Raw genomic sequence first — 57,671 nt, forward strand, 5'->3', positions numbered from 1 at the left:
TGGTGCCCGACGCCGCCGAAGCTGCTTTGATGTTCCGCCTGGTCGGCGACCCCGAACCCGTCCGCACCGCCGTCACCGCGGCCGCGGGCACCCTCGCCGAGGCCCAGGAGATTTTGTGCATTCCCGCGATCCATCTCGGCTCGCTGGAAGGCTTTTCCACTACGGTGGTGGCCTACACCACCGACATCCCGGCGTTTGGCGGCGCCTGGGGCCAACCTTTTCTGCTGGGTCCCGGCACCATCCATGTAGCCCACACCAGCGAAGAGCGCGTGCCCAAGGCGCAGCTTCTGGAAGCAGTCACCATCTACAAAACTATGGTGAAGCGCCTCCTCACCGCCTGAAGGCCGGCCAACTCCACCGGCTGCCAGGCGACACGCGGGAGATACCCGTACCCTCAAGCCGGTTTGACAGAAGGAAGTATAGGACATGAACAAGAAGATCGAAGTCGGCGTGCTAGGCGCCACCGGTATGGTGGGGCAGAGCTTCGTGAAGTTTCTGGAAGGCCATCCCTGGTTCGAACTCACTTGGGCCGGAGCCAGTGACCGTAGCGCGGGCAAGAAGTACGCGGATGCGACTTCCTGGCGCCTCGACGGCTCCATGCCGGAACGTGTCGCCGCCCTCACCGTGTCCGACTGCAAACCCGGCAACGGCGCCCCCAAACTCATGTTCTCGGCCATGGACGCCTCCGTCGCCACCGAGATCGAACGCGCCTTCGCCGAAGCCGGCCACCTGGTCGTGTCCAACTCCAAGAACCACCGCATGGAATTGGATGTCCCGCTGCTGGTGCCTGAAATCAATCCCGATCACCTCCAGTTGCTCGCCGCCCAGAAGTCTCGCGGCTGGAAGGGCGCCATCGCCACCAACCCGAACTGCAGCACTGTCGCCCTCACCATGGGCCTCGCCCCGCTGATGCCCTTCGGCATCCAGACCATCATCGCCACTACCATGCAGGCCATCTCCGGAGCCGGTTACCCCGGTGTCCCCTCCCTGGACATCCTGGGCAACGTGATCCCCTTCATCGGCGGCGAAGAGGCCAAGATGGAGATCGAAACCCAGAAGATCATGGGCACCTTCGCCGGCGACCACATCCAACCCCTGCCCGCCAAGATGAGCGCCCACTGCAACCGCGTCCCCGTCGTCGACGGCCACACCGTCACCGTCAGCGTCGGCCTCCGCGACAAGGCGTCCCTCGCCGAAATCCTGGCGGCCTATCAGAACTACACTTCCGTCCCGCAACAGCGCAACCTGCCCAGCGCCCCCAAAAAGCCGGTCCTCTACCTGCCCGAGGAGAACCGGCCGCAGCCCCGCCGCGACGCCTTCCGTGAAAACGGCATGTGCGTCACCGTCGGCCGCCTGCGCGAGTGCCCCGTGCTCGACTACAAGTTCGTCTGCCTGGGCCACAACACGATTCGAGGCGCCGCCGGTGCAGCCGTGCTCAACGCCGAACTGATGTATAGCGAAGGCCTGTTAGACTAAGGCCCGCCGGAACCGGGGGCCGCTGGTCATGGGCCCCCTCAGGATGAACCCATGATCGTAATGAAGTTTGGCGGCACCTCCGTGGAGAGCGCCGCGGCGATTGAGCGGGTGGCCGGCATCATCCGCCCGCGTTTTGAACAGCGGCCCCTCGTCGTGGTCTCCGCCATGGGCAAGACCACCAATAAGCTGCTGGCGGCCGCCGACAAAGCCGCGGCCGGCAACCTGGCCGACGCCCTGCGCGACGCCGAGGACCTGCGCGGCTTCCACCGCACTGAAGCCGGAAAGATCATTCCCGCCGAGAGCACTTCCGCCATGGAACTTGTGCTCGAGAACAACTTCGAGGCGCTCGAATCCACTCTCGAAGCCATCGCCACAGCGGGCCAGATCACGCCCCTGCTTTGGGACGAAGTCTGCAGCTATGGCGAACGGCTCTCCTCCGCTTTAGTCGCCCTGGCGCTGCCCGCCTTCGGCCTGCCGGCGGCCCACCTCGACGCCCGCTCCGTCCTCATCACCGACAGCCGCCACACCCAGGCGCTGCCCCTCTACAGCCGCACCTACTCGCGCTTCAAGGAGAAAGCCGTGCCGCTGATGCAGGGCCGCGTCGTCGTCATGGGCGGCTTCATCGGGGCCACCGCCGACGGCGTCACCACCACCCTGGGCCGCGGCGGCAGCGACTTCTCCGCCGCCATCGCCGGAGCCGGCATCGGCGCCGACGAGATCCAGATCTGGACCGACGTCGACGGCATGCTCACCTGCGATCCGCGCGTCCTGCCCGGCGGCCATCTCGTCAAGAACATCTCCTTTGCGGAAGCGGCCGAACTCGCTTACTTCGGAGCCAAGGTCCTCCATCCCGCCACCGTCCAGCCCGCCATCGAGAAAAACATCCCGGTGCGGATCCTCAACTCCCGCCGCCCCGAGGTCTCCGGCACGCTCATCGTGGCCGACAACGTCGAGTGCCGCAACTCGGTCAAGTCCATCGCCTGCAAGTGCGACATCACCGTCGTCAACATCCGCAGCCTGCGCATGCTGATGGCCCACGGCTTCCTGCGCCGCATCTTCGAGGTCTTCGATCGCTACCGCACTCCCGTCGACATGGTTTCGACCTCCGAGGTCAGCGTCTCCCTCACCATCGATCACACCCAGTACCTGGGCGACATCGAGGCCGAACTCTCCAAGATCGCTGAAGTTACTGTCGTCCCCAATCAAGCCCTCATCTGCCTCGTCGGCGACGCCCTCCGCGAAACCCCCGGCATCGCCAAACGCATCTTCTCCGCCTTGGAGACCGTGAACATCCGCATGATCACCCAGGGAGCGTCCCTGCTGAACGTCAGCGTCGTTGTCGACGGCGCAGACCTCGTGCGCGGCGTCGAAGCCCTGCACCAGGAGTTTTTCCGCGATTTGGATCCGGAGGTTTTCCAGTGAAACTGGCTCTCATCGGCTACGGCAAAATGGGCAAAATGCTCGAACGTCTCGCCCCCGAGTACGGCTTCGAGGTCACGCTCATCCTCGACATTCACAACAACGTGAACGGCTCCGGCTTCACCGCGGAGAACTTCCGCGACGTCCACGCCGCCATCGAGTTCACCGCGCCGGACGCCGCCGTCGCCAACCTGGAGAAACTCGCCGTCCTGCGCGTCCCCACCGTCGCCGGCACCACCGGCTGGTTCGGCCAGCTCGATCACGTCCGTCAGCTCTTCGAGAACAACCACGCCGGCCTGGTCTACAGCCCCAACTACTCCATCGGCGTGAACATCTTCCAGCGCATCGTCACCGAGGCCGCCGTCTGGATGCAGCAGCAGCCCGCCTACGAAGCCTGGGCCTGGGAACTCCATCACAGCGCCAAGAAAGACGCGCCCTCCGGCACTCTGTTGAAGCTCGTCGAGGGCATGCGCGCCGCCGGCTATCACAATCACGTCGACGTCGCCAGCAACCGCGCCGGAGCCGTGCCCGGCACCCACGAGATCGGCTTCGACTCCGCCGCCGACACCATCACCCTGCGCCACACCGCCCGCAGCCGTGAAGGCTTCGCCCGCGGAGCGCTCCACGCCGCCAAGTGGATCGCCGCCAACAAGGGCGTCCACGAATTTAGCGAGATTCTGTTTTCGTCCGAACCCCAGTCGTAGAGAAGCGAATCGAAAGGATTAGACATGTCTCAATTCCAAGGTTGCGGCACCGCGTTGGTGACGCCCTTTCACTCTGACCAGAGCCTGGATGAGGCCTCTCTGCGCAAGCTGGTCCGGCGTCAGATCGAGGCGGGCATCCACTTCCTGGTGCCCTGCGGCACCACCGGCGAAAGCCCCACGCTCACTCACGCCGAGCACCTCCGCGTCGTCGAGATCACCCTCGAAGAGGCCCAGGGCAAGGTGCCCGTGCTCGCCGGCGCCGGCGGCTACAACACCGCTGAAGTCATCGCCCTCGCCAAAGAACTCGAAGCCCTCGGCGCCGACGGCCTCCTCTCCGTCACCCCCTACTACAACAAGCCCACCCAGGAAGGCCTCTACCAGCACTACAAGGCCATCGCCGCGTCCGTGAAGCTGCCCATCGTCGTCTACAGCGTCGCCGGCCGCACCGGCGTCAACGTCGAGCCCTCCACCCTGCGCCGCCTGGCGGAAATCGAAAACATCGTCGGCGTGAAGGAAGCCAGCGGCAACGTCGCCCAGATGGCGAACATCTGCGCCACCCTACCCGAATCCTTCGATGTCCTCAGCGGCGACGACGCCATTACCATCGCCCTCGCCGGGCTCGGCGGCAAGGGCATCATCTCCGTCGCTTCCAACGAGATCCCCGCCGTCATGGCAGGCATCGCCCAGCATTGCCTCAACGGCGATTTCCCCGCCGCCCGCGCCCTTCAGCGCCAGTGGCTCGCCCTGATGGAAGTCAATTTCGTCGAATCGAACCCCATCCCCGTGAAGGCCGCCATGGCCCGCATGGGCCTGCTGGAGCCCGTATGGCGGCTCCCGCTCGTCCCGCCCTCCGACGCAGCCATGTCGAAGATCGAAGCCGTACTCAGCAGCACCGGACTCATCACCAACTAGGAACCCACGCATGCAAAACGGAATCGAAACGTTGTTCGACAATCCTCCGGCGTCCTACTCGCCCGCCGACCACGGCCTCTTTGCCCGCTTCAAGGACGCCCTCAACGAAGGCGCCATCCGCGCGGCAGAGCCCGACCCCTCCACCCCCAGCGGCTGGCGCGTCAATAGCTGGGTCAAGAAGGGCATCCTCATCGGCTTCCGCATGGGCACCATCGTCGATATGTCCATCGACACCGGCCGCCAGCCCTGGTTCGACAAGGACACTTACCCGGTTCGTACCATCGCCGTGAACAGCGGCGTGCGCATCGTGCCCGGCGGCAGCTCCATCCGCGACGGCTGCTTCCTGGGCCGCGGCGTCACCTGCATGCCGCCCATGTACATCAATGTCGGCGCCTATGTCGGCGACAGCACCATGGTCGACTCGCATGCCCTCATCGGCTCCTGCGCCCAGATCGGCCGCAGTTGCCACATCTCGGCCGCTGCCCAGATCGGTGGCGTGCTGGAACCCGTCGGCGCACTCCCCGTGGTCATTGAAGACGAGGTGCTCGTCGGCGGCAACACCGGAGTCTACGAAGGCACCATCGTCAAGACCCGCGCCGTCCTCGGCACAGGCGTCATCCTCAACCGCTCCACGCCCATCTACGATCTCGTGAAAGGCGAAGTCTACGCCGCCACCGACGATCAGCCGCTCATCGTGCCGGCCAATGCGGTCGTCGTTTCCGGTTCCCGCGCCGTCACCCGCGGCAAAGGCCAGGAATGGGGCATCTCCCTCTACACGCCCGTCATCGTGAAATACCGCGACTCTAAGACCGACGAGAAGATCCGCCTCGAAGACTATCTTCGATAGCCGCCAGTGTCAGTTCCGCCGCGCGCTGCCACGTAAACGGAGCAGCGCGCAGCGGCCCATCCTTCGGAGCCTCCCCCCGCACCAGCTTCCGCATCGCCTCCAGCATCGCCTCGTCGCTCTCCGGATCGAATAGCAGCGCCGCCCCGCCCGTCAAACTCTTCAAGGGTTCAATAGCCCCGCAAGCCACCGGCAGCCCGGCCGCCATCGCTTCCAGCACCGGCATGCCGAAGCCCTCGAACCGTGACGGATAGATGAACCCCGTCGCCCGCCGGAACAGTTCATACAACTCCGCCCTCGGCACCCAGCCCTTCAACTCCACTGAAGCCTCCAGGCCCAGCTCGCGCACCAGTCCTTCCACCTCGCCCGTAACGAAGCCCTTCACGCCCGTCAGCACCAGCTTCCACCCGGGCTGCTCCTGCACCAGCCGCTGAAACACGCGCAGCAGCCGGTCGTGATTCTTGTGCGGATGCGTGGTGGAAGCGCACAGCAGATACCCGCCGTCCTCCCGCCGCGCCGCCAGCTCAAAGAACTCCGGCTCCACCCCGTGATGCACCACTGAGATGGTCCGAGGGTCCAGCGCGTAGAACTTCAGCAGGTCGTCCCTCGTGGCCTCGCTCACCGCGATCAGCCGCCGCGACTTGTGCGCTGACGCCCACAGCAGCAGCCGCCAGAATGGCAGGTCGAACCAGCGGAAGAACTCCGGATGCCGCTTATGCTGCAGGTCGTGAAACACCGTCACCTGCGGTAGTCCGCTCAGCAGCGGAGCCGTGAAACCCGGATTCAGCACCACGTCGATGCGCGCCCGCCGCAGCACGCCCGGCAGTCGCAGCTGCTCGTACAGGATCCGCCCCGGCCGGCTCGTCGCCGTCACCGGCAGCTCCACGCACACCCGCCCCATCGGCCCGGTCTCGCGATTGGTGAACACTACGATCTCGTGCTGCGAGATCCGCTCCATCGCCTCCAGCAGCCGGCGCAGATAGATCTCGGTCCCGCCGACTCCGCCGGGGATCAGATACAGCGCGTTCACCCCGATCCGCACGTCGCCGCTACTTCCTGCCCAGGGCGTTCACCGCGGCTGCCTTGCCCTGTTGCGCCGCGGGATTGCTGGCATCCCGCTTGAGCGCCTCTTCGAAGTCCGACAGCGCCTGCCGGTGCTGGCCCAGCGTGAAATACACGTTGCCGCGATACACCCAGGTCATCGCGTCCCGCCGGCTCAACTGCAGCGCGTGATTCAGTGCATCCAGCGCCAGTTCCGGCTGGTTGCGCTTTCCGTAGATCATGCCCATCGTCGACCACGCCGTCGACGTATTCTCCAGCTTCGTCGCCTCCTGCAGCCGCGCAATCGCGCCCGGCACATCCTCCGCGCAATCTAAAGCCAGTGCCCAGTCCACCAGCAGCCGGTAATCCGGCTTCTGCAGCAGCGAGGCCGCCTTGTAGTGCTCCAGCGACTTCGAGCACTCCCCCTTCTCGTAGTACGAGAACGCCAGTTGGAACTGCGCCCGGTAGTTCTGCGGATTCGCCTTCACTGACTCCACCCACATCGCCTGCGTGCTCGTATACAGGTCGCTGCGAAACATGGTCAGCATGGTCAATACCGCCGCCAGAGCCGCCAGCCCGGCCACCTTCGCCGCATTCAGCGTCCAGCGCGAAAGGAATTCACACACGATCAGCAACAGGCCGATCGACGCGAAGTACACGCGGCGCTCCACCAACGGATCCGCAATCGGCAGAATCGACGAGGTCGGCGTCAGCAGCACAAAGAACGTCAGCACGCCCAACGAAGCCAGCGGATACCTCTTCCGCCAGACAAAAGCCGCGCCCACAGCCGCCACGATCCCCAGCAAACCCAGCCACGAGAGCACACTGCCCGGAGCCTTCACGATCGGGAACCCGTGATCCAGATTCTGCCCGTACGGCGCCACGAACAGCCGCACATACACCCAAACCACCTGGAACTGCGTGAACAGGTAATCCAGCGGCGAGAAACTCAGCGACGAACCCGCCGTGCCCTCGTGGCTGGCCAGCCTGTACACGAACAGGCCACCCGCCAGCCCGCCCGCCAGCAGAGGAACATACAGCCGCCAGTTTTTCACGACGCCTTCCAAGGGCGAACCCTCGTGGAAGTACAGGTCGGTCAGCAGCAGCACGCCGGCCATCGCCACCGCCGTCTCTTTGCTCAGTGCGCCCAGGCCGATCAGCAGCAGCACCACAATCGCATGCGCCCACGAAACCGCCGCCTCTTTGCGCCGCAGGAACACCAGCAGCGCCGCGAAGCTGAAGAACACACTCAACACCTCGCTGCGGCTGGCGATATACGCCACGGCCTCGGTCTGCAGCGGATGCAGCAGGAACACCGCCGCACCGAAGCCGGCGCTCACCACCACCGCACGCCCTTCACGGCCCGCGCGCTCCAGCAGGTTCTTCAGGATGAAGTACACCAGCAGCGCATTCACCACGTGCAGCACGAAGTTCTCCACGTGGTACGGCGTCGTGTTCATCGCCCACAGGTCCCGGTCGGCCAGCAGGCTCATGTTCGTCAGCGCGCGCACCCCGCGCCGCAGGAACTCGGCGTAGTTGATCCCTTGCCCCTGGCTCATCATCGGCAGGCTTAGGTCGTCAAATAGGAAAGGACCGTTCAGGGCGGGGAAGTAGGCGATCAGGGCCAGGATGGCGGCCGACAAGGGCGCCCACCAGGGCAGGCCCGCTGCCGGGACGCTCGCGGGTGCCGCCGCTGCCGCGCGCGGCTGGTTCTCAGTGTTTCGCTTGCTGTTCTTCATTCTGTCGTTGCAGTTTGTACTCGAGAATCGCCACCCGCTGGGTGAGCGTGATGTTCATGTCCTTCAATTCTGAGATCGCGCGCGAGAAGCGGTAGAACACGCCCAAAAACACAATAAGAATCAGGAACAACAGCGTGATCGCCGGTTCCTTCAAATCCAGATACCCGGAAAGCCGCACCAGCACCGGACCACTGCGCGACAGCGCGATCAGCGCCACCGCCGCGGCCAGCCAGCTCACGGAATGCTCCACCCGGATGTGGTCGCGCCGCAGCGAACGCAGCACGATCAACAGCAGCAGGATGCCCAGGACGGTCAGGATGTCCAGCAGCAGTTCCATACCGGCTTACCCCTGGCCCTTCCTGGCCCGTCCGTCAAACCGCAGGATGTTGATGAACACGCCAAGCAACACGTGGATCACATAGTAGACCGACTTCATCGCCGTGATCGAGCTCCGCCCCGCCATCCGCTTCCGCATCCGGCACGGCACCTCCTCAAAGCGGAACTTCCGCCGCTGCAGCACCACCAGCGTCTCGATCTCGGGATACTCCAACGGGAAACTCGAGCTGAATACCGACAGCGCCTTCGCATTTACCGCCACGAAACCCGAGGTCGGATCCGTCACCGGCCGCCCCAGGATCGGCCGCAGCAGCATCCGGAAAAAGTGGATCCCGATCTTGCGGATCGGGTGCGTCTGCAGCCCGCCGGACTCCTTCGCCCGGACCCCGATCACCATCTCACAGCCCGTTGCCCGCAGCTTCTCCAGCAACCGCCCGATGTCCTTCGGATCGTGCTGCCCGTCTCCGTCGATCCGGATCACCGTGTCGTAGCCTTCCTCGAACGCCAGCTTGTACCCCGCCTGCACACAGCCGCCCAAGCCCAGATGACAAGGCAGTTGCAGCACTCGCGCGCCGGCAATCAGCGCCTGGTCCACCGTCGCGTCCTCTGAGCAGTCGTCCGTCACCAGGATCTGCAGCTCCGGATACGTCTGCCGCACCTCGGTGACGACGCGTGCAATCGCGCCTTCTTCGTTGAACGCCGGGATGATCAGCAACGTGCGCGAGTCGATCACAGCGCGGCGACCTCCCGCACCTTGATGGAGTGCCGCTTCAGCACCTGCTTGAACTCGGCCACGCTGATCCGCCTCGTCGACGCGATTCGCGCCCGCTGCCGCAGCAGCGTGGGCAGGTGCCTCACCAGATCCAGGTGGGCTTTCAGCACCAGCCATGGCAGTTGCAGTCCGCTGCCGCCCGCCGTGCGGAACTCCGCCGCCTTGCCTTGGCCGGTGAACAGTCCCGCCGCATGCCAGAAGTACCGGACGATCGCATAGAACGGCGCCGCCAGCAGGCTGCTCAGCGGCAGGCAGCGTACGGCCAGCCGCAGCCGGTTCCGCTCCACAAACCACGCCTTGCGTGCCGACGCCGCGCCGCTGCTCTGCGAATACGCATGATCCACTAGGGCTGTCGGGACATACAGGCAGTGCCAGCCTGCCCAACGGCCGCGCAATCCCAAATCTGTGTCTTCGCAGTACAGAAAGAAATCCTCTTCGAACAGCCCGGCTTCGTCGAGCATCTCACGCCGGTACACCGCCGCGCAGCCGCTGGGCAGCAGCGCCTCACCCGCCTCCGCAAACCCGTCGTCCGCCGTGCCGTGGCCCCGCTGCTTCGAACTCCCGTCGCCCGCCATCAGCATACCCGCCGAATCCAGTCGCCCGGTGCCCGCCAGCCGGATCCGGCCTGCCGCCATGCCTGCCTTGGGACTCACGTCCAGCGCCTTCACCATCTCTTCCAGCCAGCACGGCTCGGCCACCGCGTCGTCATTCAGCACGGCCATATACTCCGCCGGAGCCAGCCAGAAGCCCTGGTTCACTGCCGCGCCAAAGCCAACATTCGCCTTGTTTTCGATCAAACGGAACCGGTAGCGGGCCGCTCCGGTCGTATGAATCCGCCCGCATCCGCTGTTATCGACCACCACCACCGTAACCTCCGGTAGCGTCTGGCCTTCCAGCGAAGCCAGACAGTCCAGCAGCCGGCGGTCTCCTGCCAGAGTGGGAACTACAACCGTGACGCGGCCAGGCTTCAAATATTAATTCTACGCGAAAGGGCGGCGGCGATTCCTCGGGATACAATACCTCAAATGGCTATCAAGACTACCGTCGTAGGCAGCTACCCCATTCCGCACTGGCTGCCCGGCGACACCTCGCGCACCACGCTCCGTGACGCGATCCTCGTCGTGCTGAAGACCCAGGAACTGGCCGGCATCGACGTCGTCGCCGACGGAGAGTTGAACCGCTTCGACCCCGGCCACCCCGAGACGAACGGCATGATCGATTACTTCGTCTCCAAGATGGACGGGATCCGCACGCGCTTCTCCCTCGAAGACATCGAGGCCTTCCGCGCCGACCAGGGGCTCACTTACCGCACTGACCCCGCCGGAATCGTCACCGGACCCATCACCGGCGGCACCCTCAACCTGCCCCGCGACTTCGAGTTCACCCGCAAACTCACCAGCCAGCCGCTGAAGTTCACCTGCACCGGCCCGCACATGCTCACCAAAGTGCTGACCGACCGGCACTACAAGTCGCGCCCCGAGCTCTGCATGGCCATCGCCGATGTCCTGCGCAAGCAGTTGACCAACATCGACGCCGATATCGTGCAGTTGGACGAAGCCAACATCAGCGGCCACCCCGAGGACGCAGAATGGGCCTTGCCCGCCCTTAATCATGTCCTCGAGGGCATCGCCGGAGTCCGCGCCCTCCACATCTGCTTTGGCAACTACGGCGGTCAATCTGTACAAAAAGGGTTCTGGCAGAATCTGTTACCCTTCCTGAACGGGTTGCAGGTCGATCACCTGGTGCTCGAGTTTGCCCGGCGCGGCTACGCCGAGCTCGAACACTTCAAGGGACTGGATCCGCGCATCGGCATGGGCCTCGGTGTCGTCGACATCAAGGACAACGGCGTGGAATCCCCCGACCTCATCGCCGAACGAATCGAGTTGGCCGCTGGCGTTCTCGGTCCCGAACGCCTCCATTACATCCACCCCGACTGTGGATTCTGGATGCTCCAGCGCAATGTCGCCGACCGCAAGATGGCCGCGCTGGTGGCAGGTAGAAACCTATACGAGGGGAGAAGTTAAGTAGTGAACAAGCTGTACCTGTGTCTGCCGCTCACCGCGGCGCTGTTGCTGGGGCAGGCTCCGCCCGAGGGCGCGCACCTCACCAACCTGAAGAAACTGACCAACGGGGGCCAGAATGCCGAAGCCTACTGGGCCCCCGACGGCAAGCGCATCATCTTCCAGACCACCCGCGAGCCCTACGCCTGCGATCAGATCTTCGTCATGAATGCCGACGGTTCCGATCAGCACCTGGTCTCCACCGGCAAGGGCCGCACTACCTGCGCCTATTTCCTCAAGGACAACCGCCACATCGTCTACGCCTCCACCCACGAGGCCGCCGAGGCCTGCCCCACGCCGCCCGACCGCAGCAAAGGCTACGTCTGGGGCGTCTTTGCCGGCTACGATATCTATGTCGCTGACGACACAGGCAAAAATCCGAAGAAACTCACCTCCACCCCCGGCTACGACGCCGAAGCGACCGTGAACTTCGCCCAGAACAAGATCGTCTACACCTCGCTCGCCTCGGGCGACCTCGAGCTTTGGCAGATGAAACCGGACGGCTCCGGCAAGAAGCAGATCACCAAGCGCGAAGGCTATGACGGCGGAGCTGTCTTCTCCCACGACGGCAAGCAGATCGTCTGGCGCGCCACCGATCCCAGCAACGCCAAGGCAATGGCCCGCTACAAGGAACTCCTCAAGGAGAACCTCACCGAACCGATGAAGATGGAGCTCTTCCTCTCCGACGCCCACGGCAAAAAGGTGCAACAGCTCACGAAGTTCGGCTGCGCCTCCTTCGCGCCCACCTTCACCCCCGACGGCAAGCAGATCATCTTCTCCTCCAACAAGCACAACTGCGACGGCCGCCGGTTCGAGCTCTACCGCATCAATACCGACGGCTCCGGCCTGGAGCAGATCACCAATTTTGGTGGTTTTACCTCCTTCCCCGAATTCGCCCCCGACGGCAAAACCCTCGTGTTTGCCACGGACTATCAGACCACCCAGCGCTACGAGTTCAACATCTGGACCGCGGCCTGGAAAGACTAGGGCCGGCGCGCTTTGATAAACTCTCAGCCAGCCACACTCATGAAACGAAGAACCATTCTGTCGCTCGCCGGGGTGGCGCCGGCCGCGTGGGCCGCTGCCCCGCAGCCCACGCCAAAGCCAAAGAACTGGCGCACCTCCCCGCTCGGTTATACCGATACGCCGGTGCTGCCAGGTCAACCCTGGAAAGTCCACGACATAGCCCGTCCGCGGCCCTCCGTGGTGACGCCCGGCCCCCGGCCCGGCGACCCGCCGTCCGATGCCATCGTGCTGTTCAGCGGCAAGGACCTGTCCCAGTGGTATCAGAACGGCACCGGCCCCAACAAAGGCAAACAGGTGCCCGCTAAGTGGAAGGTGGAGAACGGTTTCGTCGAATGCGTCGGCGGCACCGGCGACCTCATTTCCAAGGAGAAGTTCGGCGACGCCCAGTACCACATCGAGTGGAGCGCCCCCACCGAGATCGACGGCGACTCCCAATGGCGCGGCAACTCCGGCATCCTCATCATGAGCCGCTACGAGATGCAGGTGCTGGACTCCTGGGACAATCCCACCTATGCCGATGGACAGGCGGGCGCCATCTATGGCCAGTGGCCGCCGCTGGTGAACCCCATCCGCAGACCCGGTGAGTGGAACACCTACGACCTCTTCTGGGAAGCACCCAAATTCGAGGGCAGCCGCATGGTCAAACCGGCCTACGTCACCCTCATGTTCAACGGTGTCCTGGTGCATCACCACAAGGAAGTCATCGGGCAGATGGCCCACCGGACCATCCGGCCCTACGAACCCCATGCGGCGGAAGAGCCGTTGTCCATCCAGGACCACGACACCAAGCCCCGCTTCCGCAACATCTGGGTCCGCAAGCTGAAGCCGTACGATTCGAAATAGCCCGAACGGAGGCGCCATGAGCCTGGACGCAAGCACCGCCACGGCCACCCTGGCCGGTGGGTGTTTCTGGTGTCTGGAGGCGGTCTATCTCCAGATGCGCGGCGTGATTTCCGTCACCTCCGGCTACATGGGCGGCACGGAAAACGAGCCCACCTACGAAGAGGTCTGCACCGGCGAGACGGGCCACGCCGAGGTGGTGCAACTCGTCTATGATCCGAACATATCGTCATATCGCGATATCCTCGAGGTCTTCTTCGCCATACACGACCCCACCACCCTCAACCGGCAGGGCAACGACGCCGGCACGCAGTACCGGTCGGCCATCTTCTATCACACGCCGGAACAGGAAGCCGAGGCCCGCGCCTTCCTCGCCGAACTGACGGCCGGCGGGGTCTTCGATGACCCCATCGTCACCGAGATCACCCCCGCCGTAAAGTTCTGGCCGGCCGAGGCTTACCATACCAACTACTTCGCCACCCACCCCTGGCAGCCCTACTGTACATTTGTGGTCTCGCCCAAGGTGGCGAAATTCCGCAGGAAGTTCTCAGCTCTCCTCAAGCCCGCCTGACATCTGGCCTTTCAAGCGCGCAAGTTGCGGCCGGTGCACCGCATAGTCCGGCGACGGCTGAATCCCGATCGCGTAGTCCTGCCACCACTCGCCGGCGGCCCAGTAGAACGCATCCATCCCCGCCTCGGCAACCGCATCCAGGAACCCGTCCATCACCGGCAGCCAGCGCGGATCCGCATGGGGCACCCCAAACTCACCAACGATACCACCCACCCCGTTGTCCCGGCACCAGTCCAGAAACGGCGTCACCCGGCGCCGGCCCACCGTGGCGAGATCACCGTCCTTCGCCGCCTCTTCGTCATAGCTGAGCTCGTAGCGCCCGCCGCGGTTCCCGTCGAAGTAGCAGTGCGCCTCGTACAGGATGTTGCCGGCCGGATCGTCGATCCAGGCCCGCCGCCCGTTCCGTTGCTTCCACCACTCGCTGCCTGACCACCCGTCGCCCGGCACCAGGATCAACTTCGTGTCGCCCGCCGCCCGGATGGCGACCACCACGCACTGTGAGATCCGCTTCCAGTCGGAGCCGCCCATGTCGTGCGGCTCGTTCATCAGGTCGTAGGCCCACACCGCCCGGTGCCCGCCCAACTCGTGCGCGAAGCGGACCCAAAGATCCGCCAGGTCATAGCGGCTCACCGGCGTGCGGCCCCGCCCGTCGCTCTGGTCGATAATCCAGTCGGTCCCCTCGATCCGGTACCGTCCAAAGTTGTGCGGTTCAAATGCGAGCTGAAGGCCGGCGGCGGCCGCGCGGTCGGCCGCCAGCACCAACTGTTCCAGATAGGGCTCGTCCAATGGGCCGCCCGGCGTGGGTTGCAGACGCTCCCACCGGAACGGCACGCGCAGTCGTGTCAGCCCCTGCTCCGCCCAGTACTGCAGGCTGCGCTCGCTGGGGAAGACATAGTCCTGCCCGAGTACGCCGGGCAGGTGGTCTTCGCCCCACTCGGCGCCCGAGAGATTGACCCCGATCCTCACACCCGGTAGTTGTCGGCTTTCCAGTTCTTGATCGATTTCTTGATGTCGTCCTGGCTCATGTTCTTGTCGGCCGCGAGCTGCGCCAGGGCGACGAACTCCGCATCCGGAGCGAACCGCAGGGCAACGATCTGCAGCGCTTCCAGCCTGGGATCCAGCAGCTTGCCGGTGAGTACGAAGTGGCGCAGATTCTCTTCCGCCCGGATCGCCCGGTCCTGCGCCTTCAGCGCGAAGATGCGGGCAAACAGGGCAATGAACACCATGCAGACGTTCATCACCAGGATCAGCGCGGCGCTGTACAGGCGCTGGTGATCGCCCATCGATTTCCAAAGGTTCACGCCCGACCCGATGAGAGTGAGCAGTAGCATCCCGAAGAGCACGAAGTGGTACATCGGGACGGTTCTGGCGTGTTTGGCGTAACTCTGTTCCTGCAAGACGAAGCCTCCTACCTGGATACCCGGCGCGCGGGACAAGCCCGCGTTCAGCAATCCAGCATCGCACGATGCGTGCTCCGCCGGAAGGAATCAGGGCTTGGCGGCCTTCTTCTTCTGCATGCGCTGCTTCACGTCGGGCCAGAACTCCTTCAGCACATTGGATATGGCGTCGGTCCCGATCTGCAGCGCCAGCTTCGAGAGATTGGCCGAGTAGGTGCGGCTCTCCGGATAGTAGAGGTTCGACGCAGCCACGGATACGCCATTGCCCAGGACTTCAGAGAAGTTGAAGCGGCTGCCGCCCGAATCCGTCTTCGTCACCATCACCCGGCTCAGGGCATAGAAGAAACGCTGTTTGCCGGTCTTCCCGTTCTGCCCCAGCATGTAGTAGCGCGGATCCTCCTTCAGCAAGCTGGGGAAGACCGCCTCCGTCATGAAGTTGCCGATAATGGTGTCGCCCAGCGACCGGACATAGCGGTTGCCAAAGCCCTTCGCGCCCTGCCCGAACGAGGGATTGGAGTTCTGCAGATGGGCCAGTCCCGCGTAGAAGCCGGCCAGCAGGAACACCGGCTTGTCGAACGAGTCCTTGGCGCCGATCACGAACTTCTGCCTCGTGGTGATGGGCGAGAAGGGGGCGTTGCCGTCCGCGACACGGTAGTTGGGTAGAACCCCAAAGACCCGTTTGTCGATTTCAACCGCCGGGGCCGCGGGCGCTTCGCCCGGAGCAGCCGCGGGGGCGCCGCTTTCCTGTCCGTATGCGGCGATGGAGAACGCCGCTGCGAGGGTACACAGTACTGCTGATTTGCCGATAAAGACCATTCTCATTCCTTGCATTCCCGGCAAACATCGCCGCTGTCAGCCCCCACTCCAGTGATAAGCAGGCTTGTTAGACTGGGCGCAAATTCCGGCTCAAAGGGTTACATCCCGTCCAGCCGGTATCGCCGAACTTTCGCCCATCTATCGCTGGCCACTTCCATTGGATAGCCAGTCTTTTGTGATTTGCATTAACTCTCGGGCGTGCCACCATGAGAACTACCAGACGAGGAGGTGCTAGGACATGCCGGCCTTCAAGTTCACCCTGAACGGCAAGGCGCAACGCATCGAGACGGAAGCGGACCGGCCGCTGCTCGAGGTGCTGCGCGAGGACCTGGGACTCATCGGCGTCCGCTACGGCTGCGGCGAAGGCCAGTGCCGCGCCTGCACCGTGTTGCTGGATGGCAAGCCCGTCCCGTCCTGCGTCACGCCCGTCCGGCTGGCGGAAGGCAAATCCGTCCTGACCGTGGAAGGGCTCGCCGTGAACGGCAAGCTCCACCCCGTCCAGCAGGCCTTCCTCGAAGAGGGTGCGCTGCAGTGCGGCTACTGCACCTCCGGCATGATGCTCACCGCCGTGGCCCTGCTGAAGACGACACCCCATCCCACGGAACAGCAGGTCGCCGAGGGCATGAACAACAACCTCTGCCGCTGCTGCTGCTACCCCAGCATCGTTACCGCCGTCCGCCTGGCGGCCAAGCTCAGCGCCCTGAACACACAAGGAGCAGGCCATGCCGGATAGCACCGAATGGATCGCCTCAGCCGAGCCGGAACGCTACGAGCTGCGGGAACCGGTCCACTACGAATTCCACTGTGACCGGCGCGTATTCCTGCAATGCGCCGGCATCGGCTTGCTGATCACCGCCCTCTCCCGCGCGCAGAGTGGACCCGCGACCACCGCGGGCCGCATCCACCTGGGGGAAGACGGCTTCGTGACCGTGCTCTCCGGCAAGGTGGAAGAAGGACAGGGGCCCCGGACCGAGTTCGCCGCCGCCACGGCGGAAGAACTGCGCCTGCCCGTCGACAAAGTCCGAGTGGTGCTCGCCGATACGCAACTGGTGCCGAACGACTGGCTCACCGCCGGCAGCCGCTCCACGCCCGTCACAGTGCCGCTGGTACGCCGAGCCGCCGCCGAAGCCCGAGCCCTGCTGCTCGCCACGGCCGCCGAGCGCTGGAAGGTCGACGGCTCCAAGCTCCAGATCGATGCCGGTGTCGTGAAGAGCCCGGACGGCAAGCAGACCATGGGATACGCCGAATTGGCGAAGGCCGGCGGCCACGCGACCAGGCGAGCTGCGGAACTGATCCCGCCCATCGATCGCTGGCCAGCCGACGAGTCCAAGCTCCCGGTGGCCAAATCCGGCGGTGATGCCAGCGGCAAGACCGCCGGCCTGACGCCGCAGGCGAACTGGAAGACCCTGGGCCAGCCGCTGGTGCGCGTCAACGCACGCGACATCATCACCGGAGTCCACGCCTACCCCTCCGGCATCCAGCGGCCCGGCATGCTCTACGGCTGTGTGCTGCGTCCGCCGTCCTATGGCGCAACCCTGGATTCCGTCGACCTGAACACCGCGAAGCAGTTGCCCGGCGTCGTGGCCGTGCGCGATGGCGAATTCGCAGCCTGCGCCGCGCCCACGTCCTATGCGGCCCGCAAAGCTCTTGCCGCCCTGGCGGCCAATGCGAAGTGGGTGGCCAAGCCGCAGATCTCCAGCGACGAGCTGTACACGCATCTGAAGAAACCGGCCGGAGACCGCCAGCCGCAGGTGCAGGAGCGCGGGTCCGTGAAGGCCGGGCTGCAGCAGGCAAATAAGAAGCTGAGCGCGTCCTATCAAGTTCCCTACATCGCCCATTCGCCGATGGAGCCGCGCACTGCTGTCGCCGAATGGACCAATGGCAGCCTGACCGTCTGGACCGGCACCTCGAATCCCTTCGACGTGCGGGACGAACTCGCCCAGGCGTTCCACATCGACCCGTCGAAGGTGCGTGTCATCGTGCCGGACTTTGGCGGCGGCTTCGGCGGCAAGCACACCGGCGAGGCAGCGCTCGAAGCGGCGCGCCTGGCGAAGGAAGCGGGCAAGCCGGTTTCCCTGCGCTGGACCCGGGCCGAGGAGTTCATGTGGGGCTACTTCCGCCCGGCCGGCGTGATTGACATCGAAGCCGGCCTCGACGAGAAGGGCCAGTTGACCGGCTGGGATTTCACGAACTACAACTCGGGCCCCTCGGCCATCGGGTCTCCCTACAAGCTGGCGAACACCAGGACCCGCTTCGTCTATGCGGATTCGCCGCTGCGTTCCGGTTCCTATCGCGGGCTGGCGGCCACGGCCAACAACTTCGCCCGCGAGAGCTTCATGGACGAACTGGCTGCCGCGGCCGGCCAGGATCCTCTTGAGTTCCGCCTGGCCCATCTCGAGAACGGCCGCCTGCGGGATGTGCTGGTGGCCGCGGCCGAGCGCTTCGGCTGGCAGAAGCGCCGCAAGGAGACGAAGCCGAACACCGGTGTCGGCCTGGCCTGCGGTACGGAGAAGGGCTCTTTCGTAGCCGCGTGCGTCGAGGTGGAACTCGATCGCGCCAGCGGCATCCCCCGGCTGGTCGAGATCTGCGAGGCCTTCGAATGCGGCCCCGTGCTGAATCCTAAGAACCTGCGGCTGCAGGTGGAGGGCTGCATCCTGATGGGCCTCGGGGCGGCGTTGCGGGAAGAGATCCTGTTTGAGAATGGCCGCTTGAAGAACGGCAGCTTCGCGCGCTACCGCGTGCCGCGCTTCAAGGACACGCCCAGGATCGAGACGGTGCTGGTGGAGCGCAAGGACCTGGAGCCGGCCGGTGCGGGTGAAACGCCCATCATGGCGGTGGCTCCGGCCATGGCCAACGCGATTTTCGCCATGACGGGCGAGCCTGTGCGGGCCCTGCCGTTGCGGGCGAAAGCGGGTAAGCCCGACAGCGGTTCAGCGGCCATCCGCTGAGCCCCCTACTTCCTCTATAATTTGGATCTGGCCGGGTGAGAGAACCCCGGCCGGATCGGTTTACTCCCTCCACGTGGCAGGGGCAGTGTGATGCACAGGGGAAGGGGTACGCATGGCGATTCGAGTCGCTCTCCATCACAAGACTGTCTACCACTACGACCGGCTGGTTCAGCTGTCGCCACAGATCATCCGGCTGCGTCCGGCTCCGCATTGCCGGACCGCCGTGGAGAGCTACTCGCTCAAGATCAGCCCGCGCGAGCACTTCATCAACTGGCAGCAGGACCCGCAGAGCAACTACCTGGCGCGCGTGGTCTTTCCGGAGCCGGTGCGGCACTTCTCCATCGAGGTCGATGTCGTGGCCGACATGACCGTCATCAATCCCTTCGACTTCTTCCTGGAGCCGGCCGCCGAGCAGTTTCCGTTCGCCTACGAGCCATCGCTGGCCAAGGAGCTGACGCCCTTCCTGGAGACCCTGCCGGACGAGCCGCACCTGGACGCCTATGTGGCGGCAATCGACCGCTCGAAGTGCCACATCATCGATTTCCTGGTCGCCTTGAACCAGCGGCTGCAGCACGAGATTAGTTACACGATCCGCATGGAGCCGGGCGTGCAGACGCCCGAGGAGACGCTCGACCTGCGCAGCGGTTCGTGCCGCGACTCGGCCTGGCTGCTGGTGCAGGTGCTGCGGCGCCTCGGGCTGGCCGCTCGCTTCGTGTCGGGCTACCTCATCCAGCTCAAGCCGGACGTGAAGCCGCTCGAAGGGCCGGAGGGTCCGCAGCAGGACTTCACAGACTTGCATGCGTGGACTGAGGTCTACCTGCCGGGCGCGGGCTGGATCGGCCTGGATCCCACTTCGGGCCTGTTCGCGGGCGAAGGACATCTGCCCGTGGCGGCGTCCCCCGATCCATTCTCCGCGGCTCCGGTGACCGGGGGCGTGGACGAGTGCGAGGTGGAGTTCACGCACGAGATGTCGGTGCGGCGCATCCACGAAGACCCGCGCGTCACGCTGCCCTATACGGAAGAGCAGTGGTCGAGGATCGAAGCGCTGGGTCATGCCATCGACGCCGAGTTGAAGGCCGGCGATGTGCGGCTGACGATGGGCGGCGAGCCGACGTTCGTGTCGATCGACGACATGGATGGCGCCGAGTGGAACACTGAGGCGCTGGGCAAGAACAAGCGGCAGATGAGCGGCGAGCTGATCAAGCGTTTCCGCGACCGTTTCGCACCGGGCGGCTTCCTGCACTTCGGGCAGGGCAAGTGGTATCCGGGCGAGAGCCTGCCGCGCTGGGCGCTGACCTGCTACTGGCGCAACGACGGTGTGCCGATGTGGCTGGACCCGAGCCTGATTGCGGCCGAGGACGAGAGTCACGGCTACGACGAGGCTGACGCCTTCGACTTCATCGAACGGTTGGCCCGGCGGTTGGGGCTGGATCCCGACTACGTCAATGCGGCATTCGAAGACCCGCTGCACTACCTGCAGCGCGAACGGCAGTTGCCGGTGAACGTGGATCCGCTGGACAGCCGGCTGGAGAGTGCCGAAGAGCGCGACCGCATCCGGCGCGTGTTCGAACGGGGGCTGAATCACCCAGTAGGCTTCGTCCTGCCGGTGCAGCGCGCGGCGGGCAAGAGTGGTCCGGAGTGGCAGACGGGGTTGTGGCTGCTGCGCGGGCAGAGGCTGCTGCTGACGCCGGGCGACTCACCCGTGGGGCTGCGGCTGCCACTGCCGAGCCTGCCGTGGGCGGCTCCGTCGGATATGCCGTTTCTGGTGCCGCAGGATCCGATGGCGCCGAGGAACCCGCTGCCCGTGCCGGAGCGGCAATACCAGGGCACGCAGGTCCCGCAACAACAGAAGGGCGACTGGCGCAGCAACTTCTCACGGTCCAAAGAGGCAGAGAAGCTGGTAAAGCCGGGCGAGTCGGCCGGATGGGTCGTCCGGACGGCGATCTGCGTGGAGCCGCGCGACGGGCAGTTGCACGTGTTCATGCCGCCGGTGACGACGCTGGAAGACTACGTTGAACTGCTGGCGGCGATCGAGGACACGGCCGCGCAGCGCGGGACGCCGGTGATTGTCGAGGGCACTGAGCCGCCCAAGGATCCGCGCATCAGCCAGATCCGGGTGACGCCGGATCCGGGCGTCATCGAAGTGAACACGCCTCCGGCCCGCAACTGGGATGAGCTGGTGCAGAACACGATCGGGATCTACGAAGATGCCCGGCAGTCGCGGCTGGGCACGGAGAAGTTCATGCTGGACGGCCGGCATACCGGCACGGGCGGCGGAAACCATGTTGTGCTGGGCGGACCGACGCCGGCGGACAGCCCGATGCTGCGGCGGCCTGACCTGCTGCGCAGTTTGATCGGGTACTGGCTGAACCATCCTTCGCTGTCTTATCTGTTCTCCTCGATGTTCATTGGACCCACGAGCCAGGCGCCGCGCATTGACGAGACGCGGCAGGACAGCCTGTACGAGCTCGACATCGCCTATTCGCAGATCCCGCTGCCGGGCGAGGGCGATTGCCCTCCGTGGCTGGTGGACCGCATCTTTCGGCACCTGCTGGTGGACGTGACGGGCAATACGCACCGGGCCGAGTTCTGCATCGACAAGCTGTATGCTCCGGAGACGGCGACGGGCCGGCTGGGCCTGCTGGAGATGCGCGGCTTCGAGATGCCGCCGCATTCGCGCATGAGCCTGATGCAGCAGTTGCTGATCCGGGCCTTGGTGGCCCGCTTCTGGAACCAGCCTTATATGGGGCGGCCGGCGCGCTGGGGCACTCAGTTGCATGACAAGTTCATGCTGCCGCACTTCCTGGCGCTGGACTTCGAGGATGTGCTGGCCGAACTGCGGATGAGAGGGTATCCGGTGGAGAATGCGTGGTTCGCTCCACACTTTGAGTTCCGGTTCCCGGCCATCGGCACAGTGGTCCATTCGGGTGTCGAGGTGGAGCTGCGCCAGGCTGGCGAGCCCTGGTATGTGCTGGGCGAGGAGCCGGGCGGCGGCGGGACGGCGCGCTATGTCGATTCGTCGCTGGAGCGGGTGCAGGTGAAGGTGCGCGGGCTGTTTGGCGACCGGCATGTGATCACCTGCAACGGACGGCGGGTGCCGCTGGCGCCGACGGACACGGAAGGCGAATTTGTGGCCGGCGTCAGGTACAGGGCATGGCAGCCGCCCTCGTGCCTGCACCCCACGATTCCGGTGCATACGCCGCTGATCTTCGACCTGCTGGACCTGTGGTCGAGCCGGTCGATTGGCGGGTGTACTTATCATGTGGCGCATCCCGGCGGGCGCAACTATGTGACGTTCCCGGTGAACGCGGCGGAGGCGGAATCGCGGCGGGCGGCACGGTTCTTTCGGTTTGGGCACACGCCCGGACCGATGCAGGCACCCATGCTGGAGACGAACGCGCAGTTCCCGTATACGTTGGATTTGAGGCGGAGCCCTTACGCGCGGTGATCGCCGGCCACCGAAATGTGACAGAATTTCACTAATACACCGCAAGACGTTTGGCGGAGGTCAGGTTGCAGGGTCCGAAAGAGAAGGGGAGTTGTGTCGCCCAAGGCTGGGACTACTCGCCGAACGAAGGATATTACGACGAACTAGCGACGCCGCAGGGCGCGATGCGCCTGCATTGGCGTGCCCTGATGGACGCGCTGAAAGCCTCCGGACCTGAGGACCTGGCCAGCCGTTGGAAAGAAGCGCAGCGGCTCATCCGGGACAACGGTGTCACCTACAACGTCTATGGAGATCCGCACGGCACAGACCGGCCGTGGCCGCTGGATCCGGTGCCGATGGTCATCGACCCGCAGGAGTGGGCGGGCATCGAGACGGCGGTGGCGCAGCGGGCGAGCCTGCTGAACTCCATCCTGGAAGATCTCTACGGGCCGCAGCGGCTGCTGAACGAAGGGCTGCTGCCGCCGGAGCTGGTATACGCCAATCCCGGATGCCTGAGGAGCTGCCACGGCATCAAGGTGCCGGGCGACATCCGCCTGCACCTCTATGCGGCCGACCTGGCGCGATCGCCGGACGGGCAGTGGTGGGTGCTGTCGGACCGCACGCAGTCGCCTTCGGGCGCGGGCTATGCGCTGGAGAACCGGCTGGTTTCGACGCGCACGCTGCCGGACCTGTTCCGGAAGACCTATGTGCGGCGGCTGGCGAACTTCTTCCTGTCGTATCGCGAGACGCTGATGAGCCTGGCTCCGGGGCATCGCGAGAACCCGCGCATTGTGCTGCTGACGCCGGGCCCTTACAACGAGACCTATTTCGAGCACGCGTTCCTGGCGCGGTATCTGGGGTACACGCTGGTGGAAGGCGGAGACCTGACGGTGCGCGACCGGCGGGTGTACCTGAAGACGCTGGGCGGCCTGCTGCCGGTGGACATGATCCTGCGGCGGCAGGATGACGGCTTCTGCGATCCGCTGGAGCTGCGCGGCGATTCGATGCTGGGCGTGCCAGGGCTGGTGGAAGCGGTGCGGGCCGGTACCGTGGCGATCGCCAATGCGCTGGGTAGCGGAGCGATTGAGACGGCGGCGCTGTCGCCGTTCCTGCCCGGGTTGAGCCGCCAGATTCTTGGGGAAGAGCTCAAGATGCCCTCGGTGGCGAACTGGTGGTGCGGGCAGGAGAAGCCGCTGGCCTACGTGACGGAGAACCTGGCGCGGCTGGTGGTGAAGCAGGCGTTTCCGGGGTCGCCGCAGGAGCCGATCTTCGGCGGCAAGATCAGCGCGGCGGAGCGCGAGAAGCTGGCGGCGCGGATCCGGGCGACGCCTTATCAGTTCGTGGCGCAGGAGCAGGTGGCGCTGTCGACGGTGCCGGTTTGGACCGAGGAAGGGCTGCACTCGCGGCACCTGGTGATGCGCGTGTATGCGGTGCCTTCGGGCGGCGGCTACAAGGTGATGCCGGGCGGGCTGACTCGGGTGTCGTCGTCGCTGGACACGATGGTGGTATCGGTGCAGCGCGGCGGCGGCAGCAAGGATACGTGGGTGCTGGGCCGCGGGCAGGAGAAGGAGTTCAGCCTGCTGAAGCCTTCCAGCCAGACGTTGGAAGTGAGCCGGGCCACATTCGACCTGCCCAGCCGCGTGGCGGACAACCTGTTCTGGCTGGGCCGCTATATGGAGCGGGTGGACTCGACGGTGCGCCTGGCGCGGAGTGCGTTGCCGCTGCTGTCGCAGGAGACGGATGCGGCTTCGGCAACGGGCCTGCAGGCGGCGGTGGGGATCCTGACGGCGCTGCACTTTGTGCGCGATCCGGCGGAGGCCGGCGGAGCCCCGGTGGTGAATGCCGACCTGGTGTCGATGATCTTCGACTCGGACCGACGCTACAGCATTGGGCGGATTGTGCACGAGGCGCGGCGGCTGGCGTGGCTGCTGCGGGACCGTATTTCGGCGGATGCGTGGCGGATCCTGAACCGGCTGGACAACGACTTCTGCACGCGGCGGCCGGCAGAGCCGTTTCATCTGCTGGGCGCGACGGACCTGCTGGATCAATCGATCATCACGCTGGCGGCGTTCAGCGGCCTGGTGATGGACGGCATGACGCGCGGCCAGGGCTGGCGTTTTCTCGACATCGGCCGGCGCATTGAGCGCGCCTCGCAGTTGCTGGATGTGCTGCGGCACGGGCTGGGCAACAAGGTGAATGACGAGAGCGGGCGGCTGGCGAAGCTGCTGGAGATTGCGGACAGCTCGATCACTTACCGGTCGCGGTATCTGACGACCATGCAGTCCGACCTGGTGATCGACCTGCTGCTTTGCGACGAGGCGAATCCGCGGTCGGTGGCGTTCCAGTTCGCGCGGCTGTCGGAGCACATCGCGCACCTGCCGGACAGCGGGTCATTGTCGCGGAAGAGTCCGGAGTCGCGGCTGATCCTGAGCCTGTTGTCGAGCGTGCAACTGGCGGAGACCGGCAAGTTGATGGAGGCCGACGGGCGGGGCGAGTGGACCGGGTTGCAGACCCTGATGGACCGTCTGGCGGCGGAGATCCGGGCGCTTTCCAGCGTGTTGTCGAGCAGCTATTTCAGTCACGCCATCCCGTCGCAGCAGTTGCGGCATTTCTGAGGTAGAGGCCGCCATGACCTATCGAGCTACACACACCACGACCTACACCTACAGCGAGCCGGTCTCGATCTGCCATAACGAAGTGCATCTGCGGCCGAGGAGCGGGTACCGGCAGACGGTGATCGACAGCAGCATCACGGTGCTGCCGGATCCGGGGCATCTGTACTCGCGGAGCGACTACTTCGGGAACGAGACGACGTTCTTCTCGATCCACGAGCCGCATTCGCGGCTGATCATCTCTTCGGAGAGCCTGGTGGAAGTGCGGCCGGCGACGGTGCTGGATCCGGCGGCGACTCCGGTGTGGGAGGATGTGCGGGCGGAGGTGCGGGCGCATCGGGGCGGGGCGGCGCTGGAGGCGTTCCAGTATGTCTTCCCGTCGCAGTATGTGAAGGCGGGTCCGGAGTTCGCGAGCTTCGCGGAGCCTTCGTTTCCGGCCGGGCGTCCGATCCTGAAGGGGCTGATGGACCTGTCGCACCGGATCTTCACGCAGTTCCGGTATGATCCGCGGGCGACGACGGTGGCGACTCCGGTGGACGAGGTGCTGCGGGCGCGGCATGGGGTCTGCCAGGATTTCGCGCATGTGATGATTGGGGCGCTGCGGTCGATCGGGCTGCCTGCGCGGTATGTGAGCGGGTACCTGCGGAGCAATCCGAACCTGGTGGGGGCGGAAGAGTCGCACGCGTGGGTGTCGGCGTATTGTCCCGGGCATGGGTGGCTGGACATTGATCCGACGAATGATCTTCTGCCTTCGGAGGCGCACATTACCTTGGCCTGGGGCCGGGATTACGGGGATGTGACGCCGGTGCGGGGCGTGGCGCTGGGCGGCGGGGAGCAGTTGATTTCGGTGCGGGTGAGGGTGGCTCCGGAGAAGGCGGCGGTGGCTACGGATTAGGGGGGGCGTTAGATTTCGCCTACGGCGCGCTCGATCAGGCTTCGCGCTACGGATTGCGTTCCGGTGTGCTCCATGTAGTTGAGCGACATGTCCAGGAAGGCTCCCAGGTATTCGAGCTTGTCCTCGGTGAGGTCGATGAAGCCGCGCATGCCGCCCAGGATGCCTTCGCGGGTAATGCCGTGGGCTGATGCGAAGTTGCCGACATAGTCTCCGACCGCTCCCACGTTGCGGGTGACCAGGTCGAGGCCATCGCCGGGCAGCAGGTGCCGGGCGCGTTGGAAGAAGGGATTCTCTTCGACATCGGAGGCGCTCAAGCCGCTGACCACGTCCAGGAACTTTGAGAAGAACGCATCGCCCAGGGGGATGATGCCGTCGAAGGTCACGATGGACGCGATGCGAATCAGGTTGTCCTTGGAGTAGCTGGCCAGGGCTCCGGCAAAGTCGCTGACGGAATCGCCCGGCAGCCCGTTGGTGTAGCAGAAGGCGGCGGATTCGGCCACGATCTTCATGGCGAGGTCGATGGCCTGCGCCTTCTCGGGTTTGGGCGTGAGGCGGTCCAGGAAGCTGAGGGCGCTGAAACTCTCGCCCAGCTTGTGCGCGGCGGCGGCCCAGCCCAGGGCCGTGCCGGAGGAGTTCACCAGCCCATAGATGGAGATCGCGCGCTGGTAGCCCTGCGAGGGGTCGTTGTAGAGGGTCAGGGCACGGTCGCGCACGCGGCTGACGGTGTCGTCGTCCGACTCGCCGGTGATCTGGCGGATGGAGTTGTCGAAGCCGACGAGGTTGTCCCACTCGCCCGGCACGATGGAGTCAAAGAGTTTGAGAGCGCGGACGGTGAGTCCGCCGGTGGGCAGGTTGTCTACGAGTTGATCGATGCTCATCTGCGGCTACTTTCTGATGGCGGCGAGCGCATCCAATTTGAACTTCTCGAGCCAGGCGTCGCGATCGGCCGGGGTGAACGTCGGGCCCAGCGAGCGGACCTGGACCTGGTAGCGGTCGGCGACGAGAACCGCCGTGCCCTGGGAGCCGACTGCCGCCGCGGGGTAGCCGCCGATCTTGCGGGTGCTGGCGGCGAACTTGGTGCGGGCTGACGGGTTGGCTCCGGTGTCGGAGATGGTGAGCGCCGCCACTTTGGCGCCTGCGCGGCTGAGTTCGGCCTGGGCGAAGCCGTCCTTCTCCTGGGTGAAGGTGAGTTTGAAATCTCCGTTGGCCTGCGGGAATGCCTTGTTCAGGGAGGAGCCGGAGATGACCTCGGCTGGCGGTGTGGCGGGCGTCGAGGCAGCCGGGACCGGGGCGCTGGATTTCGAGGTGGTGGCTGGCGGCTCGCTACTCCGGCAGGAGCGGTAGGCGAAGACGCCCACGGCGACTATGACGATCAGGAGGATGAGTTTCTTCATGGCTTTGTTTCGGTGGACTGAGCCGGGATTATCGAAGACAGGTTGGCGTCGCGCCGGTTCCGGGCATCCGCCTACCTGCGACGCGAGTTCTGGCCGTGACACCCCATTATTGGCGGTGTCACGGTCTATTTGTTCGATGAAAGGGTGGCCGCGCTACCGGCGGATCTGCCGCGGTATTAGATGGCCGGGATGACCAGTTCGTCGCCCGGGTGGATGACGCTGTGCTCATCCTTCAACTTGTCCGGGTTGGCTTCGATCAGTTTGTGAAAGTTGGCCCCATTGCCGAGGTGGTCCGCCGCGATCTTCCAGAGGGAGTCGCCCGCGACGACGGTGTAGATCACCGGTTCGGGCGGCGGTTGCGGCAGGCTGGCGTCGACGCTGATATCGGCGGTCAGGTCAGCGAACTGCTCGTCCACGGCCTTGATCGCATTCCAGACTTCGTTCTTGATGTCCTGGGTGGGCGCGGCCGCGCCGATGAAGAGTTTCTCGTCCTGGATGTGCACGTGGTCCAGGCGCACCCAGCGCCTAGCGATCACCTGCAGTACGCTCTCGTACTTTGCTTTGAGTAGATCCAAATCCGCCATTGTTTCGTTCCTCCGTGCCCTATTGCGTTCCACACGCCGTGGCGGGCAGCCACTGGGGTATTACAGTAGCAGGTTGCGTGGCGGGCGGGGTATGGGTTTGGACGGAGGATGGCTTCGTTTTGTCCGGAAGAGAGCGGCGCGCCCGGCCAGTGGGCGGGCGGCCGGCGAGGAGCCGTCCTGCCGGCAGCTACTCCCAACCTACCTTGTCGACGTAACACCATTTCCAATCTTCGCCGGGTTCCAGCGATTGGATGATCGGGTGATGTTTGGAGTGGAAGTGCTTCGTGGCGTGCTTGTTGGCGGAGTCGTCGCAGCAGCCGACATGTCCGCACGTGAGGCACAGCCTGAGGTGCACCCAGTCGTCGCCCAGCTTGAGGCACTCTTCGCAGCCGTCGGTGAGGGGCTTCACCGGCTTGATCTGGTCGAGGTGGGTACAAGCGGCTCGGTACATATTTCCTCCATGGGCGGTTTTACCGCGAAAGCGCCGGTCTGGAGTCGCGGCGGGGGCTTCCATCCGGCGGCCTTATTGCTTCGATGCCACCATCGTGCTCCGGATTCCGGATCCTGGGCAATTTCGAGGCCGCCTGGCGCTGGTAGGGTGCCGGCGGGGCCGATGCGTGACGAATCAAAGACGAAAGTGCTTACAGGCGACGGGCGCGTGCCCCTCGGTTCCAATGGGGGGCAGGTGTTCGCGACAAATGACGATATTTGGTCGCACTGACAGCCCGTTGCCGTGTGCTGATGGGCCGGCCGGCTCAGGAGGGGCGCATTTTGCGGCTGGACGCTGGCGTCCCAAGTGGGCCGCGACTTGCAAGGTACTGACCATGCCTCAAAAGGAACAGATCCAGACGCCCACAAAAACGGGTTCGAAACGGTCGCCGACCGCGCTCGGGTTCAGCGAGCACGCCGTTTCTGAGATTTCCGAGACATTGCGCCATCTTCTGGCCGATGTGTTCAGCCTGTATATGAAGACCAAGAGCTTTCACTGGCACATGACCGGGCGCCATTTCCGCGACTATCATCTGCTGCTGGACGAGCAGGCGGCGCAGATCTACGCCATCACGGACGACATTGCCGAGCGGGCTCGGAAGCTGGGCGGGACTTCGCTGCGCTCGATTGGGGACGTCGCGCGCCATCAGCGGCTCCGGGACAATGATCGCGGGGATCTCACGGCTCGCGAGATGCTGACCGAACTTCGGGAGGACAACTCGCTGCTGGCGAATCTGCTGCGTGATGCCCACGAGGTCTGCGAGAAGCATGACGATGTGGCCACGACGAGCATGATCGAGGTCTGGATCGACCAGGCCGAGCGGCGGGCGTGGTTTCTGCGGGAGATCGTCGAGCAGAGCTGAGGGGGCGGCTGGTTGGCTTGATACGGGCACCAGTTGGTGCTTGGCGGTGGGGCTGGTTCCCTGGTGGTCGGGGGGCTGGGCTGTCGCCAGGTGGCTTCGTTTCGTTGATCTGCCGCGGCGGTTGGTGGCCGGGTTTCCGCTCCAATTGAAAAAGAGATAAGAGCCGACCAGGGGGTCGGCTGCGGACGAGGGCGTCCGCCGTCCTGGCGTGGGACTTGGGCTCGGGTGGGCGGGTGGCTTCGTTTCGTTGATCTGCCGCGGCGGTTGGTGGCCGGGTTTCCGCTCCAATTGAAGAAGAGAAAAGAGCCGACCAGGGGGTCGGCTGCGGACGAGGGCGTCCGCCGTCCTGGCGTGGGACTTGGGCTCGGGTGGGCGGGTGGCTTCGTTTCGGCGAACTGGCGCGGCGGTTGGTGGCCGGGTTTCCGCTTCAATTGAAGAAGAGAAAAGAGCCGACCAGGGGGTCGGCTGCGGACGAGGGCGTCCGCCGTCCTGGCGTGGGACTTGGGCTCGGGTGGGCGGGTGGCTTCGTTTCGTCGAGGTACTGCAGCCGGCTGGTGCACAGCGTGGCTGTGGGGGAGTTGGTCGCTCCAGCTTCGGGATTGGGGTTTGGGTTTGATTGGTTTGTGAGGTTTTTGGGGTGTTGCCCGCTCCTTGAAGACGCGTCGGTGTCCGTGGCCCGCTTCTTGCCAGTCGCGGTTCGCTGCGCGGTGGGGACCCCTCCCTACGGTTGGGGTTCGTTGCGGCTTGGTTCGCTTGGGGGGCGGTGGGGCCTTGGGCGACTGCTTGACAGTCGTGGTTGGTTGGGGGTTTTTGGTTCGCTACCCGCTCGTTGACACTCGCGGCTCTGTTTGCGAGCCCGTTGCTCAGCTCCGGGACTGAGGGGCACACTTGGGGCGCGGTGGCCGGAGCCGGGGGATCCCTTCGTTGTCGCCTATTGGTGTGATTGTCAAAGAACACGCCCGGCGCGGTGTAGGCCGTGAGCCAGGCTGTTTTCGAGGCACAGAGCAGGGCTGGTGCGGGCACCGGTTGGGGGTGCGGGCGGCGGCGGAGCCTGATGGCGGCTTCGTTTCGCCAAGCCTCGGCGGCTTCGTTTCGTCCATCCTTGGCGGCTTTGCCTGGACCCGGTTCTCAGCGCTTGGAAACGTTGTAGAACTGGGGCGGCAACCCGCTTTCGGGGATCAGGTTGGCTTCGTTTCGTGGAACACGAATGGGCTGGAGGTCGGCTAGCGGATCCTGGTTGTCCGGGTGGTTCGTTGCGATTTCGTTGGTGAGGTGTTCGAGCGCCCGGCGCGGGGCGCCATAGCCATCGTAGAAGAAGAGTTCCTCGGTATTTTTGGTCAGGCGGGTGACTTCGGCCAGGGGGACGTGTTCACGGATGCCCTGGACGACGTGGGGGTGCTGCTGGCCCAGGGCGGCGCGCTCGGTTTGGAGTTTGCTGAGCTCCCTGATGGCGCGGTAGAGGCCGCGTTCGAGGTCGCGGCGGTAGCGGGCGTAGCGTTCGAGTTGGCCGTCGTGGGTGTTGGTTTCGGCCAATGGGTCCGTTTCGGCGAGGATCAGGCACTCGAAGGATTCGATGCGGCGGAGGTTCCAGGTGTGGGTGAGGATGCGATGGAAGATCTCTTCTTCCAGGCTGTTTGCGGGGCGGGTGTCGAGGCGGAGGGAGGCTTCGAGGGCTGTGAACGCGGCGCGATCTTCGGGCGTGATGTTGAGGTGCTGGGCGGTGAAGCCGTGGCTGCGGGCATTCTGGGAGGCGCGGGCCTTGCCGACGGGGGACACGGGTCCGGTGGATCGTTTCGCATTCGCCTGATTGGCGGTGATCTGAGCTGCGGTCGCCATGATGTCAATCTCCTTGGTAAATGAAAATGGCCGGCGTGGTGGCCGGCGCGATTCCAGGGTAAGGGGTAGGTCAAGAGGAAAAGGGTAGTTTCGGGGAGGCGGGTGTTGAGAATAAAGGAGAAAAAGATTCTGAATTCCTGTGATGAAAGCAGCTTCATGGGGAAATTGGGGAGAAGTGGGCAGCCGCCGGCGATCCCGCCACCGGGTTCGTCCTCCGCGCAGCGGCTTAATTGACAGGTGTAAACAAATTGCCAAGCGAGCCGGAAATACCCGCTGCAAGGTAATAGAGACGATCGCGCAATTCTCAAATAGCGCTCTTCTCTTACGGTAGAGACAGGCGGGCGCGTCGTGCCCGCAAATCACCACAATCTGTTGTTACGAGGAGCACATGACAGTCAATTCTTCCCCCCTCTCCGCGCCAGCCGCCGCCTGCGCCCGCGCGGAAGCCCTGGCCGGCCGCCTGGAACAGGGCGCCCAGGCTCTGGCCGCCTTCGCAAGCACGCTGACAGACACACAGTGGCGCATGCCTGTCCCGAAAGATGGCCGTACGGTGGGCGTGATCGTCCACCATGTCGCCAGCGTTTACCCGCTGGAGATCCAACTGGCGCAGAAACTTGCCGCCGGCCAGTCCATCGAAGGAGTGACGATGGACGATGTGCATGCGATGAACGCCAGGCACGCGGACGAGAACCGCGGCATCACCAAAGAGGCGGCGCTGGAGCTGCTGGCCCGCAACAGCGCAGCGGCCGCGGCGGCCATCCGCGCGCTCAGCGACGAAGACCTCGCCATCGCCGCTCCAGTGTCCCTGTATGGCGGCGTACCCCTGACCTGCCAGTTCCTGCTCGAAGATCATGCCGTCCGCCACAGCTACCACCACCTGGGCGGGCTCACCCGCGCACTCAGCGCATAGCCCCAAACAATCAAGGGATTTGCGCCGGGGGCTCAGCACCGCCGGCACGGCGCAAGGAGGCGCATTGATGCAAGCACTCAGACTGTTGGCCGTCCTGGCTCACCCCGACGACGAATCGCTGGGCTTTGGCGGCACCCTGGCCAAGTATGCGGCGGAGGGCGTCGAAACACACCTGGTCACCGCCACCCGTGGAGAGCGCGGCCGCTTCTTCGGACAAGGCAAAGACGGGGATCCGGCGGAAGTTGGCGCGGTGCGGGAAGCGGAGCTGCGGGCCGCGGCTGCCGTGCTCGGCCTCGGCGAGGTCGCCCTCCTCGGGTATGGGGACGCCGTGCTCGACCAGACGGAGCCTTCCAGCGCCATCAGAGCCATCGTGGCGCACATCCGCCGCATACGGCCTCACGTGGTTGTGACGTTCGGCCCGGAAGGCGCGTACGGCCATCCCGACCACATCGCCATTTCCCAATTCACAACAGCCGCCGTCGTGTGTGCCGGCGATGCGGCCTATGCAGACGGCGAGGGAGCCAACGGCGGCCCGCTGCCGGCCCACCGCGTTGCCAAGCTCCACTACCTGGCTTGGCGCAGCGATAAGTGGGACGCTTACCAGGGAGCGTTCCGCAAGCTGACGTCGATGGTGGACGGAGTCGCTCGCCAAGCTACGCCCTGGCCCGATTGGGCGGTAACCACCGTCATCGACACCTCCGCGCATTGGCCAGCCGTCTGGAGGGCGGTGTGCTGCCACCAGTCCCAGATGTCCATTTATGCGCAACTGGAGCATCTGGGAGACGAGCAGCAGAAGGCGCTGTGGGGCACGCAGGAGTTCTACCGCGCCTATAGCGCCGTGAATGGGGGCCGCCAGCTGGAGAGGGATCTGTTCGAGGGCTTACGCTAATGGGAACGATGACTTCGAAGCGAATCGACCAACTCAGGGGCCGTTCGGCTCCGCTCGAAATGACCGAAGATGAGTTCCGCTCGCTGGGTCACGATCTGGTTGACCGCATCGCCGGCTTTCTCGGCTCGGTGCGTGAGCGCGCGGTGACGCCGGCCGAGGCGCCCGATGCAGTGCGCGCGGCCCTGGGCGCAGCCAAGGCGCTGCCGGAGCACGGCGCGCCGGCCGGCGAACTGCTGGAAAACGCCGCTGAGCTGCTGTTCGACCACTCGCTGCTGAACGGACATCCGCGGTTCTATGGATACATCACTTCGTCCTGCGCGCCGATTGGCATCCTGGCGGAACTGCTGGCCGCCGCGGTGAACGCCAATGCCGGTGCGTGGAAACTTTCTCCGATGGCGACCGAAATAGAGGCGCAGACCATCCGCTGGCTGGCCCAGTTCATAGGCTACCCGGCCGATTGCGGCGGCCTGCTGGTGAGCGGCGGGAACATGGCGAATCTCACCTGTTTTCTGGCCGCGCGCGCGGCGAAGACAGACTGGGATGTTCGCACGAAAGGCGTCGCCGGCGGGCCGCCTCTGCTCGTCTATGCCTCGCGTGAAACCCATACCTGGCTGCAGAAGGCGGTGGACATTACCGGCCTCGGCACGGACGCGATCCGCTGGATCGACGCGGACCGGCAGCAGCGTATGGATCTCGCCGCGTTGGAATTGCAGTACACGCAGGACGTGGCGGCGGGCGCACGGCCCTTCCTCGTCGTCGGCTCGGCCGGAACGGTGAGCACCGGAGCGGTAGACCCCCTGCCGGCCCTGGCGGCCTTCTGCCGGGAGCGCCAGCTCTGGTTCCATGTGGACGGAGCCTATGGCGCCTTCGCCGCGGGGACGCCGGACGCACCGCCGGAACTGGCGGGCCTTGTGCTGGCGGATTCCGTCGCCGTGGATCCGCACAAGTGGCTGTACGCGCCGCTGGAGGCGGGCTGCGCGTTGGTGCGCCATCCGGCCGCGCTGAGCGATGCGTTCTCCTACCACCCTTCTTACTACAGCTTCGGAGGCGAGGCTACCAACTACTTCGATATCGGACCGCAGAACTCGCGCGGCTTTCGGGCGCTGAAGGTTTGGCTCGCCCTGCAACAAGCGGGCGCGGCGCAATACCGCGAGATGATCGGCGATGACATCGCCTTGGCGCGGCGGCTCTTCGAACTGGCGAACGAGCACCCGGAACTGGAAGCGCTGAGCCACAACCTGAGCATCACCACCCTGCGCTACGTGCCGCGCGAGCTGCGCGAGAGCACCGGCTCTGAACCAACCGAAGTGGAACTGAACCGGCTAAACCAGGAGTTGCTGGCGCGCATCGAGAGCAGTGGCTACGCCTTCTGTTCCAATGCGGTAGTGGACGGGCGCTACGCGCTGCGATTCTGCATCGTCAACTTCCGGACTGCTACCGAAGATATTGAGGCGTTGCCGCAATGGATCGCCGACCTCGGCCGTCAAACGCAGGGCGAGAAGTAGGGACGTCCGGCGGTGTCGAGCTTGCATGTTGATCGATGGATTCAGGGTGAGTGATCCCTGTGTGCTGTCGATTTCCGAAGTGTTCATGGCCTCTGAGCTGCTTGCCCGTCATGCATGGGGGCAGCGCCTCAGAGTCCGGTGGAGGGGGGGCTGGTAGGCCGCCTTGGTGCAGAGATCCCGCGGCCACCGGTGGAGGCAGGAGCTGCCGGCCAAGGGCCGATGAGTGGTAGGGCGCTGCCTGCCAGTGGGCCGCGCTTGGGCGGCGGCTTGGCTTGCGCGGTCTTCCGGCTGCGCCCCTGGTGGGTGAGCAGATCGCAGCCTTCCTCATGCCGGTACTATTTACTGAACGCGAGGGAAATTCGTGCGCTTGGACATGGGTCCCCGGTGGACCTTGGGTTGACCGGCCCATTGTTAGTGACGGAGCAAGCGTTCCCAGCCTGTGGCAGAATCGCAGTCCACCGGCCTGCTCCGTCCTGTATTTGGCAGTGTCCCCGACCTTGGGTCGCCTTTATCGTATTAGGCATTTGCCCATGATGGCGGGACGCAGCGTAACCAGCGGAAAGAGTGAGGGTTGATGGCTTATTGGGTTTTTCGATCCGAGGACCAGTTCGCTATTTTTTCCCAGTGGTCCTCCAGTTCGCCAAAGGCAGTACGTAGGCGGTCCGATAACATCCGGCGGGCTGCGATGTAGCGTTCAGTCTCGGAGCCCAGGAACACGTTCTCAAGGTACGACACGCAGATCGCGTTCTCCATCCCTGGCTCCGCACGGCCGAACAGTTCGTCTACGAAATCGAGGTGCGCTTGCGTCTGCTCGAAGTCACCGCTCTCGATTGCAGCGCAGGTGCCTCTAGCGAAAACCGCCATCTCACAGTGCAGTAGGCCGCGTTCGCAATCGTCAATCTCCGCGGCGATTGCCGGAAAACGCAGTTCCAGCAGCAGTTCAAACTGACTGCGAACATCGTTGCCTACCAATGGGACAAGTTCCCCCATGTCATTCATATCGTAGATCGGCCCAATGCCCAGTGTCGCTCCGCTCCCTGCCTGACTTTGGGGATCTCTTGTGGGGCAAAGGTCCAAGAAACGATCGTAAAACGAGTAGCTCGGAGTGGAAATTAGGGCACCCTGGCGGGCTCGGAGTTGATTGATCAAATAGGGTCGCCTGACCACCCCTCGTCAGAATTTGGTGGAGGGTATTTTCTCGCCCTTCGATAAGTTGGAGGTTCCAAAAGGGAATCTCCAGCCACGGCGATTTGGCGTGCGACGTGCAAACCCAGATTGTCCGATCTTGTCCAGGAGAAAACTCAAATGAACCAAAACACGGTACGCGTGCCAGCGTCGGAGTTTGTGGCGCCAAAATCCAGAAGGTTCTTTATGGCGGCCTGCGCCGTCGTGGGAGGGGCCTCGGCTGTGACACTTCTGCCGGGTCAAACCGCGGTTACGGCCAGCCAGGCCGACCTAGACGTCCTGAACTACGCGTTGACGCTTGAATACCTGGAAGCGAGCTTTTACACGCAATTCCTGGGGGCGCCGGCTACGGGGGTGATGGCGGGCCTGACCGGCGTGGTGCTGGGTAACACCAGAGTGTTTGCGGGGTCGGATGCGAGCAATTCGAGCCTGTTGGCGAACCTCAACTCCACCTCCAATGCCGCGATTTTCGGCTATCTGCTGGCGATCCGCGATCACGAACTGGCGCACGTGGCGGCGCTGCGCTCCACCATTACGAAGCTGGGCGGCACACCGGTTGAGGCGTGCAGCTACCGGTTCGACGCGGTCACATCCTTTGAGACGTTTCTGCAGATCGCGCAGGCGCTGGAGAACACGGGCGTGTCCGCCTACGACGGGGCCATCAACCGCATCACGGACAAGAACCTGCTGCAAACGGCGGCGACGATTGCCACTGTGGAAGCCCGGCACGCGGCCTATCTCAACCTGTTGAATGCGGGCGCATTCTCTTACGACGGAGTGACCGACCCAATGGGCATGCCCTCTACTCCGGGCGTCAGCTCTTCGCCCTTCCCGAGCGCTTTCGACACGCCGTTGTCGCAGAGCCAGATCCTGGCGGTGGCGGGGCCGTTCCTGGGTACCTGCTCCACGCCCCTGCCTGCGCAAGCCGCCATTGCGACGTTCTCCCCCGTGATTCCGTCCGTGATCACGAGTTCTTCCTTTATGTTGATGGCGACTCCTTCGTCGCCCGTCGTCCAACCCGCCAAGTACCAATACAGCGTTGCGCCGGGCGGCAAGGTTCCGGCGATTCTGCAGGCGGAGGGCAGTTCCCAGGCGAACATTCAATTCGTCAATGGGCCTGGTTTCTACAACCTGATGTTGAGCATCACCGATGGAAATGGCGTGGTGACGTCGATGCCCGTGACGTTGAACTACCAGCCATAGCCGGAGCGTGGTGTTTCCGTTTGAGCGGATCTGGCCGGCCGATCGTAAGCCGGCCAGATCGCATGGGCTGTGGAGGCTCCGCGGCACTGGGTGGACGGCTTCTTCTTCCAGGTAATGCTGCAGAACGACGCAGTCCTGGGCGGTGAGGAGGGCGGCAGGGACATCGACGATGCCGGCGCCGAGCGGAAGGGTGTCGTCTTTCAGGCCGGTGTCCGTTTCTACCGCTTCGAGGGTGTTCTTGCCCAGAAGCCGGGCGGTCCCGATGTGCCCTACTCGCCCCGGCAGGGCGTCGCGCGTCAGTTGGCGGCTGGGCGCTCGATGTGTTCCACGGTGTATACCGACAATGTGTCTTGTTGCCGTTTTAGTTCGAGACCAAGTTTTCGTAGGACATCGAAGATGGTGGGGAGGCCGGCGAACGGATTCACGGCTGTGGCCGTGGTGTTGGGGGGCGGAGGGGGGAGGCGCATGGGGACCCAGCCTTCGGTATTCACGGTGAACAGCCCGCTGAGTGCTGAGCGGTTCACGACCGGCAAGCCGGTCCAGTTGGCGATGTAATGCGCAAGATCGTCCATATCGATGGCCTTCGCATTCAGGGGATGACCCAAGCCACCGACGAAGTTATGGCAAGCATCGGGACCAGTTTGGAAGGCGCAGCCTTTCCCGGCGATCGGTGACTTCTGGAGCCTCGGGCCTCCGCTGGCTATGGTGAGTGCATAGACCGGCATCGTTCTGTTCTCCACCCGCAGCACGAGTTGGAAACGGCCGGCGAGGAGCTCGCGGACCATTTGCTGAACCCGGCTTCGCGCTTCGCCTTCGGGAAGACCGGGCGGGACGGCGTTGGCGGGCGCTTTCGCTTCGATGTCGTACTTCTCCCGAAGGGCCCATTCGGGCAGGTTCGAAAGACGCGGCGATGGGTTGGACGGCACGTCGTAGGCGTAACTCAGCAGGGCATTCACAGAGACCGCGCTTCCCGTGAGGTTTCCGCCAGGCAGCACTCGCATGCGCGCGCCGGGTGGGTTGGCGGAGAGAGCCGGTTTGATGGTGATCGTGGCGAATGCCGGCGACTGAGCGATGGCCGGCAGAGCCACGAGCGAGTAGATGACCGCTTGGGCGAGTGGTGACATGGTCCAGCCCCTATGGCCGGATTGGACGGCCTCAGCGCGGAGTTTGTTCCCTGCGTCAGTTCTCTGCAGGAGGAGATTCAGCTGGGTGTGGCAGCGCCCCCATCACAGCCCTGCGAGATCTTCAGGTCGCGAGTTCAATGGTCGAGGTCCGCATAGATCGCGACGAGGCCAGAGGCGCGGGGCATTACGCCTGGTCCTTCCGGGGCAGGTTCTTCCTGGGTTTCCTGGTTCCGGGCTTAGCTTGCGGAGATTGGGCTGGGATCGCCAAACCGGGTTCCTCCTGGTGCGGGTTGTTTGCCGCGACCTTCCGTTTTGGTGCTCTCGTTTTCGGCTCGAGATTCAGGTCCTGGAGCTTCCGCCCCAGGACATCGTCGGCGGCAATTGCGGCGAGATCGTTCTCCAGACGAAGCGCCTGTAGCACGCGCGCATAGATGCCCAGGGCGACAGCGGGATCGCCGCGCTCCACTCGATACAACGTCTTGCGGGTGATGCCCGCTCGCTCAGCCACGGTTTCCAGTGAATGCGCGCGCCGCAGTCGAGCCATCCGGATGTTTTCCCCCAGGCTGGTGACCAACCGAGCCAGCCGCGGAAGGAGCGATGGAGTGGTTCGAGGCATACTGGGTTATATATTACACGTTTGTGACATGAAGTGTATATGATATGACCTGTTGAGGTGTGGATTCAGGGCAATGCCGTGCAGCGTACTCATGTCCACGCGATTGTGGTTCCGAGGTGACTCGTGGCACGTGCGGCCAGGGCCGGGCCGACTCAGGAGGGCGTGAGCTTTGCAGTCCGTCCCCGCCGCAGTTGAGATTAGCTGGAGGGCTTGTTTGGCCGGATGGCCCGCTGGGCGGTTAGCACGCGCCGCGGTGTCCTCCTTGCGTTTTGATCGAGGGAGTCAGAAGGGCCGATTTCTGTCAATTGGAGCGGTGATTTGGACGTTTGGCGTTGCGCGGGGGTAAACTGCCGAGGGCCGGGCGCGTTAACCGCGGACTACTGTCCACTCTGCTCCACGCCCCCGCCCGCTTAGCCGCACGAGCCCCTCCTTCTTCATCGCCCCCAGCACGATTTTGATCAGCGGGACGCTTGCCGCGGGCACCTGTGCGGCCAGTGCGGCCAGTGTGAACGGCTCCATTTGCGCCAGCACCGCCCGCCGTACCAGGTCCGCCTTGGGCACGCGCCCGCGTGCCTGTTCCACGTGTTCTTCGAACTCCTGATACGCCGCGCGCAGCCGCCCCAGGAAGAAGTTCCACCACGGCACGAGTTGGTTGCGCCCCTCGTGCCAGTCCACTGAGCAGGCCTTCAGCACATGGTAATACTCTTCCCGGGACTCCTCGATCAGGCGCTCCAGGCTCACAAATCGCGCCACCTGGAAGCCATTGGACTGCAGCAGCAGCGACGTCATCAGCCGCGAAACACGCCCGTTGCCGTCGCGGAACGGGTGGATGCAGAGCAGGTCGAAGACGAATGTCGCTATCACCAGCAGGACCGGCACCTGCCCGTCGTCGAGCGCCGCCTGATAGGCCCGGCACAAGGTCTGCACCGCCTGGGCGGTCTCGCGAGCGGGCACGGGCACGAAGCGGACAGACCGGTCGCCGCTGGGGAGGATTTCAATGATTTCGTTATCGCGCCGCTTCCACACCCCGGCGTCGCTGGTCGAACCGCCCTGCGCCAGCGCGTGCAGTTTCAGCACGACGCCGGGCGCGATGGCAACCCGCGGATCGCGCGCATACACCCAGTCCAGTGCTGCTCGATATCCGGCTAACTCCTCTTCCGGCCGGTCTTTCGGAGTAGCGCCGCCTAACACCAGCGGCCGCAGCCGCCCTGCCTCCACGGTCACGCCCTCAATGCGGTTGGACGACTCCACGCTCTGGACGATCGCCTGCTCGCGCAGTACGGCGAGGACCTCCGGTTTCTGTTGAACCCAGAGATCCTGCTTGCCCCGCGCCTCCATACACGCTCCCAGGAGCCAGACTGTGCCGATGGGCACGGACATTCCGGCCAAGCGTTCGGGGTCTGGCCGCCTGTGGCGGAAGTCGCGCAGCCGCGTTCGCACCGTCGCCGGTCAGGAAATGGAAGCTCAAAAGCGATTCTGAAGCCGCCCCGGAGAGAGTCGCACTGTTTCAGGTGGGCGGCCGGCGCCGGAGCGAACCCGAAGGGCGGCAAGGGGTTGCGGCCCATGGCAGTGTCGAGCCGACCTCCGAGTGACCTGCACTAGTTCGGCCGGCTCTTCGCGCCCTGGGCTCGCAAGCCCTTGCCGCGCGGCTAGCGGGACTTCCGTCACAGACGGCCGAGGATAACATGGACTATCCGATTAATATCCAATTCCAGCGTGACTATCCAATTCCAGATCCATCGAGAAGAGCTGACAGTTGATGCCTGGTGCTGGGACTGGGGGTTGGGGACGGGCTGGCTGTAGACCGGCCATGGCAGTAGGAGGAACCGGGACGTCCTGCCGATCGTCGCGGCCGAAGCTGGATGGTTTGGCGGCCAAATGGAGAGGGACACACTGCGACCCCGGGCCGGATCAGCCGAAGAACCGTGCGTCGTACTGAAACGGCTCCGGTGGGAGGACTTGGATGTCCGCGAATTGAGGGTGAACGGGATTGATCAGCCAGTTCGACTCAGACGGGACCAGCGCCGAGGGAACCACCAGGACTGCGGCTTGTCTCTCCGCGACAAAGGAATCACCGATGTCAGCAAGGGTTGGGCCTGCTGGAACCTGTCTCCAGTCCGCCGGCAGGTCATGCTGTGCGATTACAATTCGGGACACGCTGTCGGGAATATCAGCGCCGACGACAACCAAGTCCTTGGGTGGGTCGTCAGCGTTGAGGTGGACGAAGTACTCCACCATCGCCAGAGACAGATGCTCTGCCGCATAGGCGATGCGTGTGCCGGGACTGGACCAGCGCCCCCCGAATAGAAAGGCGCCTTCGCCGTCGAAGGAGTTCGTTGCGTAGTGCTCCCTGAGGATTCTGTAGACACGCGTCAACTCACGCCGCCGTACGCGATTCTGCCCAGCGCGTTTTCGACCGCTCGTGCACCCAATTCGGTGTCGATGAGTTCCAGGGGGACCTGGCCGCCCAGCGCCCGGTTCGGCCGCTTGAGCCAGCGCGTCGCCGTATCCTCATCTCCGATGTACTGTTTGGCTAGCGCGACGATACGCGCGAGCCTGTATATCCGGTCGGATTCGTAGCGAGCCAGACGGCCTGAGTGCCGCCTTCGCTGCAGGCTGCGAGGAGAAAGGTCCAGGGTCGCGGAAAGCTGCCGGAGGGTCAAGCCGGAGGAGTTCATTACGCTTCCGACTACCATTTGGGGGAAACCCTCACGAATCGCTGACTGAAGGTCGTTGGTTGTTCGCAGGGCACGACCGAGCGTAGTCTCGCCGCCCAGTTCCGCTACTACTGCTTGCAGTTCGTTGACCATTCTGTCCGCTAGTATAGCGCCATTTGGCGTGAGTGCGAAGTTGTGTAGCTTGGGATGGCGCGGGAGACGCTGATGCGCCGCTACCGCCAGGGTCTGCTCGCTTGTCCTGCTCGCAGGGTGTACTCTCTTGCCGAAGCACGCGTGACCGAACACCACAGTCTTGCTGCCGCCGCCAAGTTCGTTCCTCGATGTGTGGTTTGCCTGCTGCCGGTCCTGCGGTTTCAGGGCCTGACCACACAGGACCCGTACGAGGTCTGGATGGCCATCGATTTCAAAGCACATAAGCCGTCTGTTCTGTCGCCGGCGCTGAGGGTCGTGCGGTTCTCCGGTTCTGACCTTGTGGACGGAGTCGAGGCGTAGGAGATCGACGGCGTGCGAGTCCAGGTTCATCGCGCGGCGAAGACGGTGGCTGATTGCTTCCAGTACCGGCACAAGATCGGAGTAGACGTTGCGATCGAAGCTCTGCGGGACGCCCTTCGTTTCCGTAAGGCCACGGTGGATGAGATCCACCGATTCGCGAGGGTCTGCCGGGTAGCTCAGGTGATGCAGCCGTATCTGGAGCCGGCGGTGTGCGGCAGAGTGACAGTCGGACCCGTCCCAGCGGGTTTTTTCCCCTGGTGATTGCAGATTGCTTTGTACTTGTTGTGGGATATGGCGCAGTGTTGGCCCTTTTTGACGGGCTGGGGTTGCTGGTCTGCGCGCGGTGGGTGTCGACGCGAGGGGAAGGATCGGAGATCAGGTCGGTCTTGCCGTGTTTTTGGGTGATTACGCTCAGTCGGCGGCCTGATTCCGGCGTTTTTCACTGGGACGGGGCAGGCTGTCCACCGGCCCTACAGTCGCCTGATGGAAGGCTTCCCTCGGAGCTACAAGGACGTCGCTCGGCAGTCGGCACGAGGCCCGCATGGTGTATATTAAGCCTAATGGAATCGGGAGCCACGCCGGATCGACGCCAAGTCTACAGACCATTTCTTGCCCGTCTGAATCCCACGTCCCCGCACCTGCTTGATCAGCAGTCGCTGATTGTTCTTCCGTCGCATGATCCGCACGACCCAGATCAGCCACCAATTCATGCTGGATTCGCAGCAATTGCGGAGCTGACTCCTGGCGCTCAAATGGCGCTTGTCGGCGGAATTGGATCAGGCAAAACTACCGAATTGAGGTTGACTCGTGGCCTGCTTGGGCGACACAAGGATGCTGTAACTGTGTTGCTTGATATGGCTGAGTTGACGGACATCAACGAAATAAATCCTGGTGCGATTTTGATCGCGGTCGGAACGCGGCTTTACCACCAGCTCGATGACGAGCACAGGCAGGAAGCGGATGTTCGGAGCGCATACCGACGGCTTCGAGAGTTAGCAGAAGGCAAGACAGAATGGGTGGAAGCGACCACATCAGGATCATACTTTGAAGGTGAGGATCCGGACTACGAGCCCGATTTAGTACAGGTCAGCACGCCCGGTTTATTGAGGCCTCGATTTCCTGCGATCAAGCGTAGCGTTTCAGAAGTGTTCGACTTGGTGTGCACGGTTTCAGCTCCGCTGATCCTCATGAGTCACCAAGTAACAATTCTGATAGATGGGCTAGATCGACTTATTCGGCCAGAGCGATTCAGGCTGTTCGCGGAACAGGACCTTCAGGCTTTGCGTGGTACAGGGATCTCTCTTATTATTGCGGCTCCGTTACTTATGTGGTTTGATAAGAATCGATTTTTGCAAGAATATTTTGACGAGGTGAAGCATATTCCAGCTGCAGTCTCCGATCCCGAGAAATCCACCTTCCTGAATGAAATATTAATTCGGAGAGGGGCGCGCGACCTCATGGGAGAGGCGGAGATCTCAACGATCAGCAAATACTCCGGTGGAGTTTTGCGCGACCTCATCACACTTGCTCGAACCTCTGCTGAGGCAGCTTACCGCGACGATAAGAATAGAATCGAGCTGAGTCATGTGGAGTCGGCAATTCGCCAGTTGGGAAAGCGGTATCTCATTGGAATTGGTCGAGTCCAGCTGCAATTCATCAACCGACTCATGCGGGACGAGGCATTCTCAATTGAGAACCCTCAAGCTAAAGAGCTACTAGTGAGTCGTCAAGTTCTTGAGTATTTCAATGATGGCCGTGAATCGTTTGCCGTGCATCCGGCTCTATGCAAGGTATTGGAGGAGGCCGAGTGATTGATTTTGCCATCATTACATCATTTCGGCTGGTTAGACGGCTCGCGATGGGTGAAGGTGCAACGGCGATGTACTTGCTCATTTGTCCGCGTGAGGACCAGGCTGAAGCCGAGGAGGAATTGAAGGCTGAAGTCGAACTACAATTAGGAGCGCCTCTGCCAATCTATAGGAGTTCAGAGCTGTTGTCATGGAGCGGTGAAACCGCCTCGCCCGGCGTGCCGGCAGTGCAGCTCCTGAATATCGAACAGTGGTCACTGGAGCTTGTCGCTGCCTTAGATACCCACGTCGTGCGCGTGGAGAGAAATGCTGCGCAATTGTTATTCCTCACAACTGATGCGATTGCCGAACAACTGCTGGTCGGTGCTCCAAATTTGCGAAACCGTCTCACTGAGATCTTGCAATTTATTCCAGAATCCGATGGCGGGGTATAATAAGGTGCGCTGGGAAGATGAGCTATTGGCCTTGGCTCGCAATCGCGAACGGGAGTATGCAGTCTGCCCCTATCGTATTCTTGACGCGGCACCTGCAATATTGCGACGCCAGCTTCGGTACTATTTGGCGGAGCTAGCAAATTGCGGGAGACTGAAGAAGACATATGATGGCCCGCGCATAGAACAATGTGGAGATGGTTTGGTTGAGTTGGTCGGTGACGAAGTTGAGTTCACGTCGGAATCAAGACTCGAATTCAATATTCGGCTTAAGGAGACTCAGCTCGGATGGCTAGTTCAGAAATTTAGGTTTCATTTGCATCTTCAGCAGCGTCGAATCAATATGATGCGGATTCATCTGAACGAGACGGAGGTTCACGATTCACTGAGAATTCCAATGTGCCACCTGCATATTGATGGAAGCGGTGCTCATATTCCTTTCCCAATTATGAATCCTCGGATGACAATCCATCTGATCTGTGCGTATATCGAACCAGACCTCGGCACTTGATTCTGGTCTACGGCTGAGATCAAGCCAAACTGTGGGCGTCAAGGCATTGCTGACTCGCCAGTGCTCGGTAATTTGGTAAATTGACATGAGCTTCAAAATGAGGGTTGCCTTCGTGTCTCTCGCTGATATTTTATTTAGACAATTCAGGACCGCAGGCTCGCGTTTGCTTTGACTCCGCACGACCCGTGAGCGCCTTGGACGGCATCGGGCGGTTCACAGATGCGAAAGTCGAAGAGGATGAAGTCTGCCAGCACACGACCACCGTGCAGCCGTCTGCGGCTACCGGGTGGAATTTGATTAGAGCAAGATCCGCCCGTCGTTCATTATCGGTGTGATTGATGTGTTAAGTCGCACAAATTGCGCGCGTCAACTTAGAGCTTGTATGGGCAATGTCATTCCTTCCGTTCCGGGAACATGCCTTCGTCGAAATCTTGCTTCGCTTTGCGGCGTCGAAGTGCCTCGATGCAAAAGGTTTTGATTGCCTTACAGTCCTTCTTGCTGGATATTGAATAGGTGAGTATATGGGCAAGCATCTGCGCGATTGCAATTAGGGAGATGAACATTGCAGGATTTCAAGGTGATGTAGGCGTAGTGCTTCAAGGCATAATCTGTTGCTTGGCGTCGGTTTGCACTAGGTCAATCGAAACGCCATCGCAAAGCTGGATCCGCTTGGGCAGCTCTCGCCACTCGGCCTCGTCAGTGAAATTATCCCCAACCCAGCGCATGAGGTCGTGGAAGTCGCGAAGGCGAAGAAGCGATGGGCTGCGCGCCGCGAAGTCTCTGGCGTCCGGTGTAAAGGTGGTATTGGTCACAACCATTCCGGCAGCGAAAAAGCGATTGGCAAACATTACACCTAGAAGTTCCCTCAGCGGCGCCGGCCCGACGCTGCGCCGGGGATCACTTCGGTGTTTGACCTGCACTGCCCCCAAAAAAGGGAACGGGAACGATTTCGGCGGAGTAAAGATGATATCGATGCCACCGTCCCTGCTGAAAGTTCCTCTGCCAACAGGTTGAGCATGAAGACCCATGACGGAGAGTCGATCCAGTATAAGTTCTTCAAACTGCGAAGGTGTCAGTTGGAGGAGTTCAGAGGGGTCAGCTAGAATTCTCGCAGCGAGTGTATGACTAATATCGAGCAGTCGGACACAAGAGGGCTTTACATGCTCAGCGAATGGCAGCAGTAGTTGCTGATTGTCTGTCGCCGCCATCTCCGGGGTTGGCTTAATCCAGTCGACAACCATGGAGCATGCTCGGCAGAAGTAGTGAACCTCAGCGCCAGTCTGGCGTGTCGGGCCGAATGGCTCCAGCCGGATGTATTTGTCGCCTTTGTTGATCGCGGTTCGGCAATAGGAGCAGTCGTAAGGCCGAGCCGCTCGGGATATTCGCAGGTAGCTCGACTCCCCCACTAACTTATCCAGCGCGGCGCCAACTGACTTGAAGTCAATCCCCATCTCTCTACAAAGGACGATCAAGCGTGAGGGCGCTAAGCGACGTTTGCCAGTGAGGCAGGACTGAAGAAACGATTTCGAGACCCCTATCAATCCTGCGATATCGGGGGACAGGGGCGAGCGGCGATCAATTCCAAGACGGATTTGATCGAAGATCAGTTGTAGTTCCGACGGAATGTTAGCGGTCCGGTGCACGAGCGAATTGTATCATCGGGGACCCATGGAGGCGCGTGATTGCGACTGGCCTGGAGTTTGCTCCGTCGACAGGTGATGGCGGCAGGATTTCGCAATGGATTCAATTACACAGGTGCATTCTGAAGCCTGCCTGAGCGTCCACCTGCTCGATCGTGGTGTTACCATCGAGGCTTGATGCCCAAATATGAATGCCGAGATTGCGAATCTGCTGACAGGCTTGGACACAACTTCTGCCCTTCATGCGGCTTCCACCTGACGGAAGGTTACACTCAGAATCCGCGGGCCACCGTTGCTCGATGCGCAGACGAGCTGTACTGCGGGCACTGTGGCCGACTCCTTGCAGAATGCCTCTGCCGATAGCAGGTTCGGTTTGCGGCGTCTCCTTGAGTTTGGGCATTACGGATTTGCAGTTGTGGTCATCTTGGTCCCGATACTCCCTGCCGGAGATGTTGGCCCGAAAGTTGGTCTGGAGCATAGGTAGCGGCGCCCACGAAAGCGAGATTGCGGCTGTGTTGGCGTTGATGTTCGGAGTATCGCGACTTAGCGGCCTATGTGGTTGTATGGGTACGAATGACGGACGAGGCAAGCGGGTTGAAACTCGGCGGTCACCCCGCCTTCTCAATAATCCGGAAAATCGGCGCGCCATACTGCTCCACGAGCCTCAGGCTCATGCCCGGCACCTCCAGCAACTCCCTGGTCGTCTGGGGTCTCTTGGCAGCAATGGTTTGGAGCGTCCGGTCCGTCAGAATCCTGAACGCCGGGAGGCCTTTCTTTTTCGCTTCGCCTAAGCGCCAGGCTTTCAGGGCGTCTTCCAGTTTCAGGTTCCTGGCGGGCGGCGGGGTCGCGGCCCTCGGGGCGGAGGCGGCGTGCTCCAATTCGGCTGCTGGGCGCTTGGGGGGCTTGGTTTCCGATTTGGACGTTGACCTCGGTTTGCGCTCGCGCTTGGGTTTTGCCTCGACCGCCTTGGATGCTTGCCTCGGCGCTCTCTCGGCGCCCGCGGCCGTCTTCTTGCGGCTCCGCTTAGCTTTCGGGATTGCTTCGATTTCTACCGGTAGGCGGAGGGCCGCTACCGCGTCTTCGGCCCAGCCGGCGTCCGAGATGCGGACGCGGCGGAATTCGATTTCCTTGCCGTCCTTGGTGAACGACGTGTCCGTGATCACGATCAGGCCGCTGCGGGCCATGGCTCCGATTAGTTCTTCAAAGGCGCGGCGGTCCAGGACCGCGTCGGGGAAGACCTGGGTGTAGAGGCGGCCGGCCGAGACGGCTTCGATCTTCTTCAAGGCCTCTATGATTTGGGTGGCTCTCGCGGTTTCCTTGGGGGTGGCTTCGCGGAGCTGCTGGGCGATCGTCTCGTCGGGGGCGCAGATGTCGCAGTGGCCGCAGCGGCGGTTCAGGTCCTCGCTGTCTCCGAAGTAGCGCAACAGGGCCAGCATGCGGCAGGAGGAGACTTCGCAGTACGAAAGCATCTTCTGGAACTGCGCCATCTTGTGCTCGCGCTGCTCGATGTAGGATTCACGCCATTGCACGGAGCCGAGGCTGAGGTTTTCGGCGTAGTCGACGACCGCTCCGCCGTGGATCCAGAGTTTTTCCATGGCGATGTCGAATTCGTCTTCGGCCATGCGGACGCGGGCTCGGACGAGGTCCTTGGGCTGGGCGTCGGGGGTGAGCGCCTTGAAGATTTTGGCGACTATGTCCGGTTCGGGGTAGTCGCGCTCGTAGAAGAAGTCGTGGGTGTAGCGATCGGCGTAGGAGTGCATCAGGATCGCTCGGGCGGGGAGCCCATCGCGGCCGGCGCGGCCGATTTCCTGGTAGTAGCCTTCGACGCTGGAGGGCAGGGCGGTGTGGATGACGGTGCGGACGTCGGCTTTGTCGACGCCCATGCCGAAGGCGGTGGTGGCGACGATGACTTCGAGTTTGCCCTGGAGGAAGCCGGTCTGGACTTTTTCGCGGCGGTCGGCTTCCATGCCGGCGTGGTAGGCGGCGGAGGGGAAGGAGCCGGCGAGGAGGCTCGCCAAGTGTTCGGCGTCCTTGCGTTTGGGGGCGTAGATGATGGCGGGGCGGTGTTCGTCGTCCTGGAGGAGCTCGAGGGCGAGTTTGGCGCGGCTGCCGGGCGGGGCTTTGACGACTTCGATGGCGATGTTTTCGCGGCGGAAGCCGTGGATGAGGGATTCGGCGGAGTGGAGGCCGAGCTGGACGGCGATGTCGCGCTGGACGAGGGGGGTGGCGGTGGCGGTGAGGGCGATGACGGGCGCGGGGCGGAGGCCGGGCAGGTGCTGGCCGATGTTGCGGTAGTCGGGGCGGAAGTCGTGGCCCCATTGGGAGATGCAGTGGGCTTCGTCGATGGCGACGAGGGTGGGTTTGCGCCTGGCGAGCATCTCGGGGAAGCCCTGGACGCGGAGGCGTTCGGGGGCGATGAAGAGGAAGTCGAGTTCGCCGGCGAGGTAGGCGTGGCAGGTTTCGCGGGAGGCGGCGCGGTCGCGATTGGAGTGGATCCGTTCGGCGGCGAAGCCCATGGCGTTGAGCTTGGCGACCTGGTCCTCCATGAGGGCGATGAGGGGGCTGATGACGAGGGTGGTGCCGCCACGGGCGACTCCGGGGAGCTGGTAACAGAGGGATTTGCCGGAGCCGGTGGGCATGACGAGGAGGACGTCCTTGTCTTCCATGACGGCGCGGCAGACGGCTTCCTGGTTGGGGCGATAGCCGGGGAAGCGGAAGCGGGTGTGGAGGATGTCGTCGAGGGAGCCGGTGACGGCCTGGCGTTGGGCGCGGACGATGTCGCGGGTGGGGACGCGGGTGTGCTGGGTGCGCTCGGCGGCAATGGCTCCGCTGAAGGCTTTGCCGACGGCTTCGCGGACGTACTCCTCGATGCCGTGGAGGAAGGGCTGGAGTTCGGCCTGGCCGCGTTCGATGCGTTTGAGGTGGGCTTCCCACTGGCCGGTCATGGCGGGGCTTTTTACTTCGGGGTGGACGACCTCGATGAGGCGGATGCCTTTGTCGGTGGCTTCCAGGCTCTTGCCACGGCGCTCGATGAAGCCGCGTTTCAGGAGGACTTCGATGATCTGGGCCCGGGTGGCGGGTGTGCCGAGGCCGCTCTCCTTCATGGCGTCGGAGAGCTCCTTGTCGTCGAGGGTTTTGCCGGCCGTTTCCATGGCGGTGAGCAAGGTGCCTTCGGTGAGGCGCTTGGGGGGGCGGGTGCGCTTTTCGATGGCGTCGGCGCCGAGAACCGTTTGTCTCTGGTTGGGGGTTAGGCCGGGGGGGAGTTCCTGGGCGTCGTCCGTGTTGCCGGGGTCGTCGGTGTCTTCGGTGGAGGCGCCTCGGGGTTTCTTTTCTTTTTTGCGGGTGACGATGTCGAGGACTTTCCAGCCGGTTTGCTGGATGGCGGTGCCGCTGGAGTGGAAGCGGTCGTCGATGGAGTTTGAGCCGACCAGGGGGTCGGCTGCGGACGAGGGCGTCCGCCGTCCTGACGGGGAGGATGGGGCTGGGTTGAGGTGGTTCGTGGTGCCGACCAGGGGGTCGGCTGCGGACGAGGGCGTCCGCCGTCCTGACGGGGAGGATGGGGCTGGGTTGAGGTGGTTCGTGGTGCCGACCAGGGGGTCGGCTGCGGACGAGGGCGTCCGCCCTCCTGACGGGGAGGTTGGTTCGGACGACGGGCGGGATGACGCGGATAACTGGCTGGACGTTTCGGATGACGGGGTGGAGGAACCGGATGACGGGGTGCTTCGGACCAGGGTGATTACCGTGGTTACCGACCAGATGTGGTCGTCGTGCCAGGCGGAGAGGAGACGGCGGCAGATGAGGTCGAAGATGCGCTCCTCCTCGCCGTTTAGGGATGCTCGCTCAGCGGAGACTCCGGTCGGGATGATGGCGTGGTGGTCGGTGACCTTGGTGTCGTCCACGTAACGTTTGTTTAGAGGGCGTTCGCCGGTGCCGGGGGCGAGGTGGGCCTGGTAGGGGGCGGAGATGCCGGCTACGATTTTGGGCAGGGTTTTGGCGACGTCGGCCGAGAGGTGGCGGCTGTCCGTGCGGGGGTAGCTGATTAGCTTGTGGCGTTCGTAGAGGGCCTGGGCCGTGTCCAGGGTACGCTGGGCGCTCATGCCGTAGAGGCGGTTGGCGTGGCGCTGGAGCTCGGTGAGGTCGTAGAGGCCGGGCGGCGGCATGCGCTTGGTCTGGGCCTCGATCTTCTCGATGTGGGCGGCTCCGGTTTTGACGCGGTCGACGATGGCGTTGGCTTCGATGCCGTCGGCGGGCAGGCGGGAGGAAGCGTCGAGGGTTTCGCCGCCCGGGCGGAACCAGGTGCCCGAGTAGGAGCGGTCGTCGCCGGGGGAGAATTCGGCGGTGACGGTGTAGTAGTCCTCGGGTACGAAGTGGCGGATGGCGAGTTCGCGTTCGACGACCATGGCGAGGGTGGGGGTCTGGACGCGGCCGACGGAGAAGTCCTCGCCGTGGCCGAGGGTGTAGGCGCGGGAGAGGTTCATGCCGACGAGCCAGTCGGCGCGGCTGCGGCCCCGGGCGGCGTCGGCGAGGGCGTCGTAGGCGGTGCCGGCTTTCACCTTTTCGAAGCCGTCGCGGATGGCGTCGGGGGTGAGGGAGGAGATCCAGAGGCGGCGGACGGGCTTGTCGGAGCCGGCGGCTTCGTAGATGTAGCGGAAGATGAGCTCGCCTTCGCGGCCGGCGTCGGTGGCGCAGATGACGTCGGAGATCTTGGGGGAGGTGAGGATTTTGCGGACGACCTCGAACTGGTCCTTGGTCTCCTCGCCTATGACGAGGGGCCATTGTTCGGGGAGCATGGGGAGGGTTTCGCGTTTCCACCATTTCCAGTCGGCGCGGATTTCGTGGGGCTGGGCGAGGGCGACGAGGTGGCCGATGGCCCAGGTGACGACGAAGCCGTTGCCGTGCAGGTAGCCCTGGCCGGTACTGGTTGCTTTGAGAACTCTCGCAATGTCGCGTGCCACGGAAGGCTTTTCGGCGATCACTGCGACGCTGAATTGCGACGCCATGCCCGATTCCGAGGATAGCAATGTGGGGTAGGTGGGGGTTTGGATTTGGATGGGCGGGTTGTGGTAGGCGCGGGGTTGGGCCCTGCGAAGAAGACGAGGGGGGCCGTGGCCCGGTCCGAGGAAGGCGCCCGCGTAGCCCGTCGCTTCGCTCTGGGACTGGGATGTGGGGGGCGGCTTCCTCCGCTTTGGCGGCCCGCAGGGCCATGCTGGGGCTCCGTGGAAAGTCGGCGGGTGGGTGGCGATGAGCCTCCACGGGGCCGACCAGGGGGGCGCCGTCCCACGTGTTCCGGCCCGGCCGAGCTTTCTTCTGCTTTGGCGGGCCGTGGGGCCATGCTGGGACTCCTTGCCAGTCGCGGTTCGCAACGGGGTGGGGACCCCTCCCTTACGGTCGGGGTTCGTTGCGGCTTCGTGCGATTTGGCGGACCGGAGGGCCATGGGGACTCCCTGACGGTCGGGGTTCGTTGCGGATGGATCCGGTTCGGCGGGCTGCCCTGCTCAGGGTCCGGCGATGGGGTGGTTTACAGAGGTGGAGATCCTTTGATAGGCTTTTTCAATCTTTGGCTGGGCGCGGCCGTTGCCTGATTTCGATTCTCCGTCTGCAGGCCGCAGTGATTGGGGTGCGCCTGGCGGCGAGCGCCCAGCCTGACTTCCTGCCGGACATGCCTTTGCGGACAGAACGGGTCTGCCGGCTGGCGCCTGGCTGCCCAGGCTATCCGATGGTCCCCCTGGAAAGTGGTATTGCGGAACTGGTTGGAATAGGGGCTCCTCGCCCACTCGAATACGGGATGGAATCGCGGCGGCGATGGGGCAGAGTGTAGGAAGAGCTGGGTTGCGCTCGAGTCCTTCCTTACTGGAGACCACGCATGTCACAAGATTCAACGCCGCAGAAGCGCCTGAACAGCGGAGTTGTGCCCATTCGCAGCGCAGCCGGCGCCAGCCGCGGGCCGATGCAGGCGGCCTGGCCGCAGAGCGCTGGCCGGGATGATCGATGGCTGGTGGAGAACCTGTGGGGTCCGCGGAAGGCCGGACCGACAGAGTTGGGGCTGGCGCGGCCGGCCGCACAGGTGGAGGATCTGCCTGCGCGGATTAAGGATCCATCCAAGACGATTGTGCTGATACACGGGTTGTGGATGGCGCCGAAGTGCTGGGAGTTCTTCTGTTCCTACTATGAGGCGCGCGGTTACTGCGTGCTGGCTCCGGCGTGGCCGCGCATGGCGGACCGGGTGGAAGAGATCCGGCGGGATCCGGAGGCGCTGGCCGGGTTGGGGCTGAAGGAGATCACGGACCATTACGCGCGGCTGATCCGGTCGCTGCCGGCTCCGCCGATCCTGATGGGGCATTGCCTGGGCGGACTGGTGGTGCAGATGCTGCTGGACCGGGGGCTGGGCGCGGCGGGGGTGGCGATCAATTCAGCCACTCCGAAGGGGGTGGTGGGGCTGCCGCTGGGGGTGTTGAGCTCGGTGTGGCCGGCGCTGTCGCGCTCGTTCCACGCGAATCACACGGTGATGCTGCCGTTCAATGTGTTCCGGCGGGTGTTCGCCAATACGATGAGCGACGGGGACGCGATCCGGGTGTATCAGCGGAATATCGTGCCTGGGCCGTGCCGGCCGTTGTACCAGTCGTTGTTCGCGGTGCTCTCGTCGCAATCCGACGCGACGGTGAATTTCGCGAATGGAACGCGCGCTCCGCTGCTGCTGGCGGCGGGCGGGGCGGACCAGTTTGCTCCGGCGGAGCTGAACCGGCTGAACTACGAGAGGTATGGGCGTTCCCCGGCGGTGACGGGGTATCAGGAGTTCTCCGGGCGGTCGCACCTGATGCTGATGCAGCCGGGCTGGCAGGTGGTGGCGGGGTATGCGTTGAATTGGGCGGAAGAGAACCGGCGGCGGGACGGGTTGTCGAGCCTGGCCTGCGGCGGGATTGCCTGAATCGAGTGGGCAATCGAAAGCCCGCGAGGAGGGCCCCGCGGGCTGATGACGAGTGGGGGAATGAGGTAGGGTTTAGCGGCCTTCGCTGGACGGAGGGACGAGGCCTTTGAGGCGCAGGTAAGTGACCATGTTGCCGTAGTGCTCGTAGTCGTGGACGACGTTGAAGTCGAGGACGCCGAGTGCGGGACGCTCAGAGCCGAAGAACTTCACCTTGGCGGCGCCCTTGGCGTCGGTCATGGAGTCGTAGGCTTTGTCGCAGTACTTGAAGGAGTCCTGGAGGGCCTGGACGAGGTCGCCCTTTTTGGTCTGGCTCTTTTCCACACCGCTGGTGGGCGGCTTCTCGCCGAGGGCGGCGGAGCAGAACATGAAATTGGCGTCCGCCACATGGCCGACCAATTGGCCGAACGACCGGATGTCGGGGGTCGGCTTATAACCATACTGTTCCTCGGGCATCTTTTCGGCCGCCTTGACGAGGTTGCTCTTCGCCATGGTGTAGAGGCCCTTGGTGGAGGTGCTGAGCGGGTTGTCGGAGCTCTGTCCAAAGGCGCAGGCCGTGATTGTCAGCAGCAGGGTCGGGATCAGGAATCGCATGGGGGCAGGATGGCAGGCGCGGGGCGGAGAGTCAATCGACGGGCTTGTAAGTTTTCATCGTCCAGCCGGCGGCAGGTAAACGGCGAAGTTGCCGGGTGGGGCAGGCCGTCCGGGCGGCTGGCGGGGAAGTGGCCGCGCACCGGCGACGTGGTGGCGCTACGCTATGGGTGAGCAATGCAGATCTGGTGTGTCCGGCCCGAGGAGTTCGCGCCCTTGCGCGAGGATTTAATTGAGTTACTACAAGATGCCGTCGACAGCGGCGCCTCAGTGGGATTCCTGCCCCCTTTGACTCGCGAGGCCGCGGACGAATACTGGACGGGCGTGGAGCAGCGCCTGCGCAGCCGGGCCATCGAACTGCTGGCCGCGCGCGATGAGTCGGGCCTGCTGGGGTCGGTTCAACTGGCGATGCCGCCCAACCAGAACGGCCGCCACCGGGCGGAGATCACCAAGCTGTTGGTGCACCGGCGTGCGCGGCGGCGCGGCGTGGGCCGTGCGCTGATGCATGCGGTGGAGGTGCAGGCGGCGGCGTTGGGCCGGAAGCTGCTGGTGCTGGACACGCGCAAGGGCGACTTCGCCGAGCGGTTGTATGCCGCGATGGGCTACGTCCGGTTCGGCGAAGTGCCCCGCTTTGCGCGTAGCGCCAGTGGGGAGCTGCACACGACGGTGTTCTTCTATCGGGACCTGGGCGTCGAATAGCCCAGGCCGTTACGCTTCGTTCTCGGCCGTGGCCGCGGCCGGCATGCTGAGCGGGCTGTTCACCGACTCGCTCACGACGAGATCCGCGGGCAGGCGTTCGTGCAACAGGCGTTCCGTGGCTTGCACCTTTTCGTCCTGGTGGAAGAGATCCTGCATGCGGTGATCCAACAGGAGGTCAGTGGCCGCCAGCAGGCTCATGCCGTGGTGGTGGGCCATCCAGCAGCGTACGAGGCTGTACTCGCCGCGGACGTCTTCGCGCTGGACCGAGTAGTCGGCTGCTTCGTAGAAGCCGCGCTGGCTGAGCCAGCCGAGGCGGCGCATATGGCGCAGGTTGTCGAACGCGGCGCGCGGGGTGACCATCAACGCCAGGAAGCTGGCATAGGGTGAAACCACCGGAGACGCGTGGCAGCGGGGGTTCAGCGCAATGGAGGGCAGGCCCATGGCCGCATAGGGGTATTCGACGTGATCGGTGGAGTAGCCGTAGGCGGTTTCCGACCGGCCCCAGGGCGAGCCGGGCAGGCGGGCGTCGCGCTGCTGCACGGCGACCACGCCCTGGCACGTGAGTTCGAGCAGGGTGTCGCGGTGATGGCGCATCCAGATGCGCGGCATGAGGTACTCGAACATCGTGCCGGACCAGGAGAGCAGCAGGCGGTAGCCGTGGCGCATGGTGTGCGAGCGGCCCAGGTGGAACCAGGCTTCGGTGGGGATGTCGCCCTTGGCGATGGCGGCGAAGACGGCCATGCGCGCTTCGGACGCGAGTTGGTCGTAGCAGGACGGGTGCAGGCGTTCGCCTTGTACGCTGTAGCCGATGGCCAGGACCTTTTTGCGCGGCCGGTAGAGGAAGTCGAACTCCATCTCATCGGCGAGGCGGGCGGCGAGGCGTTCGATGGCGTGCAGGCGGCGTGGCTCCGGCGGCGTGGATTGGGCCGCCTCGTGGAGCCTCTGCAGGAGCTGTTCGGCCCACCAGGCGGAGCGGCTCGTGAGCTTGGTCAACTGGGCCGCAATGGGCCGGACGAGGGCCTCCAGGGCGGGTATGGGCCAGGCAGGCGCCTGGGGGGCGAGTGCCCGGGCGAAGCGGAGCAGTTCCGTGGTGAGCTGGGGCTCCTCTTCGGCCAGGACTTCGATGTGATCGAGGATGCCGCGCCACAGCCTGGCGGGCACCGGGGGCTTCTCCTGCCATTCCCGGCAGGCCTGGGCGAGCGTCCAGAGACACACCACGAGATTGCCGCTGTCGACGGTCGAGACCTCTTCCGGCTCGAGCGCCTTGAGGGTCCGCGTGTCGTACCAGTTGAAGAAGTGGCCCCGGTAGCGCTTCATGCGGAGCATGGACGCGAGGGTGGAGCGTGTCTTCGTGGTGAACTCCTCGAGAGAGAGGTAGCCGAGCTCGACGGCCGCGATGCGCGCGTTGAGCAACAGGCCGATGTTGGTGGGGGAGATGCGCTCCGCTTCCCGCAGGCCTTGTTCGCGGACGTTGTCGGGAATCAGATAGTGATTGCGCGCGGTGCTGAACTCCTGGAAGTAGCGCCAGGTGCGCAGGGTGAAGCCCCTGAGCACTTCGGCTTCCTCCGCGTTGAGGGACCGGATATGAGAGGGCGGCTGGCCGTTGAGCCAGCGCGAGACCAGCGGGGAGACCAGCCAGAGCACCAGCATGGGCAGGGCGGCCGGCAGGGCGTCGTCCGCGAAGAAGACCAGGAGGCACGTGAGCGCCAGCACCACGAGCGGTGTCGTGGCCAGGTATACGTCGGCCGGAGCGCGTTTGCGGCGCACGGTTTCGGCCTGCGCGGCGGTCTCCCACTCCAGCATGCGGCGGCGGGTGATGCGGGTGCGGATCAAGGTCCGGACAATGGCGTCGAGGGCGACGAACGACTGGTGCACGAGGAACGTGAGGTCGAGGAAGGCCGCGATGTGGTCCTGCACGAAGGCGGATGCGGCGTCGCGCAGGGTGGTGGTCATGTGCCCGGGCTTGAGCCGCAGCGGCAGCATGAGCAGCGAAGTGTAGGCCGGAATGAGCAGCAGGGCGATGCTGGTGAGCGTCCAGTACAACGCGGGCGCGGGCAGGAAGAACCAGCCTGCCAGCATCAGCATGAGCGTGGCGGGCTGAATCAGGCTGCGGCGCAGGTTGTCGAGGATCTTCCAGCGCGAAATGATCGGGATGGGGTTGGGGATGATGTTGCCGAAGAAGTCGGGCACGAAGGGCAGCAGCCAGCGCATGATCTGCCAGTCGCCCCGCACCCAGCGGTGCTGGCGGCGGCTGTAGGCGCTGAAGTGGGAGGGGTAGTCGTCGACGACCTCGATGTCCGAGACCAGGCCGGCGCGGGCGTAGATCCCTTCGATGAGGTCGTGGCTCAGGAGCTGGTTGCAGGGAAAGCGGTTCTCCAGCACAGCGCGGAAGACGTCGATGTCGTAGATGCCCTTGCCGGTGAAGATGCCTTCTCCAAAGAGGTCCTGGTAGACATCGGAGACGGCTCTTGTGTAGATGTCGAAGCCGGTGTGGCCTGAGTAGATGGCGGCGAGGTGGCTGCGGGAAGCGGATCGGATGCAGACGCTGACGCGCGGCTGCAGCACGCCGTAGCCGGCGGCGACCATGTTGGTGGCGGCATTGATCACAGGCCGGTTGAGCGGATGAGCCATGGTGCCGGCGAGCCGGGCCGCGGCGCCGCGCGGCAACTGGGTATCCGTGTCGAGCGTGATGACATAGCGGGCCCGGCAGATCGCGTCCATGTCACCGGTCTTGACGGGGAACGAATCGGCCGCGGCGCGCAGAAAGCGATTGAGGTCGAGCAGTTTCCCGCGCTTACGCTCCCACCCCATCCACTTGCCTTCAGCGGGATTGAAGGCTCGGTCGCGATGGAGGAGGAAGAACGGCTTGTGCGTAGCGTCGCCGTAGCGCTCATTCAGTTCGTCCAGGAGGCCGGCGCAGACGCCCGCGAGTTCGTCGCGTTCGTCCACTTTGGTGGAGGAGTCCGGCGTGTCGGTCAGCAGGCCGAAGTGGAGATTGGGCCCGCGGTTGGCCAGGAAGCGGACTTCCAGATCGCGCACCAGGGTGTCGACCTGATGGCGGTTCATCAGCAGGGTGGGGACGACGACCAGAGTGGCGGAGTCCCGCGGGATGCCGTCGGAGAAGTCGAGCTTCGGCAGGGAGCGAGTCTCGGTGAAGTGGCTGACGAGCGCATTCATCAGATGGACGGCGGCGTGGGTTGCGGGCAGCAGGGTGAGCAGAATGCCGCCCAGCAACGGGGTCATGGCGTTCAGGCCGCTGAGGAGCAGGGCGACGATGAGGAACGTCGAGATCTCGACGCCGCAGAGAAAGACCGCGGTGGGGCTGTTTCGAAACGCGTCGGAGATCCACTCCATCCAGGGCACGCGGTAGCCGATCTGCTGCTTCAGTTCGGGCAGGCCTTCGGCGAAGAGGTAGTAGCCGCAGTGGCGCGTGCGCTCGGATTCGCCCAGGCTGGCGAGTTGGATC

At 64.0% G+C, this 57,671-nt stretch carries 49 protein-coding genes (2 of these 49 only partly in view); 26 read left to right on the forward strand and 23 right to left on the reverse strand.

Going from position 1 to position 57,671, the window contains the following annotated elements:
- The 6 genes from IRI77_RS34190 to IRI77_RS34215 form a co-directional block, all read left to right on the forward strand.
- Positions 1–341: the 3' end of a M20/M25/M40 family metallo-hydrolase gene (locus IRI77_RS34190; protein ID WP_194449408.1), read on the forward strand. 667 nt of this gene lie to the left of the window's left edge; only the last 341 of its 1,008 coding nucleotides appear in the window; the start codon falls outside the window, past its left edge; it ends in the stop codon at positions 339–341.
- An 85-nt stretch (positions 342–426) separates the two neighbouring features.
- Positions 427–1,476 carry an aspartate-semialdehyde dehydrogenase gene (gene asd, locus IRI77_RS34195; RefSeq protein ID WP_194449409.1) on the forward strand — a complete coding sequence of 350 codons (1,050 nt, stop codon included), beginning with the start codon at positions 427–429 and terminating at the stop codon, positions 1,474–1,476.
- A 51-nt stretch (positions 1,477–1,527) separates the two neighbouring features.
- Complete coding sequence (gene lysC, locus IRI77_RS34200; RefSeq protein ID WP_194449410.1) at positions 1,528–2,898, forward strand: lysine-sensitive aspartokinase 3; 1,371 nt, start codon at positions 1,528–1,530, stop codon at positions 2,896–2,898.
- Positions 2,895–3,599, forward strand: a complete 705-nt coding sequence (locus IRI77_RS34205; protein ID WP_228486467.1) for a 4-hydroxy-tetrahydrodipicolinate reductase — start codon at positions 2,895–2,897, stop codon at positions 3,597–3,599. The genes lysC and IRI77_RS34205 overlap by 4 nt, the downstream gene beginning before the upstream one ends.
- Before the next feature lie 24 nt (positions 3,600–3,623).
- Complete coding sequence (gene dapA, locus IRI77_RS34210) at positions 3,624–4,511, forward strand: 4-hydroxy-tetrahydrodipicolinate synthase (protein WP_194449411.1); 888 nt, start codon at positions 3,624–3,626, stop codon at positions 4,509–4,511.
- Positions 4,512–4,521: 10 nt separating this feature from the next.
- Positions 4,522–5,358 carry a 2,3,4,5-tetrahydropyridine-2,6-dicarboxylate N-succinyltransferase gene (locus IRI77_RS34215; protein WP_194449412.1) on the forward strand — a complete coding sequence of 279 codons (837 nt, stop codon included), beginning with the start codon at positions 4,522–4,524 and terminating at the stop codon, positions 5,356–5,358.
- Here the strand turns inward: IRI77_RS34215 and IRI77_RS34220 are convergent.
- The 5 genes from IRI77_RS34220 to IRI77_RS34240 are packed head-to-tail and all read right to left on the reverse strand — an operon-like array spanning position 5,315 to position 10,214.
- Complete coding sequence (locus tag IRI77_RS34220) at positions 5,315–6,397, reverse strand: glycosyltransferase family 4 protein (RefSeq protein ID WP_194449413.1); 1,083 nt, start codon at positions 6,395–6,397, stop codon at positions 5,315–5,317. The genes IRI77_RS34215 and IRI77_RS34220 overlap by 44 nt on opposite strands.
- 7 nt (positions 6,398–6,404) lie before the next feature.
- The gene (locus IRI77_RS34225) at positions 6,405–8,135 is read right to left on the reverse strand and encodes a tetratricopeptide repeat protein (protein WP_194449414.1); all 1,731 of its coding nucleotides are present in this window, start codon (positions 8,133–8,135) and stop codon (positions 6,405–6,407) included.
- A complete protein-coding gene (locus tag IRI77_RS34230) occupies positions 8,110–8,472 on the reverse strand; it encodes a DUF2304 family protein (protein ID WP_194449415.1) in 363 nt (120 codons plus the stop codon). The genes IRI77_RS34225 and IRI77_RS34230 overlap by 26 nt, the downstream gene beginning before the upstream one ends.
- Before the next feature lie 6 nt (positions 8,473–8,478).
- Positions 8,479–9,204 carry a glycosyltransferase family 2 protein gene (locus IRI77_RS34235; RefSeq protein WP_194449416.1) on the reverse strand — a complete coding sequence of 242 codons (726 nt, stop codon included), beginning with the start codon at positions 9,202–9,204 and terminating at the stop codon, positions 8,479–8,481.
- On the reverse strand, positions 9,201–10,214 hold the full coding sequence (locus IRI77_RS34240) for a glycosyltransferase family 2 protein (protein WP_194449417.1): 1,014 nt from the start codon (positions 10,212–10,214) through the stop codon (positions 9,201–9,203). The genes IRI77_RS34235 and IRI77_RS34240 overlap by 4 nt, the downstream gene beginning before the upstream one ends.
- Positions 10,215–10,268: 54 nt before the next feature.
- Between IRI77_RS34240 and IRI77_RS34245 the strand changes: the two genes are divergently transcribed.
- From IRI77_RS34245 to msrA, 4 genes are read left to right on the forward strand one after another with little or no spacing between them, the layout of a single operon-like run.
- Complete coding sequence (locus tag IRI77_RS34245; protein ID WP_194449418.1) at positions 10,269–11,267, forward strand: cobalamin-independent methionine synthase II family protein; 999 nt, start codon at positions 10,269–10,271, stop codon at positions 11,265–11,267.
- A 3-nt stretch (positions 11,268–11,270) separates the two neighbouring features.
- Positions 11,271–12,290, forward strand: a complete 1,020-nt coding sequence (locus IRI77_RS34250; RefSeq protein ID WP_228486468.1) for a TolB family protein — start codon at positions 11,271–11,273, stop codon at positions 12,288–12,290.
- Between the two features lie 39 nt (positions 12,291–12,329).
- Positions 12,330–13,172, forward strand: a complete 843-nt coding sequence (locus IRI77_RS34255; RefSeq protein ID WP_194449419.1) for a 3-keto-disaccharide hydrolase — start codon at positions 12,330–12,332, stop codon at positions 13,170–13,172.
- 16 nt (positions 13,173–13,188) lie between these two features.
- Positions 13,189–13,740: a peptide-methionine (S)-S-oxide reductase MsrA gene (gene msrA, locus IRI77_RS34260; protein ID WP_194449420.1), complete on the forward strand. Its 552-nt coding sequence runs from the start codon at positions 13,189–13,191 to the stop codon at positions 13,738–13,740.
- Here the strand turns inward: msrA and IRI77_RS34265 are convergent.
- The 3 genes from IRI77_RS34265 to IRI77_RS34275 form a co-directional block, all read right to left on the reverse strand.
- Positions 13,717–14,706, reverse strand: coding sequence for a glycoside hydrolase family 5 protein (locus IRI77_RS34265; protein WP_194449421.1), 990 nt, complete (start codon positions 14,704–14,706; stop codon positions 13,717–13,719). The genes msrA and IRI77_RS34265 overlap by 24 nt on opposite strands.
- The gene (locus tag IRI77_RS34270) at positions 14,703–15,137 is read right to left on the reverse strand and encodes a DUF6526 family protein (protein WP_194449422.1); all 435 of its coding nucleotides are present in this window, start codon (positions 15,135–15,137) and stop codon (positions 14,703–14,705) included. Before IRI77_RS34270 ends, IRI77_RS34265 begins: the two co-directional genes overlap by 4 nt.
- Positions 15,138–15,227: 90 nt before the next feature.
- The gene (locus tag IRI77_RS34275; RefSeq protein ID WP_194449423.1) at positions 15,228–15,959 is read right to left on the reverse strand and encodes a hypothetical protein; all 732 of its coding nucleotides are present in this window, start codon (positions 15,957–15,959) and stop codon (positions 15,228–15,230) included.
- A gap of 232 nt (positions 15,960–16,191) precedes the next feature.
- On the opposite strand from IRI77_RS34275, the gene IRI77_RS34280 reads away from it, so the two are divergent.
- From IRI77_RS34280 to IRI77_RS34300, 5 genes are all read left to right on the forward strand, one after another.
- On the forward strand, positions 16,192–16,686 hold the full coding sequence (locus IRI77_RS34280) for a (2Fe-2S)-binding protein (protein ID WP_194449424.1): 495 nt from the start codon (positions 16,192–16,194) through the stop codon (positions 16,684–16,686).
- Positions 16,676–18,901 carry a xanthine dehydrogenase family protein molybdopterin-binding subunit gene (locus IRI77_RS34285; protein WP_194449425.1) on the forward strand — a complete coding sequence of 742 codons (2,226 nt, stop codon included), beginning with the start codon at positions 16,676–16,678 and terminating at the stop codon, positions 18,899–18,901. The genes IRI77_RS34280 and IRI77_RS34285 overlap by 11 nt, the downstream gene beginning before the upstream one ends.
- Before the next feature lie 112 nt (positions 18,902–19,013).
- Complete coding sequence (locus IRI77_RS34290) at positions 19,014–22,349, forward strand: transglutaminase family protein (RefSeq protein ID WP_194449426.1); 3,336 nt, start codon at positions 19,014–19,016, stop codon at positions 22,347–22,349.
- Between the two features lie 65 nt (positions 22,350–22,414).
- A complete protein-coding gene (locus IRI77_RS34295) occupies positions 22,415–24,943 on the forward strand; it encodes a circularly permuted type 2 ATP-grasp protein (RefSeq protein WP_228486469.1) in 2,529 nt (842 codons plus the stop codon).
- A 13-nt stretch (positions 24,944–24,956) separates the two neighbouring features.
- On the forward strand, positions 24,957–25,835 hold the full coding sequence (locus IRI77_RS34300) for a transglutaminase family protein (protein WP_194449427.1): 879 nt from the start codon (positions 24,957–24,959) through the stop codon (positions 25,833–25,835).
- A gap of 8 nt (positions 25,836–25,843) precedes the next feature.
- Here the strand turns inward: IRI77_RS34300 and IRI77_RS34305 are convergent, their stop codons facing one another.
- From IRI77_RS34305 to IRI77_RS34320, 4 genes are all read right to left on the reverse strand, one after another.
- Complete coding sequence (locus IRI77_RS34305; protein WP_194449428.1) at positions 25,844–26,713, reverse strand: hypothetical protein; 870 nt, start codon at positions 26,711–26,713, stop codon at positions 25,844–25,846.
- Between the two features lie 6 nt (positions 26,714–26,719).
- Complete coding sequence (locus IRI77_RS34310) at positions 26,720–27,229, reverse strand: hypothetical protein (RefSeq protein WP_194449429.1); 510 nt, start codon at positions 27,227–27,229, stop codon at positions 26,720–26,722.
- A 176-nt stretch (positions 27,230–27,405) separates the two neighbouring features.
- A complete protein-coding gene (locus tag IRI77_RS34315) occupies positions 27,406–27,813 on the reverse strand; it encodes a LysM peptidoglycan-binding domain-containing protein (protein ID WP_194449430.1) in 408 nt (135 codons plus the stop codon).
- 187 nt (positions 27,814–28,000) lie between these two features.
- Positions 28,001–28,264, reverse strand: coding sequence for a UBP-type zinc finger domain-containing protein (locus IRI77_RS34320; RefSeq protein ID WP_194449431.1), 264 nt, complete (start codon positions 28,262–28,264; stop codon positions 28,001–28,003).
- A gap of 373 nt (positions 28,265–28,637) precedes the next feature.
- On the opposite strand from IRI77_RS34320, the gene IRI77_RS34325 reads away from it, so the two are divergent.
- Complete coding sequence (locus IRI77_RS34325; RefSeq protein ID WP_194449432.1) at positions 28,638–29,165, forward strand: Dps family protein; 528 nt, start codon at positions 28,638–28,640, stop codon at positions 29,163–29,165.
- A 1,128-nt stretch (positions 29,166–30,293) separates the two neighbouring features.
- Here the strand turns inward: IRI77_RS34325 and IRI77_RS34330 are convergent.
- Positions 30,294–31,001, reverse strand: coding sequence for a hypothetical protein (locus IRI77_RS34330; RefSeq protein ID WP_194449433.1), 708 nt, complete (start codon positions 30,999–31,001; stop codon positions 30,294–30,296).
- Between the two features lie 388 nt (positions 31,002–31,389).
- Here IRI77_RS34330 and IRI77_RS34335 point away from each other — a divergent pair, with 388 nt between their 5' ends.
- From IRI77_RS34335 to IRI77_RS34345, 3 genes are all read left to right on the forward strand, one after another.
- The gene (locus tag IRI77_RS34335; RefSeq protein WP_194449434.1) at positions 31,390–31,911 is read left to right on the forward strand and encodes a maleylpyruvate isomerase N-terminal domain-containing protein; all 522 of its coding nucleotides are present in this window, start codon (positions 31,390–31,392) and stop codon (positions 31,909–31,911) included.
- A gap of 67 nt (positions 31,912–31,978) precedes the next feature.
- The gene (locus IRI77_RS34340; RefSeq protein ID WP_194449435.1) at positions 31,979–32,800 is read left to right on the forward strand and encodes a PIG-L deacetylase family protein; all 822 of its coding nucleotides are present in this window, start codon (positions 31,979–31,981) and stop codon (positions 32,798–32,800) included.
- Positions 32,801–32,808: 8 nt separating this feature from the next.
- Positions 32,809–34,305, forward strand: a complete 1,497-nt coding sequence (locus tag IRI77_RS34345; RefSeq protein ID WP_194449436.1) for a pyridoxal phosphate-dependent decarboxylase family protein — start codon at positions 32,809–32,811, stop codon at positions 34,303–34,305.
- Positions 34,306–34,884: 579 nt separating this feature from the next.
- On the opposite strand, the gene IRI77_RS34350 is transcribed toward IRI77_RS34345, so the two are convergent.
- Positions 34,885–35,295: a DUF7674 family protein gene (locus IRI77_RS34350; RefSeq protein ID WP_194449437.1), complete on the reverse strand. Its 411-nt coding sequence runs from the start codon at positions 35,293–35,295 to the stop codon at positions 34,885–34,887.
- Between the two features lie 315 nt (positions 35,296–35,610).
- Between IRI77_RS34350 and IRI77_RS34355 the strand changes: the two genes are divergently transcribed.
- On the forward strand, positions 35,611–36,693 hold the full coding sequence (locus IRI77_RS34355; RefSeq protein ID WP_194449438.1) for a ferritin-like domain-containing protein: 1,083 nt from the start codon (positions 35,611–35,613) through the stop codon (positions 36,691–36,693).
- 296 nt (positions 36,694–36,989) lie between these two features.
- Here IRI77_RS34355 and IRI77_RS34360 read toward each other — a convergent pair whose 3' ends face one another.
- The 5 genes from IRI77_RS34360 to parS form a co-directional block, all read right to left on the reverse strand.
- The gene (locus IRI77_RS34360) at positions 36,990–37,817 is read right to left on the reverse strand and encodes a TIGR03435 family protein (protein ID WP_194449439.1); all 828 of its coding nucleotides are present in this window, start codon (positions 37,815–37,817) and stop codon (positions 36,990–36,992) included.
- A gap of 184 nt (positions 37,818–38,001) precedes the next feature.
- On the reverse strand, positions 38,002–38,433 hold the full coding sequence (locus IRI77_RS34365; protein ID WP_194449440.1) for a helix-turn-helix domain-containing protein: 432 nt from the start codon (positions 38,431–38,433) through the stop codon (positions 38,002–38,004).
- Between the two features lie 366 nt (positions 38,434–38,799).
- On the reverse strand, positions 38,800–39,771 hold the full coding sequence (locus IRI77_RS34370; RefSeq protein WP_194449441.1) for a Fic family protein: 972 nt from the start codon (positions 39,769–39,771) through the stop codon (positions 38,800–38,802).
- Positions 39,772–40,344: 573 nt separating this feature from the next.
- Positions 40,345–40,809, reverse strand: a complete 465-nt coding sequence (locus IRI77_RS34375; RefSeq protein ID WP_194449442.1) for an RES family NAD+ phosphorylase — start codon at positions 40,807–40,809, stop codon at positions 40,345–40,347.
- The gene (gene parS, locus IRI77_RS34380) at positions 40,806–41,243 is read right to left on the reverse strand and encodes a type II RES/Xre toxin-antitoxin system antitoxin (protein WP_194449443.1); all 438 of its coding nucleotides are present in this window, start codon (positions 41,241–41,243) and stop codon (positions 40,806–40,808) included. Before parS ends, IRI77_RS34375 begins: the two co-directional genes overlap by 4 nt.
- 72 nt (positions 41,244–41,315) lie before the next feature.
- On the opposite strand from parS, the gene IRI77_RS38250 reads away from it, so the two are divergent.
- From IRI77_RS38250 to IRI77_RS34395, 4 genes are all read left to right on the forward strand, one after another.
- Positions 41,316–41,603 carry a type IV toxin-antitoxin system AbiEi family antitoxin domain-containing protein gene (locus IRI77_RS38250; RefSeq protein ID WP_228486470.1) on the forward strand — a complete coding sequence of 96 codons (288 nt, stop codon included), beginning with the start codon at positions 41,316–41,318 and terminating at the stop codon, positions 41,601–41,603.
- 12 nt (positions 41,604–41,615) lie between these two features.
- Positions 41,616–41,864, forward strand: coding sequence for a type IV toxin-antitoxin system AbiEi family antitoxin domain-containing protein (locus tag IRI77_RS38255; RefSeq protein WP_228486471.1), 249 nt, complete (start codon positions 41,616–41,618; stop codon positions 41,862–41,864).
- Between the two features lie 299 nt (positions 41,865–42,163).
- Complete coding sequence (locus IRI77_RS34390) at positions 42,164–43,414, forward strand: hypothetical protein (protein ID WP_194449444.1); 1,251 nt, start codon at positions 42,164–42,166, stop codon at positions 43,412–43,414.
- Positions 43,411–43,845: a hypothetical protein gene (locus tag IRI77_RS34395; RefSeq protein WP_194449445.1), complete on the forward strand. Its 435-nt coding sequence runs from the start codon at positions 43,411–43,413 to the stop codon at positions 43,843–43,845. The genes IRI77_RS34390 and IRI77_RS34395 overlap by 4 nt, the downstream gene beginning before the upstream one ends.
- Before the next feature lie 1,104 nt (positions 43,846–44,949).
- On the opposite strand, the gene IRI77_RS34400 is transcribed toward IRI77_RS34395, so the two are convergent.
- Positions 44,950–45,996: a restriction endonuclease gene (locus IRI77_RS34400; RefSeq protein ID WP_194449446.1), complete on the reverse strand. Its 1,047-nt coding sequence runs from the start codon at positions 45,994–45,996 to the stop codon at positions 44,950–44,952.
- Positions 45,997–46,601: 605 nt separating this feature from the next.
- The gene (locus IRI77_RS34405) at positions 46,602–50,993 is read right to left on the reverse strand and encodes a RecQ family ATP-dependent DNA helicase (protein ID WP_194449447.1); all 4,392 of its coding nucleotides are present in this window, start codon (positions 50,991–50,993) and stop codon (positions 46,602–46,604) included.
- A gap of 863 nt (positions 50,994–51,856) precedes the next feature.
- Between IRI77_RS34405 and IRI77_RS34410 the strand changes: the two genes are divergently transcribed.
- Positions 51,857–52,918 (forward strand): alpha/beta hydrolase, encoded by a 1,062-nt coding sequence (locus IRI77_RS34410; protein ID WP_228486472.1) that lies wholly within the window; start codon positions 51,857–51,859, stop codon positions 52,916–52,918.
- A gap of 72 nt (positions 52,919–52,990) precedes the next feature.
- Here IRI77_RS34410 and IRI77_RS34415 read toward each other — a convergent pair whose 3' ends face one another.
- A complete protein-coding gene (locus IRI77_RS34415; RefSeq protein ID WP_194449448.1) occupies positions 52,991–53,509 on the reverse strand; it encodes a DinB family protein in 519 nt (172 codons plus the stop codon).
- Positions 53,510–53,683: 174 nt separating this feature from the next.
- Between IRI77_RS34415 and IRI77_RS34420 the strand changes: the two genes are divergently transcribed.
- Positions 53,684–54,205, forward strand: coding sequence for a GNAT family N-acetyltransferase (locus tag IRI77_RS34420; protein WP_194449449.1), 522 nt, complete (start codon positions 53,684–53,686; stop codon positions 54,203–54,205).
- Between the two features lie 9 nt (positions 54,206–54,214).
- Here IRI77_RS34420 and IRI77_RS34425 read toward each other — a convergent pair whose 3' ends face one another.
- Positions 54,215–57,671: the 3' portion of a glucoamylase family protein gene (locus IRI77_RS34425; protein ID WP_194449450.1), read on the reverse strand. Its footprint extends 686 nt past the window's final position; the window shows 3,457 of its 4,143 coding nt (coding positions 687–4,143); its start codon lies off the right edge, out of view; its stop codon occupies positions 54,215–54,217.

It is taken from the genome of Paludibaculum fermentans (assembly GCF_015277775.1).
GTDB lineage: Bacteria > Acidobacteriota > Terriglobia > Bryobacterales > Bryobacteraceae > Paludibaculum > Paludibaculum fermentans.

What these genes read in the sequence shown, in the direction of transcription:
- IRI77_RS34390 (WP_194449444.1), top strand. Translation starts at nt 42,164, where the DNA reads ATGGAATCGGGAGCCACGCCGGATCGACGCCAAGTCTACAGACCATTT.
- IRI77_RS34280 (WP_194449424.1), top strand. Translation starts at nt 16,192, where the DNA reads ATGCCGGCCTTCAAGTTCACCCTGAACGGCAAGGCGCAACGCATCGAG.
- IRI77_RS34360 (WP_194449439.1), bottom strand. Translation starts at nt 37,817, where the DNA reads ATGTCACCACTCGCCCAAGCGGTCATCTACTCGCTCGTGGCTCTGCCG.
- IRI77_RS34275 (WP_194449423.1), bottom strand. Translation starts at nt 15,959, where the DNA reads ATGAGAATGGTCTTTATCGGCAAATCAGCAGTACTGTGTACCCTCGCA.
- msrA (WP_194449420.1), top strand. Translation starts at nt 13,189, where the DNA reads ATGAGCCTGGACGCAAGCACCGCCACGGCCACCCTGGCCGGTGGGTGT.
- asd (WP_194449409.1), top strand. Translation starts at nt 427, where the DNA reads ATGAACAAGAAGATCGAAGTCGGCGTGCTAGGCGCCACCGGTATGGTG.
- IRI77_RS34415 (WP_194449448.1), bottom strand. Translation starts at nt 53,509, where the DNA reads ATGCGATTCCTGATCCCGACCCTGCTGCTGACAATCACGGCCTGCGCC.
- IRI77_RS34355 (WP_194449438.1), top strand. Translation starts at nt 35,611, where the DNA reads ATGAACCAAAACACGGTACGCGTGCCAGCGTCGGAGTTTGTGGCGCCA.
- IRI77_RS34350 (WP_194449437.1), bottom strand. Translation starts at nt 35,295, where the DNA reads ATGGGGGAACTTGTCCCATTGGTAGGCAACGATGTTCGCAGTCAGTTT.
- IRI77_RS34300 (WP_194449427.1), top strand. Translation starts at nt 24,957, where the DNA reads ATGACCTATCGAGCTACACACACCACGACCTACACCTACAGCGAGCCG.
- IRI77_RS34325 (WP_194449432.1), top strand. Translation starts at nt 28,638, where the DNA reads ATGCCTCAAAAGGAACAGATCCAGACGCCCACAAAAACGGGTTCGAAA.
- IRI77_RS38250 (WP_228486470.1), top strand. Translation starts at nt 41,316, where the DNA reads ATGCGCCGCTACCGCCAGGGTCTGCTCGCTTGTCCTGCTCGCAGGGTG.
- IRI77_RS34230 (WP_194449415.1), bottom strand. Translation starts at nt 8,472, where the DNA reads ATGGAACTGCTGCTGGACATCCTGACCGTCCTGGGCATCCTGCTGCTG.
- IRI77_RS34315 (WP_194449430.1), bottom strand. Translation starts at nt 27,813, where the DNA reads ATGGCGGATTTGGATCTACTCAAAGCAAAGTACGAGAGCGTACTGCAG.
- lysC (WP_194449410.1), top strand. Translation starts at nt 1,528, where the DNA reads ATGATCGTAATGAAGTTTGGCGGCACCTCCGTGGAGAGCGCCGCGGCG.
- parS (WP_194449443.1), bottom strand. Translation starts at nt 41,243, where the DNA reads ATGGTCAACGAACTGCAAGCAGTAGTAGCGGAACTGGGCGGCGAGACT.
- IRI77_RS34290 (WP_194449426.1), top strand. Translation starts at nt 19,014, where the DNA reads ATGGCGATTCGAGTCGCTCTCCATCACAAGACTGTCTACCACTACGAC.
- IRI77_RS34365 (WP_194449440.1), bottom strand. Translation starts at nt 38,433, where the DNA reads ATGCCTCGAACCACTCCATCGCTCCTTCCGCGGCTGGCTCGGTTGGTC.
- IRI77_RS34345 (WP_194449436.1), top strand. Translation starts at nt 32,809, where the DNA reads ATGACTTCGAAGCGAATCGACCAACTCAGGGGCCGTTCGGCTCCGCTC.
- IRI77_RS34410 (WP_228486472.1), top strand. Translation starts at nt 51,857, where the DNA reads ATGTCACAAGATTCAACGCCGCAGAAGCGCCTGAACAGCGGAGTTGTG.
- IRI77_RS34320 (WP_194449431.1), bottom strand. Translation starts at nt 28,264, where the DNA reads ATGTACCGAGCCGCTTGTACCCACCTCGACCAGATCAAGCCGGTGAAG.
- IRI77_RS34285 (WP_194449425.1), top strand. Translation starts at nt 16,676, where the DNA reads ATGCCGGATAGCACCGAATGGATCGCCTCAGCCGAGCCGGAACGCTAC.
- IRI77_RS34330 (WP_194449433.1), bottom strand. Translation starts at nt 31,001, where the DNA reads ATGGCGACCGCAGCTCAGATCACCGCCAATCAGGCGAATGCGAAACGA.
- IRI77_RS34405 (WP_194449447.1), bottom strand. Translation starts at nt 50,993, where the DNA reads ATGGCGTCGCAATTCAGCGTCGCAGTGATCGCCGAAAAGCCTTCCGTG.
- IRI77_RS34225 (WP_194449414.1), bottom strand. Translation starts at nt 8,135, where the DNA reads ATGAAGAACAGCAAGCGAAACACTGAGAACCAGCCGCGCGCGGCAGCG.
- IRI77_RS34420 (WP_194449449.1), top strand. Translation starts at nt 53,684, where the DNA reads ATGCAGATCTGGTGTGTCCGGCCCGAGGAGTTCGCGCCCTTGCGCGAG.
- IRI77_RS34215 (WP_194449412.1), top strand. Translation starts at nt 4,522, where the DNA reads ATGCAAAACGGAATCGAAACGTTGTTCGACAATCCTCCGGCGTCCTAC.
- IRI77_RS34305 (WP_194449428.1), bottom strand. Translation starts at nt 26,713, where the DNA reads ATGAGCATCGATCAACTCGTAGACAACCTGCCCACCGGCGGACTCACC.
- IRI77_RS34370 (WP_194449441.1), bottom strand. Translation starts at nt 39,771, where the DNA reads ATGGAGGCGCGGGGCAAGCAGGATCTCTGGGTTCAACAGAAACCGGAG.
- IRI77_RS34255 (WP_194449419.1), top strand. Translation starts at nt 12,330, where the DNA reads ATGAAACGAAGAACCATTCTGTCGCTCGCCGGGGTGGCGCCGGCCGCG.
- IRI77_RS34245 (WP_194449418.1), top strand. Translation starts at nt 10,269, where the DNA reads ATGGCTATCAAGACTACCGTCGTAGGCAGCTACCCCATTCCGCACTGG.
- IRI77_RS34335 (WP_194449434.1), top strand. Translation starts at nt 31,390, where the DNA reads ATGACAGTCAATTCTTCCCCCCTCTCCGCGCCAGCCGCCGCCTGCGCC.
- IRI77_RS34340 (WP_194449435.1), top strand. Translation starts at nt 31,979, where the DNA reads ATGCAAGCACTCAGACTGTTGGCCGTCCTGGCTCACCCCGACGACGAA.
- IRI77_RS34310 (WP_194449429.1), bottom strand. Translation starts at nt 27,229, where the DNA reads ATGAAGAAACTCATCCTCCTGATCGTCATAGTCGCCGTGGGCGTCTTC.
- dapA (WP_194449411.1), top strand. Translation starts at nt 3,624, where the DNA reads ATGTCTCAATTCCAAGGTTGCGGCACCGCGTTGGTGACGCCCTTTCAC.